Origin of the sequence: Thalassotalea mangrovi (assembly GCF_005116735.1) — a bacterium.
GTDB lineage: Bacteria > Pseudomonadota > Gammaproteobacteria > Enterobacterales > Alteromonadaceae > Thalassotalea_A > Thalassotalea_A mangrovi.
In genome coordinates, this window is sequence record NZ_SWDB01000022.1 from 1 (window position 1) to 57,671 (window position 57,671).

51 protein-coding genes (1 of these 51 running past the window's edge) are annotated in these 57,671 nt (G+C 46.2%); 37 read left to right on the forward strand and 14 right to left on the reverse strand.

All coding sequences use genetic code 11. The annotated features are described in order from the left end of the window. The first annotated feature begins 178 nt into the window (after positions 1 to 178). The 9 genes from fabV to nqrM all read left to right on the forward strand — a co-directional run bounded on the left by fabV (position 179) and on the right by nqrM (position 9,012). The gene (fabV, locus tag E8M12_RS09455; protein WP_136735911.1) at positions 179 to 1,372 is read left to right on the forward strand and encodes an enoyl-ACP reductase FabV; all 1,194 of its coding nucleotides are present in this window, start codon (positions 179 to 181) and stop codon (positions 1,370 to 1,372) included. Between the two features lie 356 nt (positions 1,373 to 1,728). After that, positions 1,729 to 3,066: a Na(+)-translocating NADH-quinone reductase subunit A gene (locus tag E8M12_RS09460; protein ID WP_136735912.1), complete on the forward strand. Its 1,338-nt coding sequence runs from the start codon at positions 1,729 to 1,731 to the stop codon at positions 3,064 to 3,066. A gap of 2 nt (positions 3,067 to 3,068) precedes the next feature. Continuing rightward, positions 3,069 to 4,280, forward strand: a complete 1,212-nt coding sequence (locus E8M12_RS09465) for an NADH:ubiquinone reductase (Na(+)-transporting) subunit B (RefSeq protein ID WP_136735913.1) — start codon at positions 3,069 to 3,071, stop codon at positions 4,278 to 4,280. Next, positions 4,273 to 5,043 (forward strand): Na(+)-translocating NADH-quinone reductase subunit C, encoded by a 771-nt coding sequence (locus E8M12_RS09470; protein ID WP_136735914.1) that lies wholly within the window; start codon positions 4,273 to 4,275, stop codon positions 5,041 to 5,043. Before E8M12_RS09465 ends, E8M12_RS09470 begins: the two co-directional genes overlap by 8 nt. Next, the gene (locus E8M12_RS09475) at positions 5,043 to 5,672 is read left to right on the forward strand and encodes an NADH:ubiquinone reductase (Na(+)-transporting) subunit D (RefSeq protein WP_136735915.1); all 630 of its coding nucleotides are present in this window, start codon (positions 5,043 to 5,045) and stop codon (positions 5,670 to 5,672) included. The genes E8M12_RS09470 and E8M12_RS09475 overlap by 1 nt, the downstream gene beginning before the upstream one ends. A 6-nt stretch (positions 5,673 to 5,678) precedes the next feature. Beyond that, on the forward strand, positions 5,679 to 6,302 hold the full coding sequence (gene nqrE / locus E8M12_RS09480) for an NADH:ubiquinone reductase (Na(+)-transporting) subunit E (RefSeq protein ID WP_136735916.1): 624 nt from the start codon (positions 5,679 to 5,681) through the stop codon (positions 6,300 to 6,302). A 56-nt stretch (positions 6,303 to 6,358) separates the two neighbouring features. Continuing rightward, positions 6,359 to 7,582 (forward strand): NADH:ubiquinone reductase (Na(+)-transporting) subunit F, encoded by a 1,224-nt coding sequence (gene nqrF / locus E8M12_RS09485; protein WP_136735917.1) that lies wholly within the window; start codon positions 6,359 to 6,361, stop codon positions 7,580 to 7,582. Positions 7,583 to 7,705: 123 nt separating this feature from the next. Beyond that, positions 7,706 to 8,776 (forward strand): FAD:protein FMN transferase, encoded by a 1,071-nt coding sequence (locus tag E8M12_RS09490; RefSeq protein WP_136735918.1) that lies wholly within the window; start codon positions 7,706 to 7,708, stop codon positions 8,774 to 8,776. Positions 8,777 to 8,790: 14 nt separating this feature from the next. Then, the gene (gene nqrM, locus E8M12_RS09495) at positions 8,791 to 9,012 is read left to right on the forward strand and encodes a (Na+)-NQR maturation NqrM (RefSeq protein ID WP_136735919.1); all 222 of its coding nucleotides are present in this window, start codon (positions 8,791 to 8,793) and stop codon (positions 9,010 to 9,012) included. Positions 9,013 to 9,123: 111 nt separating this feature from the next. Here nqrM and E8M12_RS09500 read toward each other — a convergent pair whose 3' ends face one another. The 3 genes from E8M12_RS09500 to E8M12_RS09510 all read right to left on the reverse strand — a co-directional run bounded on the left by E8M12_RS09500 (position 9,124) and on the right by E8M12_RS09510 (position 11,556). Further along, entirely contained in the window at positions 9,124 to 9,708 is a 585-nt protein-coding gene (locus E8M12_RS09500; RefSeq protein WP_169303098.1) for a DUF4136 domain-containing protein, read from the reverse strand. Between the two features lie 67 nt (positions 9,709 to 9,775). After that, positions 9,776 to 10,564: a MaoC/PaaZ C-terminal domain-containing protein gene (locus tag E8M12_RS09505; protein ID WP_136735921.1), complete on the reverse strand. Its 789-nt coding sequence runs from the start codon at positions 10,562 to 10,564 to the stop codon at positions 9,776 to 9,778. Positions 10,565 to 10,692: 128 nt separating this feature from the next. After that, on the reverse strand, positions 10,693 to 11,556 hold the full coding sequence (locus tag E8M12_RS09510; RefSeq protein WP_136735922.1) for a DMT family transporter: 864 nt from the start codon (positions 11,554 to 11,556) through the stop codon (positions 10,693 to 10,695). A gap of 138 nt (positions 11,557 to 11,694) precedes the next feature. On the opposite strand from E8M12_RS09510, the gene E8M12_RS09515 reads away from it, so the two are divergent. The 4 genes from E8M12_RS09515 to E8M12_RS09530 all read left to right on the forward strand — a co-directional run bounded on the left by E8M12_RS09515 (position 11,695) and on the right by E8M12_RS09530 (position 16,356). Next, positions 11,695 to 12,531, forward strand: coding sequence for an ion transporter (locus E8M12_RS09515; protein ID WP_136735923.1), 837 nt, complete (start codon positions 11,695 to 11,697; stop codon positions 12,529 to 12,531). Positions 12,532 to 12,723: 192 nt separating this feature from the next. Next, a complete protein-coding gene (locus tag E8M12_RS09520; RefSeq protein WP_211245024.1) occupies positions 12,724 to 14,127 on the forward strand; it encodes an alanine/glycine:cation symporter family protein in 1,404 nt (467 codons plus the stop codon). Positions 14,128 to 14,275: 148 nt separating this feature from the next. Next, positions 14,276 to 15,571: a DEAD/DEAH box helicase gene (locus E8M12_RS09525; protein ID WP_136735924.1), complete on the forward strand. Its 1,296-nt coding sequence runs from the start codon at positions 14,276 to 14,278 to the stop codon at positions 15,569 to 15,571. An 8-nt stretch (positions 15,572 to 15,579) separates the two neighbouring features. Beyond that, positions 15,580 to 16,356 (forward strand): hypothetical protein, encoded by a 777-nt coding sequence (locus E8M12_RS09530; protein ID WP_136735925.1) that lies wholly within the window; start codon positions 15,580 to 15,582, stop codon positions 16,354 to 16,356. Positions 16,357 to 16,398: 42 nt separating this feature from the next. On the opposite strand, the gene E8M12_RS09535 is transcribed toward E8M12_RS09530, so the two are convergent. Together E8M12_RS09535 and E8M12_RS09540 are read right to left on the reverse strand one after the other, a co-directional pair. Then, positions 16,399 to 16,917: a hypothetical protein gene (locus tag E8M12_RS09535; protein WP_136735926.1), complete on the reverse strand. Its 519-nt coding sequence runs from the start codon at positions 16,915 to 16,917 to the stop codon at positions 16,399 to 16,401. 64 nt (positions 16,918 to 16,981) lie between these two features. Beyond that, positions 16,982 to 19,369: a tetratricopeptide repeat protein gene (locus tag E8M12_RS09540; protein WP_169303100.1), complete on the reverse strand. Its 2,388-nt coding sequence runs from the start codon at positions 19,367 to 19,369 to the stop codon at positions 16,982 to 16,984. Positions 19,370 to 19,572: 203 nt separating this feature from the next. On the opposite strand from E8M12_RS09540, the gene E8M12_RS09545 reads away from it, so the two are divergent. Beyond that, positions 19,573 to 21,543: a monovalent cation:proton antiporter family protein gene (locus tag E8M12_RS09545; RefSeq protein ID WP_136735928.1), complete on the forward strand. Its 1,971-nt coding sequence runs from the start codon at positions 19,573 to 19,575 to the stop codon at positions 21,541 to 21,543. Positions 21,544 to 21,697: 154 nt separating this feature from the next. Here E8M12_RS09545 and E8M12_RS09550 read toward each other — a convergent pair whose 3' ends face one another. Then, entirely contained in the window at positions 21,698 to 22,864 is a 1,167-nt protein-coding gene (locus tag E8M12_RS09550; RefSeq protein WP_136735929.1) for a patatin-like phospholipase family protein, read from the reverse strand. A 122-nt stretch (positions 22,865 to 22,986) separates the two neighbouring features. Then, a complete protein-coding gene (gene nadK, locus E8M12_RS09555; protein ID WP_136735930.1) occupies positions 22,987 to 23,868 on the reverse strand; it encodes an NAD(+) kinase in 882 nt (293 codons plus the stop codon). Between the two features lie 201 nt (positions 23,869 to 24,069). Here nadK and grpE point away from each other — a divergent pair, with 201 nt between their 5' ends. The 7 genes from grpE to E8M12_RS09590 all read left to right on the forward strand — a co-directional run bounded on the left by grpE (position 24,070) and on the right by E8M12_RS09590 (position 31,355). Then, entirely contained in the window at positions 24,070 to 24,711 is a 642-nt protein-coding gene (gene grpE, locus E8M12_RS09560; RefSeq protein ID WP_136735931.1) for a nucleotide exchange factor GrpE, read from the forward strand. A 116-nt stretch (positions 24,712 to 24,827) separates the two neighbouring features. Continuing rightward, positions 24,828 to 25,862: a response regulator gene (locus E8M12_RS09565; RefSeq protein ID WP_136735932.1), complete on the forward strand. Its 1,035-nt coding sequence runs from the start codon at positions 24,828 to 24,830 to the stop codon at positions 25,860 to 25,862. Positions 25,863 to 26,041: 179 nt separating this feature from the next. Then, complete coding sequence (gene dnaK, locus E8M12_RS09570; protein ID WP_136735933.1) at positions 26,042 to 27,964, forward strand: molecular chaperone DnaK; 1,923 nt, start codon at positions 26,042 to 26,044, stop codon at positions 27,962 to 27,964. Between the two features lie 108 nt (positions 27,965 to 28,072). Then, on the forward strand, positions 28,073 to 29,209 hold the full coding sequence (gene dnaJ, locus E8M12_RS09575) for a molecular chaperone DnaJ (RefSeq protein WP_136735934.1): 1,137 nt from the start codon (positions 28,073 to 28,075) through the stop codon (positions 29,207 to 29,209). 132 nt (positions 29,210 to 29,341) lie between these two features. Further along, positions 29,342 to 29,803 carry an RNA methyltransferase gene (locus tag E8M12_RS09580; RefSeq protein ID WP_136735935.1) on the forward strand — a complete coding sequence of 154 codons (462 nt, stop codon included), beginning with the start codon at positions 29,342 to 29,344 and terminating at the stop codon, positions 29,801 to 29,803. Between the two features lie 118 nt (positions 29,804 to 29,921). Next, a complete protein-coding gene (locus E8M12_RS09585; RefSeq protein ID WP_169303101.1) occupies positions 29,922 to 30,659 on the forward strand; it encodes a tetratricopeptide repeat protein in 738 nt (245 codons plus the stop codon). Positions 30,660 to 30,797: 138 nt separating this feature from the next. Then, positions 30,798 to 31,355 (forward strand): SixA phosphatase family protein, encoded by a 558-nt coding sequence (locus E8M12_RS09590; RefSeq protein ID WP_136735937.1) that lies wholly within the window; start codon positions 30,798 to 30,800, stop codon positions 31,353 to 31,355. 67 nt (positions 31,356 to 31,422) lie between these two features. Here the strand turns inward: E8M12_RS09590 and E8M12_RS09595 are convergent, their stop codons facing one another. Further along, complete coding sequence (locus E8M12_RS09595; RefSeq protein WP_136735938.1) at positions 31,423 to 31,890, reverse strand: Lrp/AsnC family transcriptional regulator; 468 nt, start codon at positions 31,888 to 31,890, stop codon at positions 31,423 to 31,425. Between the two features lie 165 nt (positions 31,891 to 32,055). On the opposite strand from E8M12_RS09595, the gene E8M12_RS09600 reads away from it, so the two are divergent. The 4 genes from E8M12_RS09600 to E8M12_RS09615 all read left to right on the forward strand — a co-directional run bounded on the left by E8M12_RS09600 (position 32,056) and on the right by E8M12_RS09615 (position 35,005). Continuing rightward, the gene (locus tag E8M12_RS09600; RefSeq protein ID WP_136735939.1) at positions 32,056 to 32,682 is read left to right on the forward strand and encodes an elongation factor P hydroxylase; all 627 of its coding nucleotides are present in this window, start codon (positions 32,056 to 32,058) and stop codon (positions 32,680 to 32,682) included. After that, positions 32,675 to 33,820, forward strand: coding sequence for an ATP-NAD kinase family protein (locus E8M12_RS09605; RefSeq protein WP_246034094.1), 1,146 nt, complete (start codon positions 32,675 to 32,677; stop codon positions 33,818 to 33,820). The genes E8M12_RS09600 and E8M12_RS09605 overlap by 8 nt, the downstream gene beginning before the upstream one ends. A gap of 38 nt (positions 33,821 to 33,858) precedes the next feature. After that, complete coding sequence (locus E8M12_RS09610; protein ID WP_136735941.1) at positions 33,859 to 34,131, forward strand: YfcL family protein; 273 nt, start codon at positions 33,859 to 33,861, stop codon at positions 34,129 to 34,131. 310 nt (positions 34,132 to 34,441) lie between these two features. Beyond that, positions 34,442 to 35,005, forward strand: coding sequence for a lipid-binding SYLF domain-containing protein (locus E8M12_RS09615; protein ID WP_136735942.1), 564 nt, complete (start codon positions 34,442 to 34,444; stop codon positions 35,003 to 35,005). An 85-nt stretch (positions 35,006 to 35,090) separates the two neighbouring features. On the opposite strand, the gene mnmC is transcribed toward E8M12_RS09615, so the two are convergent. Further along, positions 35,091 to 37,163 carry a bifunctional tRNA (5-methylaminomethyl-2-thiouridine)(34)-methyltransferase MnmC2/FAD-dependent 5-carboxymethylaminomethyl-2-thiouridine(34) oxidoreductase MnmC1 gene (mnmC, locus tag E8M12_RS09620; RefSeq protein ID WP_169303102.1) on the reverse strand — a complete coding sequence of 691 codons (2,073 nt, stop codon included), beginning with the start codon at positions 37,161 to 37,163 and terminating at the stop codon, positions 35,091 to 35,093. 238 nt (positions 37,164 to 37,401) lie between these two features. Here mnmC and fabB point away from each other — a divergent pair, with 238 nt between their 5' ends. After that, a complete protein-coding gene (gene fabB, locus E8M12_RS09625; RefSeq protein WP_136735944.1) occupies positions 37,402 to 38,613 on the forward strand; it encodes a beta-ketoacyl-ACP synthase I in 1,212 nt (403 codons plus the stop codon). Between the two features lie 55 nt (positions 38,614 to 38,668). Here the strand turns inward: fabB and E8M12_RS09630 are convergent, their stop codons facing one another. Then, on the reverse strand, positions 38,669 to 40,069 hold the full coding sequence (locus E8M12_RS09630; RefSeq protein ID WP_136735945.1) for an MBL fold metallo-hydrolase RNA specificity domain-containing protein: 1,401 nt from the start codon (positions 40,067 to 40,069) through the stop codon (positions 38,669 to 38,671). 223 nt (positions 40,070 to 40,292) lie between these two features. Between E8M12_RS09630 and E8M12_RS09635 the strand changes: the two genes are divergently transcribed. The 9 genes from E8M12_RS09635 (at position 40,293) to purF (ending at position 51,587) form a co-directional block, all read left to right on the forward strand. Further along, positions 40,293 to 41,435, forward strand: coding sequence for a 4-phosphoerythronate dehydrogenase (locus E8M12_RS09635; RefSeq protein WP_136735946.1), 1,143 nt, complete (start codon positions 40,293 to 40,295; stop codon positions 41,433 to 41,435). A gap of 24 nt (positions 41,436 to 41,459) precedes the next feature. Continuing rightward, on the forward strand, positions 41,460 to 42,479 hold the full coding sequence (locus E8M12_RS09640; protein WP_136735947.1) for an aspartate-semialdehyde dehydrogenase: 1,020 nt from the start codon (positions 41,460 to 41,462) through the stop codon (positions 42,477 to 42,479). A 304-nt stretch (positions 42,480 to 42,783) separates the two neighbouring features. Continuing rightward, entirely contained in the window at positions 42,784 to 44,772 is a 1,989-nt protein-coding gene (locus tag E8M12_RS09645) for a FimV/HubP family polar landmark protein (protein WP_136735948.1), read from the forward strand. A 555-nt stretch (positions 44,773 to 45,327) separates the two neighbouring features. After that, complete coding sequence (truA, locus tag E8M12_RS09650) at positions 45,328 to 46,119, forward strand: tRNA pseudouridine(38-40) synthase TruA (protein ID WP_136735949.1); 792 nt, start codon at positions 45,328 to 45,330, stop codon at positions 46,117 to 46,119. A 219-nt stretch (positions 46,120 to 46,338) separates the two neighbouring features. Further along, positions 46,339 to 47,205 carry an acetyl-CoA carboxylase, carboxyltransferase subunit beta gene (accD, locus tag E8M12_RS09655; RefSeq protein WP_136735950.1) on the forward strand — a complete coding sequence of 289 codons (867 nt, stop codon included), beginning with the start codon at positions 46,339 to 46,341 and terminating at the stop codon, positions 47,203 to 47,205. 90 nt (positions 47,206 to 47,295) lie between these two features. Beyond that, positions 47,296 to 48,573, forward strand: coding sequence for a bifunctional tetrahydrofolate synthase/dihydrofolate synthase (folC, locus tag E8M12_RS09660; RefSeq protein ID WP_136735951.1), 1,278 nt, complete (start codon positions 47,296 to 47,298; stop codon positions 48,571 to 48,573). Positions 48,574 to 48,583: 10 nt separating this feature from the next. Continuing rightward, positions 48,584 to 49,216, forward strand: a complete 633-nt coding sequence (locus E8M12_RS09665) for an SPOR domain-containing protein (protein ID WP_136735952.1) — start codon at positions 48,584 to 48,586, stop codon at positions 49,214 to 49,216. Positions 49,217 to 49,560: 344 nt separating this feature from the next. After that, a complete protein-coding gene (locus tag E8M12_RS09670; RefSeq protein ID WP_136735953.1) occupies positions 49,561 to 50,043 on the forward strand; it encodes a CvpA family protein in 483 nt (160 codons plus the stop codon). 26 nt (positions 50,044 to 50,069) lie between these two features. After that, entirely contained in the window at positions 50,070 to 51,587 is a 1,518-nt protein-coding gene (gene purF / locus E8M12_RS09675) for an amidophosphoribosyltransferase (RefSeq protein WP_136735954.1), read from the forward strand. A gap of 64 nt (positions 51,588 to 51,651) precedes the next feature. On the opposite strand, the gene E8M12_RS09680 is transcribed toward purF, so the two are convergent. From E8M12_RS09680 to E8M12_RS09695, 4 genes are all read right to left on the reverse strand, one after another. After that, positions 51,652 to 52,251, reverse strand: coding sequence for a Yip1 family protein (locus tag E8M12_RS09680; RefSeq protein ID WP_136735955.1), 600 nt, complete (start codon positions 52,249 to 52,251; stop codon positions 51,652 to 51,654). 233 nt (positions 52,252 to 52,484) lie between these two features. Continuing rightward, positions 52,485 to 52,760 carry a hypothetical protein gene (locus tag E8M12_RS09685; RefSeq protein ID WP_136735956.1) on the reverse strand — a complete coding sequence of 92 codons (276 nt, stop codon included), beginning with the start codon at positions 52,758 to 52,760 and terminating at the stop codon, positions 52,485 to 52,487. Between the two features lie 60 nt (positions 52,761 to 52,820). Then, the gene (locus E8M12_RS09690) at positions 52,821 to 54,188 is read right to left on the reverse strand and encodes an aldehyde dehydrogenase family protein (RefSeq protein WP_136735957.1); all 1,368 of its coding nucleotides are present in this window, start codon (positions 54,186 to 54,188) and stop codon (positions 52,821 to 52,823) included. Between the two features lie 91 nt (positions 54,189 to 54,279). Beyond that, positions 54,280 to 54,936, reverse strand: coding sequence for a TetR/AcrR family transcriptional regulator (locus E8M12_RS09695; RefSeq protein ID WP_136735958.1), 657 nt, complete (start codon positions 54,934 to 54,936; stop codon positions 54,280 to 54,282). 301 nt (positions 54,937 to 55,237) lie between these two features. On the opposite strand from E8M12_RS09695, the gene miaE reads away from it, so the two are divergent. Together miaE and E8M12_RS09705 are read left to right on the forward strand one after the other, a co-directional pair. Further along, a complete protein-coding gene (miaE, locus tag E8M12_RS09700) occupies positions 55,238 to 55,999 on the forward strand; it encodes a tRNA isopentenyl-2-thiomethyl-A-37 hydroxylase MiaE (protein WP_136735959.1) in 762 nt (253 codons plus the stop codon). 111 nt (positions 56,000 to 56,110) lie between these two features. Continuing rightward, on the forward strand, positions 56,111 to 57,671 hold the 5' portion of the coding sequence (locus tag E8M12_RS09705) for a DUF885 domain-containing protein (protein WP_136735960.1). The gene runs 365 nt beyond the window's last position; only the first 1,561 of its 1,926 coding nucleotides appear in the window; it begins with the start codon at positions 56,111 to 56,113; its stop codon lies off the right edge, out of view.

Below are 57,671 nucleotides of genomic sequence, written 5' to 3' on the forward strand. Positions count from 1 at the left end.
TCTCTGCAATCAAAGCCTTGTCTAAACGCCTTTAAATTCTCACTGAGTGAGCAATAATTTAATGGGATTGGTATAACAAGCAGATAATCTGTCTGCTCTGACCTCATTTGTCTTCAAGCTTAGGTATCATAAGCGCAATTTGGAAAAAAGAATTTAACAGCATAAGGTTAACCTTTATATGATTATCCAACCGAAAATCCGTGGATTTATTTGTACTAACGCCCATCCAGTCGGGTGTGCTGCCCATGTTAATGAACAGATTGAGTACGTAAAATCACAGCCGCAGGCGAACCAAAAACCGAAAAACGTATTGGTGATTGGCGCATCAACTGGCTATGGCCTGGCATCTCGTATCACTGCAGCGTTTGGTAGTGGTGCCAAAACCTTAGGGGTATTTTTTGAGAAAGAGCCTAGCGAAAAACGCACCGCTTCCGCTGGCTGGTATAACACGGCAGCGTTCCAGCAAGCGGCTGAAAAAGACGGTTTATGGTCAAAAAACATCAATGGTGATGCATTTTCCCACGAAATTAAACAGCAAACTATCGACCTGATCAAACAAGACCTGGGTCAGATTGACCTGGTTGTATATTCCCTGGCCTCGCCACGTCGCACCGATCCGGATAGCGGTGAAGTATACTCGTCGACCCTAAAGCCAATTGGCCAGGATGTGACCACCAAGAATTTAAATACCAGCAAGCGCATTATTGACGAAGTGTCTGTAGAAGCGGCGAATGAAGAAGAAATTGCCGGTACTATCAAAGTGATGGGCGGTGAAGACTGGGAACTGTGGTTGAATGCGTTAAAAGGTGCCGGCGTATTAGCCGATGGCTTTAAAACCGTTGCCTACACCTACATTGGCAAGAAACTCACCTGGCCAATTTATGGTAAGGCAACAATCGGCCGCGCGAAAGAAGACTTAGACCGCGCCGCTTCAGCAATCAACGCTGCCAATGCAGACCTTAATGGACAGGCATTTGTGACATCACTGAATGCGGTGGTCACTCAGGCAAGTTCAGCGATTCCGATTATGCCGCTATATATTTCCGCACTGTTCAAAGTGATGAAAGAAGACGGCACCTATGAAGGTTGTATCGAACAGATTCAAGGCCTGTTCCGCGATAACCTTTATGGTGAAAATCCAACCCTGGACGAAGCAGGGCGCTTACGTCAGAACGTGAAAGAACTGGAAGACTCGGTGCAGGATCGGGTACAGGTACTTTGGGATCAGGTTACAACAGAAACCATTGATGAGTTGACTGATTATAAAGGCTACCACAATGAGTTCCTGCGCTTGTTTGGTTTCGGTATCGAGCATGTCGATTATGATCAGGATGTCAGCCCTGTCGTTAGCATTAATCAATTAGAGTCCTAATATAGGTTAATGCTACCTGAATGATAAAAGGGCAGTTTTTTATCTGCCCTTTTTCTATAATTCAGATAATAGTTCTTTAGTCCTATTCATATTTAGACGTTTTCGCTGTTTATCATCTGCAGCTCGCATCTCAGCACCTCTCCAACAATAATTAATACCAATTTAAAACGATTTAATCGCGCATCGGCAATGGAAATTAAAGGCTGTTTCGTGCTAAAATTCGCGCCGAAAAAATTTTAGTTAAATCTCCTGTTTATCAACTGTTTGATTTTTAATGCAGTTGTTTTCGGGAAACACTGGGCCAGGGGCCTTATCGTCTCTGGTTTTAAACTCCTATTAAAGTAGTGCAAGTGGTTATGATTCCAATAAAAAAGGGTCTGGATGTTCCGGTTAGTGGAGCTCCCCAGCAAGTAATCTCAGATGGTCCTGCCATCAAAACCGTCGCAGCGCTTGGTGAAGAGTTTGTGGGCATGCGCCCTACCATGTATGTTCGGGTAGGTGATCGCGTTAAAAAAGGTCAGGCTTTGTTTGAAGACAAAAAGAACCCTGGCGTTAAGTTCACAGCCTCCGCAGCGGGTGTTGTTAAAGAAATTAATCGCGGTGAAAAGCGTGTACTTCAGTCGGTTGTGATTGAAGTGGAAGGTGACGAAGAAGAAACCTTCAACGCATACTCTGTTGATCAGTTATCGTCTTTAGCTCGCGAAGATGTTGAAGCAAACCTTGTGAACTCAGGTTTGTGGACAGCTATCCGAACTCGTCCATTCAGCAAGATCCCTGCGTTGGGTTCTGAGCCAGTGGCCATCTTCATCAGTGCTATGGATACTAACCCGTTAGCGGCAGATCCTGCGGTAATCATTAACGAACAAGCGCAAGACTTCAAATATGGTTTGCAGGTACTTGCTCGCCTTACATCAGGTAAACTTTTTGTTTCCAAGGCGCCAGGTACCGATATCCCGGTCACCGATGGTGTCGAGGTAAATGAATTCGGTGGTAAGCACCCGGCTGGACTGGTTGGTACTCATATCCACCACCTGCGTCCGGTTTCTGCGGAAAAAGTTGTCTGGCATGTCGGTTATCAGGACGTTATCGCCATTGGTCAGTTATTTACCACAGGTAAACTGAACGTCGAGCGTGTTGTAGCACTTGCCGGTCCTGCGGTGAAAGAACCGCGTCTGGTTCGCACAATATTAGGTGCAAATACGGATGAGCTTACCGCTGGTCAATTAAACGATGGTGAAGTTCGTATTGTATCCGGTTCTCTTTTAAACGGTACCCAGGCGAAAGCAGTTCATGCTTATCTGGGTCGTTATCATGTACAGGTGAGCGCATTGCTTGAAGGTCGTGAGAAAGAGTTCATTGGTTACATGTACCCAGGTCCGAACAAATTCTCTGTTACTCGTGCTTACATGAGCCACTTCTTCCGTAACAAAGTGTTCAATATGACTACAACCACCAATGGTAGCCCTCGTGCCATGGTTCCAATCGGAAACTATGAGCGTGTGATGCCATTAGATATCCTGCCGACCTTATTACTACGCGATTTATGTGCTGGTGATACTGACGGTGCTCAGTCTCTGGGCGCATTAGAGCTGGATGAAGAAGATTTGGCACTATGTACTTTCGTATGTCCGGGTAAGACTGACTACGGCGTACTATTGCGTGATTGCCTAACCACGATTGAGAAGGAAGGTTAGACATGGGCTTAAAAACTTTTATTGAAGATATCGAACCGCATTTTGAAAAAGGCGGTAAACACGAGAAATGGTTCGCATTATATGAAGCCATTGCTACGGGTTTATTTACTCCTGGTTATGTGACCAAGGGTAAGACTCACATTCGTGACAGCATCGATTTGAAACGTATCATGATCACCGTCTGGTTGGCTGTGTTCCCGGCAATGTTCTGGGGTATGTACAACATCGGTTTTCAGGCAAATGAAGCCTTAGCGGCTGGTTTTGCATTACCTGACGTTTGGCAGGTTGGCCTGTTCGAAGCACTAGGTGGTAGCCTTGGCGCTGATGCGAGCTGGTTCCAGCTTATGCTGTACGGTGCAATGTTCTTCCTGCCGATATACGCCACAACTTTTATCGTTGGTGGTTTCTGGGAAGTATTATTCGCAGCGGTACGTAAGCATGAAGTTAACGAAGGTTTCTTCGTAACCTCTATTCTATTCGCCCTGATCCTTCCGGCTTCCATTCCATTATGGCAGGTAGCTTTAGGTATCACCTTTGGTGTGGTTATCGCCAAAGAGATTTTTGGTGGTACGGGTAAAAACTTCCTGAACCCGGCTCTTGCCGGTCGTGCGTTCCTGTTCTTCGCTTATCCAGCTGAGATTTCTGGTGACGCGGTATGGGTTGCAGTAGACGGTTATACCGGTGCAACGGCTCTTGCCGCTGGCGCAGCAGCACAAGCGGGTGAGATTTCTTATGCCATTAACCAGGACTGGTGGAACGCTTTCTGGGGTCTGATTCCAGGCTCTATGGGTGAAGTATCAACAGCAATGATTTTCCTTGGTGGCGCTTACATCCTTTATAAAGGTATCGCTTCATGGCGTATCGTTCTGAGCGTGTTCTTAGGGATGGTGGCAACTGCCTGGTTGTTCAACACCATCGGTAGTGACACCAATGCAATGTTTGCAATGCCTTGGTACTGGCACTTAGTCGTAGGTGGTTTTGCCTTCGGTATGATGTTCATGGCGACCGATCCGGTAACCATGTCATTTACTAATACAGGTAAATACTTCTTCGGTGCGCTGGTAGGTATCATGGTTGTTCTAATCCGTGTAGTTAACCCGGCATTCCCGGAAGGTATGATGCTGGCAATCCTATTCGCGAACTTGTTTGCACCACTGTTTGACTACTTTGTAGTTCAGGCCAACGTGAAACGGAGACTTGCACGTAATGTCTAGTAATAAAGAAACTTTTGGCAAAACGGTTGGTTTCGTTGTTGCCGTATGTCTGGTGTGTGCGGCCCTAGTATCCGTTTCCGCGGTACAGTTAAAGCCGTTGCAAAAAGCTAATAAGTTGCTTGATAAGCAGACCAAAATTCTTGAAGCCTCGGGTTTATTAGACCAGGCCGGTAAAGATATTGTTGGTACATACAACAAGTATGTTGAAGCAAAACTTATTGATCTTGATTCCGGTGAATTTATCGAAGGCGATGCAAGCACCTTTGATGAGCGTCGCGAAGCACGTGATCCGCAAAAATCGTCTAAGCCTGAAAACGACATCGCTGGAATTAATCGCCGCGCTGACAATTCAGTGGTTTACCTGGTGAAAAACGATGCAGGTCAAGTTGAATCTGTTGTTCTGCCTATCGTGGGTTCTGGCCTTTGGGACCTGATGCACGGTTATGTGGGTTTAGAGAAAGATTTAAACACCGTTAAAAGTGTTATCTACTCAGATCACAAAGAAACTCCGGGCCTGGGTGCGGAAGTACTTAACCCGAACTGGAAAGCTTTATGGCCTGGCAAAAAGCTTTTTGACGAGCAAGGCGATGTTGCTATCAAGATCGTTAAAGGTGGCGCAAAACAGGGCGACATCCACGGTGTTGATGCTCTATCCGGTGCAACCTTGACCAGTGTTGGTGTTGAGAAAACATTCGTATTCTGGTTTGGTGACGAGGGCTACGGTCCATTCATCGAAAATTACCGTAATGGAGGGCTGAACTAATGAGTGACGCTAATTCAAGCAAAAAGGTATTAACGTCTCCGATCGTAGACAATAACCCGATTGCCCTGCAGGTTCTGGGTATTTGTTCTGCCCTGGCAGTAACAAGCTCTATGGTTAACGCCCTGGTTATGACCGCTGCGGTTATTTTCGTAACTGCGTTTTCTAACCTGTTTATTTCGATTATTCGTAACCACATCCCATCCAGTGTGCGTATCATCGTGCAAATGGCAATTATCGCATCACTGGTAATCGTGGTTGACCAGGTTCTGAAAGCCTTCTCTTATGCGCTTTCAAAAGAACTGGCGGTATTCGTTGGTCTGATTATTACAAACTGTATCGTAATGGGCCGCGCGGAAGCGTTCGCAATGAAAGAAAAACCTGTGGTTTCTTTCCTTGATGGTATCGGTAACGGTTTAGGTTACGGCCTGATCCTTATCCTAGTTGCAACAGTACGTGAATTACTGGGTTTTGGTACCTTACTGGGTTATGAAATCCTGCCATTGATTCAAAACGGTGGCTGGTATCAGGCGAACGGTCTGTTGGTATTGCCATTCAGTTCATTCTTCATTATTGGTTTGATCATCTGGGCTATTCGTCAGTTCAAACCAGAGCAAGTTGAGAAGGACTAGAGACTCATGGAACATTATTTAAGTCTTTTTATTAAAACGATATTCATCGAGAACCTCGCCCTGAGTTTCTTCCTGGGGATGTGTACATTCCTGGCAGTATCGAAAAAAGTCAGCACCGCCATTGGCCTTGGTGTTGCGGTTATCGTGGTACTGGGTATCGCGGTTCCGGTTAACCAAATCATCTATCAAGGTATCCTGGCGCCAGGTGCATTGGATGGTGTGTTAGGGATCACTGACCCGGCAGAGTCTGTAGACTTGAGCTTCCTGTCGTTTATCACCTTTATCGGAGTTATTGCGGCATTGGTGCAAATCCTGGAGATGGCATTAGATAAGTACTTCCCACCGCTTTATAACGCTTTGGGTATTTTCTTACCGCTTATCACCGTTAACTGTGCAATCTTTGGTGCAGTGTCGTTCATGGTCGCGAAGAACCTGACCCTGGGTGAGAGTGTTGTTTACGGCCTGGGTTCTGGTGTTGGCTGGGCATTAGCTATCGTATTGCTAGCTGGTTTGCGCGAGAAGATGAAGTACTCAGACGTACCAGATGGTTTGAAAGGTTTAGGAATTACGTTTATTACTGCAGGTTTGATGGCTTTCGGCTTTCTATCCTTCGGTGGTATCTCGTTATAAAGTTTAGACAGGCCAGCTTTCAGACTGGCCTAAAATGAAGTTTAAAGGAAAAGTCGATGGAAATTGTTCTCGGCGTAACGATGTTTACCGCAATCGTACTGGCATTGGTACTGGTAATTCTATTTGCCAAGTCCAAACTTGTGGCCAGCGGTGACGTTACCATTTCAATTAATGGCGATCCGGAAAAAGCGGTAACGACTGCTGCGGGTGGCAAGCTACTGGGCGTGTTAGCGAACCAGGGCATTTTCGTACCATCTGCCTGTGGTGGCGGTGGTACCTGTGGCCAGTGTCGTGTACACGTGCATTCAGGCGGTGGTGATATCCTGCCAACTGAACTTGGTCATATTACCAAGCGTGAAGCAAAAGAAGGCTGTCGTTTATCTTGTCAGGTAAACGTTAAGCAGGACATGGATATTGAACTTGAAGATGAAATCTTCGGTGTTCAGCAATGGGAATGTGAAGTTATCTCTAACGATAACAAAGCGACCTTTATCAAAGAATTGAAACTTGGTATCCCAGCTGGTGAATCAGTACCTTTCCGTGCTGGTGGTTACATCCAGATTGAAGCGCCTGCTCACCATGTTAAATATAAAGACTTCGATATTCCTGAAGAATATCGTGGTGACTGGGAACGTTTTGGATTCTTTGATATTGAATCTAAAGTGGACACCGATACATTGCGTGCATACTCAATGGCAAACTACCCGGAAGAAGAAGGCATTATTATGCTGAACGTGCGTATCGCTACGCCGCCGCCTAATAACCTGTCTCTGCCTGCGGGTAAAATGTCTTCATACATCTGGAGCCTGAAAGCCGGTGATAAAGTCACTATCTCTGGTCCATTTGGTGAGTTCTTCGCTAAAGACACCGATGCAGAAATGGTATTTATCGGTGGTGGTGCTGGTATGGCGCCAATGCGTTCACACATTTTCGATCAGTTAAAGCGTCTTCAGTCTAAGCGTAAGATCAGCTTCTGGTACGGTGCACGTTCTTTACGTGAAATGTTCTATGAAGACGATTTCAACGGCCTTGCTGCTGAAAACGAAAACTTTGACTGGCATGTGGCATTGTCTGACCCGCAACCAGAAGATAACTGGGAAGGTTACACAGGCTTCATCCACAATGTTCTTTATGAAAACTATCTACGTGATCATGAAGCACCAGAAGACTGTGAGTTCTACATGTGTGGTCCACCTATGATGAACGCAGCCGTTATCGGTATGCTGAAAGACTTAGGTGTTGAAGATGAAAACATCATGCTGGATGACTTTGGTGGTTAATTTCCGCTAATCGAATCCGTACTTGAAAAGCCGCTTTTAGCGGCTTTTCTGTTTTTTAATCTTGTAAGTCAAAACGTTTTCGTAGTGTACGTCATAGTATTATATAATTAGCCGAAATTATTGATGTCTGTTCGCGAAGGTATTCACTTGCGTTTTTTCAAATATCCCATTCTTCTATTACTCACAACCACCTTTCTGCTGGCTTGTACGGAGCCGCAGCAAAAAACGGTCGATGACACTTCCAGGTTACAAGAGCTGCAGATAACCGGCTATACCATGGGGCCGATCGTGTATACGGTGAAACTGATTGCCAATAAGCAACAAGTTGAAGAATCCAATTTAGCTGCAGATGTTGATGAACTGCTGGTTTCGTTAAATAAAAAAATGTCGACCTGGGACAAGGCCTCTGAGTTATCGCTGATAAATCAGGGCAGTGCCGGGAAAACTTATACCATTTCCGATGAGCTGCTGGTGGTTCTTAATGAGTCTGTTCGTCTTGCCCAGCTTACACAGGGAAGTCTTGATGTTACGGTTGGCCCGCTAGTGAACCTGTGGAGTTTTGGGCCTGAAAACCGTCCGGAAACAATCCCTTCGGAGCAGGAAATCGCTGCGGCTATGGATAAAACTGGCATCAATAAGCTTAACTTGCAAGGTAATGTACTACGCAAACAGCAGGATGAATTGTATGTCGATTTATCCGCGATTGCGAAAGGGTATGCGGTTGATAAGGTTGCTGAGTTACTTGAGCAAAAAGGATATCACGATTATTTAGTCGATATCGGCGGTGAAATGCGTATTAAAGGTAACAAAATTGATAACAAATCCTGGAGAATCGCTGTAGAAAAACCGATTTCCGGGACACGCGCCGTTCAAAAAGTTATAATACCCGGCGATAATGCGGTGGCGACATCCGGTGATTATCGTAATTATTTCGAAGTCGATGGTGTACGTTATTCCCACACTATCGATCCGGCGAGCGGTTGGCCTATCAATCATAAGCTGGTATCGGTAACGGTTGTGCATCCATCAGCAATGACCGCTGACGGGTTGGCAACGGCGATCGAAGTTATGGGGCCGGAAAAGGGTTTCACGTTTGCCCAACAGCACCGTTTGGCGGTGTATTTAATTTCAAAAACTGAACAAGGTTTCCAAGAGCAGTCGACCGATGCTTTTGAACAATTGATTGCTGAATAGCAGGTAAAAGGTTTATGTCTGTATTTTTAATTACATTTGCATTCTTCCTAATCATCGTTGCGGCGATGGCGGTAGGTTATATTATTCAGCAAAAGAGTCTGGCTGGCAGTTGTGGCGGCTTATCGACCTTAGGTATCGATAAGGCCTGTAATTGCGACAACCCATGTGAAAAGCGTCAGGAACGCGAGCGTCAGGCAAAATTAAAAGGCGAGCAAATAAATATCAGGAATTTATAAGCTTTCCAATCACTTTGATTGGAAAGAAGCGGCAGGCTGCAAGCGACAACGGGCTGCCCGCTCAGGTCTTCGTTGACACCCTTAGACACCCCTCGTTGGCTATTATCACCCTTATTCGCCTTTCTGGCCCGGCGGGTACTGACTAAGAATATTAGCCACAGCCGCGTCGATATCCTGTTGCCGTTTTTGTGGGCTGTCACTGCCTTTGGCGTCAAAGGTATCATAACCGCGCCAAACCAGTTTCCCCTGTTGATGAAAGTCGATGGTAACCCTGACTTCTACCGTTTCCCTGCCAGAGACCGGAATTGACGTGTTGACGCCGACGCCAACCGAACTGCCGGAACTAATACGGCCGGTACCAAAACCGATATTAAAGGACGGGTTATTCTGTTTGGTATGGGTGGTGAGAAAATGGCTGACAACAACATGTGAGCCGGACTGCGTATTATCACTCAGGCTAAGTCCTTTAGCCTGCAACTGCCTGGCAATAGCCGCAGTTAACCGTTGATCGGTTAAATCATCATTCTTAATCCCTTGTTGACTTGGCCCCTGACTAAATTCGGTGATGCTCGAAAAGTCTTTGTTAATGTCATAATCGGTGACTGCGGAAGGAGACTGGCAGGCTGAGATCAGCAGCATTAAACAGCAGGGCAGAGCCAAATAGGGAGTTTTGCTGAGGCGGTTTTTGCTATCCATAGTCGTATTCATCTTATTAAGGTTATGAATAGCTTATAGACTTTCACCGCTAATTTATCAATATTGTTCAGGCTTCATCGGTAGACAGTAGCTCAATCTCCATATGTAATTGATCACCGTTACTAAAGGCATATAGTTGTTGTTCCTGACGACAGACACCGACCTTAGCTGGCAGTTTGCAGGGTTTTTTAAAACTGATCCGGCAATGGTCAGTTTCCACTTTTTTATCGAGTAGTAATCGGTGAGCCAGATACATGCCATGAATGATAGCGTGGTCAAAGCCAAATAAACGTGCCGTAAAATCATACATGTGGATCGGGTTATAATCACCGCTGATACTGGCGTAACGGCGTGCCAGCTTGTGATTAAGTAACAGGAAATACTCCTGCTGAAACATTTTCGGTGCTTGCTGAGGGCGTTGTTCCCCCAAATGTTTCGATTTTTTAAGCATCAAATTGGTATTTCGCACGCAGAGCTTGTTGTCCTGGTAAAACTCAATAACCATTTTTACGGCTTTGCCTTTTGCATGCTCAATATCCTGAATAACATCAATGTTGAGATCAAACTCAGCGGTGCGATCTAGTTCCTGAAAACATTGGAATTCACTGGATAAATGCACTAACCCGAGCGCCGAGTACGCAAAGCGCTTATCGGCACTGACTTTCAAAATATAAGGAAATGCGGTGATAAATTCGTAACTGATAGGTAAAGGTTGATCGTGGCTTAAATGCATAACGTTACGAAACGATTGCTGGTTTTTCAGGTCCACCTGACAGTTTCGAAATTGACACTGGAAATTGGTGATGGCATCAGCGCTGAGATTTTTTTTGGTTAGTATTTTTAAATAGGTCAACATGTATCTACCGATATGATGGCGACTCAAGCGAAGCGCCAGGTTACCGTTTTACTTTAACGGATCTTATTGATTTCGCAACTTTTAACTGATTAATTGGTAATTACGGAGCGCTGGTTAGCGCAGAAAAATCAACGTCTGGATTTTCTATTGGTAAGGCCAACGCCGATTAATATCAGGGCGGCGCCGATAAGCATCCATATGGTCAAATCTTCATCCAACAACAGCATACCCCACAAGGTTCCAAATACCGGTATCAGGTAAGTCACGGAGATTGCTTTGGCGGGACCTAGTTGTTCCAGCAAACGAAAATATAATATGTACGCCAGCGCTGTACAAACCACACCGAGTATGATGCTGGCAAGCCAGCTATTGGCGCTGACTGATTGTTCCGGCCAGAATGGTATCGCGAAGGGGATCAGTACCAGGGTAGCGAACAACTGGCTTCCGGCGGCGATGGCTAATGATGATACTCCTTTAAGATAACGCTGGGTAAAACAAGCGGCATAACCGTATAGCAGGGTGGCACAAAGAGCCGCAAACAAAGCGTAGGCGGTACTGTCGAGAGAAAAATTCCCTTTACCGGCAAATAACGCCATTACCCCTGACAGACCGAGTAACAATCCGATGACCTGATAACCATTAAGCGTTTGCCTGAGCCATATAAAAGCAATAATTGCGGTAAAAATTGGCGCGGTAGAATTTAATACCGATGTCAGGCCAGCGTTCAGGGTGAGCGTAGCAAATGCAAACAAGACAAAAGGAATGGCAGTGTTCGTCATGCCAACCACAAAAATCGGCCAGCCATGCTGAATGAGTTGCCGTTGTTTGTTCAGATGCAATAAAAACGGTAGTAAGACAATAAAACCAATTCCGGTGCGCAGTGCGATTAACGGCACCGGGCCTAGCTCTGGTGATGCGATGCGCATCAGCAAAAATGAAGCGCCCCAGATTGCCGCTAGTAAAATTAGTTCTAACACATGCCTGATCGTCATTAGACTCTGTTATCTCGAAAAATATTAAGAAAGCGCCTTATTACGCCTAAAAACGACGCAAAAGCCAAGTTTTTCTTGATTTTAATGGTGACAGTTTTTATAACCCCCCTATCTTTTTTCAGTGGATTTTTTCAACCGATGTCCGAGACCATTGCGCGTTTGCAAAACACCTTAAAAATAATCGATTCCAGTAAACTTTTTCAGGGGACTGTAATTGCCGTCATTGTAATTTCTGCCTTGTTGATTGGTGCTAAGACTCACGACCTGCCTGAGCCCTTGGTGGACTTTCTCGGCATTCTTGATGTTACGGTAACCATATTTTTTGCCGTTGAAATTGTTATTCGCTATCTGGCGACAGAGCGTAAGTCAGAGTTTTTTAAAAAGGGCTGGAATATTTTCGATACCATCATCGTGATTGGCTCTTTAATCCCTGATGGAGGTTCAGGGGTATTGCTCGCCCGACTGTTGCGGGTATTCAGGGTGTTACGTTTGGTATCTATGGTACCGGAATTGCGCATGTTAATTAACGCGTTAATTAAAGCCATTCCACAAATGACCTATATCGCCTTGTTAATGTTTGTGATTTTTTATATTTATGCGGCAATAGGTAGTATTATTTTCCATGATATCAATGAGTTTTTGTGGGGAGATGTATCAGTAGCCCTGTTAACCCTGTTTCGGGTGGCGACCTTTGAAGACTGGACTGACGTCATGTATGAAACCATGGCGGTGTACCCATTAAGCTGGATTTTCTACTTGACCTTTATCTTCCTGACAGCGTTTATCTTCCTGAATATGATGGTTGGAACTGTACTGGAAGTGATGAGCGCAGAACATGAACTGCAGCGTGCCAGCAGCCACGGAGAAACGGCGGAAGGAGGCGAACCCGCTTCCCGGGCTCAGGTTGATGCATTACAGGAGCAACTGACACACTTACAGCAGTTACTTGAGCAGCAACAAAACGCGAAGCGGTGAACTTAACCATCCTGACTTCAGCACTTACTTGAAAAATGTGTTAATATTCAGCTTCTTTTGCCTCATATCAGCTTAGTTTCACAGCCAATCGTCGCAATTTTGCGCTAGCATTAGCTGAGTATCTGATACGAGGCATACCGCCCCTCAGGCAGCCAGAGTCATAAAGCCATTAATGACAAGTAAGGAAAGTTTGTGATCCATAACCTAGTTACGTTTTTGAATGATATCATCTGGGGTTATGTCCTCATTTACCTTTTAGCCCTGGCAGGCATCTGGTTTACGGTTCGTCTCAAAGCGGTGCAATTTCGCCACTTTCTGCATATGTTTACGGTGATGCGTCACAGTCGCAAGGGCGACAACACCAGTATTTCTTCATTTCAGGCATTGTGTACAACATTGGCTGCCCGGGTTGGTACCGGTAACCTGATGGGGGTTGCTGTCGCGATTTCACTGGGAGGACCTGGTGCAGTTTTCTGGATGTGGGTGATAGCCCTGGTCGGTATGGCAACGGCGTTTGCAGAAAGCACATTGGCGCAACTATACAAAGAAAAAGACAGTCTTGGCAGTTATCGTGGAGGACCGGCCTATTACATGCGCAATGGGCTGAAAAGCCCCGCCATGGCGTTAATCTTTTCCATCTGCCTGTTCTTTGGCTATGGGTTTGTTTTTGGTGCGGTTCAGGCCAATTCGATTAGCGACGCATTTAACGGTTCTTACGGTATCGAACCTGTGTATACAGGCACCGTTATTACCCTGTTTACTGCCATTATTGTCATGGGCGGCTTAAAAAATATCGCCCGTTTCGCAGAGCTGGCGGTGCCGGTTATGGGCGTTGCCTATGTGCTGGTCGCATCGATTGTCATTGCGATGAATATTAGTGCGGTTCCCGGTGTGTTTGCTGATATTGTCGGGTCTGCATTTGGCCTGAGAGAAGCCGGGTCTGGTCTTATTGGCGCTGCGATCATGCAAGGTGTGAAACGCGGTCTGTATTCCAACGAAGCTGGGATGGGGAGTGCCCCTAATGCTGCAGCGGCTGCAACACCATATCCACCGCACCCGGTGTCGCAAGGGTATGTGCAAATGTTGGGAGTGTTTATAGATACTATTGTACTTTGCACTTGCACCGCTTTGATTATTCTAATGTCTGGTATTCCACTTGGTCAGGAATTTGGTATCCAACTGACGCAACAAGCCCTTGCCAACCAGGTAGGGGGCTGGGGTAGTGATTTTATTTCAATTGCCATTTTGTTTTTCGGTTTTACTTCCATCGTTGCCAATTATGCCTACGCGGAGAACAGCCTGAAGTTTATTGGCCTGAACAATAAGCTTGGCAAATTGTTTTTTAATATCGTATTCCTGGTGATGATTTTTTATGGCTCTGTGGCTACCCTGGGACAGGTAATTGCAATGGCTGATTTTGGTGTTGGGTTAATGACAATCGTTAATGTGACTGCCATTGTCCTGTTAACTAAGTCGCTGGTCATTGTTGCCAAAGATTATAACCAGCAATTGGATGCCGGACGCGTACCAGAATTTAAAATCAGTGAGCAACAGGAGCAGGAGATGCGCCTGAGTAAACATATCTGGCGTCATTAAAGCGATGTAACCTTTGATATCGCTAACGGTAAATCACTCATGCTGTTTGAACGATATTGACAGATTTGCGTATAAGTCGGCTTTAAAAGTCTACAGTTGGCGGGTAATTTGCTATTATCCGCGCATCATTAAATATTAGGAATCACCCATGAGTTTTGATGCCATTGGTCTGCCGTCACCGCTATTAGATGCGGTAAAGTCTATGGGCTATAAAAACCTGACCCCCATTCAGCAAAAATCGTTTTCGGCGATTCGAACTGGCCAGGACGTATTAGCCAGTGCGCAAACCGGAACCGGTAAAACGGCTGCGTTTTCCCTGCCCATACTCGAATCATTGATTAAGGCTGATGCTGGCAAGGTTCAGGGGGTTAAGGCATTAATTCTGGCGCCCACCCGCGAGCTGGCGAAACAGGTTCATGAAAATATCCAGCAATACAGCCAACATACAGAATTAACCAGTACTCTGGTTTATGGTGGCGTTGGTAACAGCGAGCAACAAAAGCGCTTACAGCAGGGCAGTGATATTGTTGTCGGCACACCAGGCCGGGTATTGGAACACATACAAAACCGTACCCTGCGTTTAAATCAAATTAAGTTTGTCGTGCTTGATGAAGCCGATCGTATGTTGGATATGGGCTTTTTAAAGGCGATAGAAGAAGTCTTGTCGTTGATTAAACAAGCACATCAAACCCTGCTGTTCTCGGCAACCTTTTCCAATAAAGTCAAAACGCTGGCACAACAGTTTTTACAGCATCCAAGAATCATCGAAACAGCGAAGCAAAACGCAACGGCGAAGAAAGTTCGCCAATATGTTTATCCGGTGCAGGAAAGTCGCAAGCGCGAGATGCTGTCTGAGCTTATTGGCAAAAATAACTGGCACCAGGTAATGGTGTTTGCCGGTACTCGGGAAAGTGCTAACGAACTGGCTAAAGAACTAAAGCTAGATGGCATAAAAACCGTATTGTGCCACGGCGAGAAGTCACAGGGAGCGCGCAACAAAGCCCTGCAGGAATTTATCGAAGGCAGGGCCCGGGTTATGGTTGCAACCGATGTCGCGGCCCGTGGCATCGACATTGCCGATTTACAATATGTAGTGAATTATCATTTGCCATTTTTACCGGAAGATTACGTGCACCGTATTGGCCGCACTGGCCGTGCCGGAAAATCAGGTACGGCGATTTCCTTGGTATCACCCAAAGACCACCGGTTTTTAGGGGATATTGAAGCCTTGATCGAACAGAAAATCGAACGTGTAGTTTTACCGGGTTATGAATTTGACCTGACCGCTGAAATTGCCACTAAGGAAACTAACAAGCCAATTAAAACAGAGGCGAAAAATCGCTATCAGCAGACCCGTGATAAAAATCGGACGATTGCGAAAAAACGCACAACCGCAGCGTCGAAGAGTAAACCTAAACGCAAAAGTCGTTACTCAAGCCGTTAATTAATGCCATGTCAGTCAACGATCGTCGCCGAGCCAAAACCACCTTGTTGTCTGCTATCGACAGTGATGAGTTTTATCATACTGGTTCTCCAGCAGCACATCATCAGGAAGAGAGGCAGGATATTGGTAACAACCAGCCTGCTTTTACGCCGATAGAGGTACCGTTTGCCTATCGGCACTGTTGCTGGTTTTGTAAAGAGCCAGCCGGGGGCGTATTTAATTTTCCCGATAAACAGCGACGTCATGTAACCGGCACCGCCGAGGGCATGGCCATTCCGGCTTGCTTTGAGTGCCTGCCGCTGGCCAATAAACATAAACAATTACCCATCAATGCAGTGCGGGAAAAGGTCAAAGCCGGCCTTCGCAAACTATATCGTAAAGACCTGGCAATTGGTGTGAACTGGACCCGTGAAGAGTTAGAAAACAGCGGGTTTGAAGGGGGCAATTTCGAAGGATTTGCCCGAAGTGCCTGGTTTATGTTTGAAGTCGCCCGCGATCGGGTAAATTTTTCGGGTTGGCCATTAGAACTTAATGGCCAGACTCAATATCATGATCCGCAATCGTCATTTCAATTTGATGGCACTGAATTTAGCGATGTGCAACAGGCGATAGAGTTCTATGCACTGACCTATCGCCTTGATCAGGACTTTTTAACAACAGCTGTGTATCGCCTGACTGACAAGCGATTCGCCGATGCTCTCAGGTTAGCGAGGATTTGTCAGGACTTCAGTGCAGCGGAACGCGAGCAGGCACTATCCAGGCTCGCCCTCAGCCTTGGGGTATAGCCTTTTCTTTATCGCTGCGGCGAGCTGCCCGTCGCTAAATGTCTAGTTTTGAATCACAACCCGCGGGTCAAATCCTTCAGCACACCCTTCAACTTTGACGTCATAATCCCAGGTTCCCTTGTTTTTCGCCTTACAGTCGATTACCCCATCTGAGGAAGAAACAAGTGTGGCAGAGCAGCCACTGTCTTTGTCTTTCTCTTTAAACGGGGTCAGAGCCAGCTCAAAATCATCGTTAGGGTTTACCGGCATATCCGCAGCAGAGGTGACTGGATGAAACGTAAGTGTGTATTTGTACTGGCTATCGGCCGTCCACTTGAGTTTTTTATCTTTAGCTGAGCAAACACAGTCTTTGATATTCTCACAGGGATTTTTATCCAGCTTTTTACAGTTGTTATCTTCCGGGTTGGCAAGTGTTACGGATATTGCGCAACTGGTAACCGGATCGATGTCTATTACCAGTGTTTGATCGGTTTGATCCGCTACGGCATTACTTATCGCTAATACAAAAGATGCAATAAATGCCAGAGGGAGGGTAAAGGTTAAGCGTAATGACTTGGTCATGGTTAGTTCTCGGGTTTGAAATTAAAGTTATTTCTCGCACTGGAAACCGGACTTGTTTATCGTCCTAGTTATTGACGCCGTGCGAATTTCCCTGAAGTTGTACATCACCACTATTAAATTTCCTTGTAAGCTCTTCTTTATAGTCTAAAAATTGTGGATCCGCTAATATAACTTTGACATCGTAACCGAGTGAAACGGCTTTACTGAGCAAGGCATTCATCTGGATTTCAGACAGGCAATTCTTTGCCACGATTGCCAGGTCATAAAATACCTGTGGGTCTTTATTATCCGAATTTAACACCGGGACCTGATAACTGGCAGCCAATTTACAATCGCCTAATTCTGAGTAATAGCGGGAGATTTGCGCTTTCAAACTAATGTTATGGGGATTGATCTGTTCGCTTTGTTTGGCATGGTATAAGGCTTTCTGGTAGGCCTGTGTGGCTTTGTTACTATTCCCGGCATACTTTATCGCATCCGCTAAATTTCCCCAGAAGGTCGAGTTTTCCGGGGTCAGATCCAACGCTTTCTGATAATTGATAGCAGCCTTTTCAAAATCGCCCATCCAGAAGTAGTTGGTGGCTAAATTGGAAAACACGGCGGAATTCGGTTTGATTTCACTGGCCTTGTTAAACTCGACAATGGCTTTATCGAGTTGCCAAAGCATCATATAGCAAGCCCCCAGGGCGTTGTGCGCATTAACCAGGTTTTGATTTAATAACACCACTTTCTTTAATTGCGGAATGGCATTGGTGTAATCACCAATCGCAAACAGATAGGCACCATATTCATAATAATTGCGCCAGTATCCCGGTTCCGTTTGAATAGCCAGTTGATAGTATTTTTCGGCTTGTTGCTGGTCTTCAAGCTGCTGATACGTCTGCGCCAATTCAAACATAGCTTCCGATAATTTTTCATCGCTCTCTAAAGCCGCTTCAAACTGATCTACAGCATGATGATATTGACCATTGGTAAGATAAAGCTTACCGAGGGCCAGGTGAGATTCGCCATCAGTCTGTTTGAAACTGGCTGTCAGTTCGCATGACTCTTTGGCTTTTTGATATTCCGCCATGGTTTCGCTGATGGTGTAGATATCCAGGTTGGTTTTGCATAAGGCCGCAGCCGCCAGGGCGAAATCATTGTCGAATGCCAGGGCGCGGGTGAAGTGTTGTTCAGCGGTGCGTAAGGAAACGAGGTCCTTATTGTTCAGATAAATTGCTTTTCCCTGCAGGTAGGCATCGTATGCGTCAAAACTTTCCGTTAGCCTGACATTATTTTCGGAGCTGGCCTTATCTCCGGTAATAAGCAACAGCAGGGCATTGTTAACTTTTCGGAATAGTTCCTGGTTTAGCCGTAGCAATTGCTCCCGGGAGCCCGATATTTGCGACTGCCACAGCTGAAATCCGGTATCGGTATCTGTTAATCGGGCATTGATTTTAATTTGCTTGTCGGTTTCGGTAATTTTTCCTTCGATCAGGTATTTCACATTCAGTTGCTTCCTGATTAATTTTAATTCGCTGTTATTGTTTAACAGGTTTGTAGATCGCAGTGATGCAACATCAATATCTTTACTTTTAGCCAGGTGATTGACCAGTTCTTCCTGAACGGTAACCGGGTAATAATCTTTGCTCAGGGATTCATCGGCTCTGGTAAACGGGAACACGGCGACCGCATTGGTTCTAACGCTAACATTATCGGATTGCAACGATTGTGGGGTGTTGGACACCTGTTCATCAATTTTATCAACCAAATGGGTGGAGATGAGGAAAATAATGCCAAGCGCCCCCATGACAAACAGGGAATCAAAAATAAATTGTTTTATTAGTGTGACTTTGGTCGAGCGCGCCTTTGCCAGCCGCCTGCGGGCATCAATTTCACTAATCCAGTAATAAACGATTACCAAGATAAAGCCGACGATGAGAATCAGGGTTGCGACTTTTAACGTCCAGTCAGGCAACTCGAAAATTGGAAAAATAATCGCGAACGCCTGCAGCATGATCCATGAAAAGACAATGTAGGCTGCACTGACTTTGAACAGGCGACTGCTTTTCAGCATGGCCAGCGAAAGCTTCCAGGGCGAGGCTCCCTCGGCGCCAAAGTTGCTCAGTTCATCACCGGATAGTGGCGTTGGATTTACCAGCAGGCGGTACCCCTTACGCGGAATTGTCTGGATAATTACCGGACACTCTTTGGGGTCTCCCAGAACCTGGCGAATTTCACTGATGGTATGGGAAATGGTACTTTTCGACGCTTCGGTACTGCCCCAGGCGAAAGATAGAATTTGCTGATAACTGACAATATTGGCGGGATTGGAGGCAAGCAACAGCAAGACTTCCATCGCCTTAGGAGCAAGGTGAAATCGTTCTGAATCGCGAATAACGATTCCGAGGTCGGGTTTTATCAACACCTCGTTGAGCAAGAATCCATGATGCAAGCGCTTGTCTATGGCCACATCAGTCTCTAAGATGGAATTCTTTCTATTTGAAATGTCGTTGTTTTTTTCTTGTTTGACCATAGGTTCCGGGGCGAACTTCAAACAACAACGTCGAATAAATTAACAATGTTGTAAATTACACTGATACTTAGTATGGATTGTGATTAGCACATACGCTAGTCACTTTCAGGGTAAATCGCAATATCAACAAAGGGTCCTAAGTGAGTAATTTTTATCAGGTTCTTACCATACTCGTGGCGGCGGTCATTGTCGTTTGGCTGTTTCGTCGCTGGCAGTTGCCGGCAATTCTGGCCTATCTGGTCGCGGGTACCCTGATTGGCGAACACGGCCTCAACATAACCGGTGATGAGGCTGATTATGAGCACATTGCGGAACTGGGTATTGTCTTCTTGCTGTTTACCCTGGGCCTGGAATTTTCACTACCAAAACTGCTGGCAATGCGCAAACTGGTGACCGGTATCGGCTGCAATCAGGTCGGACTAACCCTGATGATTGTTATCGTGCTGGCGATGCTATTTGGTATTTCCTTACCCACGGCATTTGTTATTGGCGGGATTGTGGCACTGTCGTCAACCGCGATAGTAATCAGGCAATTGTCTGAATCTGGTTCGATTAAGCGGCGCTCCGGGCAGATTTCGGTTGCCGTATTATTGTGCCAGGACATCGCCGTTGTGCCATTCTTGATTTTAATCCCCTTGCTGGGGGAGGGGCTTGACTGGGGGATGCTCAGCGCCTTGATACTGGCACTGGTCAAAGGCAGCTTTGTGGTTGCTGTGCTGCTGTTCACCGGACGCTGGCTATTACCCAGAATCTTTAACGTGGTCGCCCAGGTGCGCACCGATGAGCTATTCGTACTCACGACGATATTAGTCACTCTATTGGCTGCCGCACTTACCCAGTTTTTCGGCTTGTCTATGGCGTTGGGCGCGTTCCTGGCGGGAATGATGCTAGGTGAAAGTCAGTATAAGTATCAACTTGAAGCGGACATTCGCCCATTTCGGGATATTCTGCTTGGCCTGTTCTTTATCACGGTCGGTATGAAACTCGATTGGCAGGCATTGCTTCAGTCACCGGGCAGCATTGCCCTGGTGTTGCTATTGACGCTATTGATCAAAATTTCGGTGATTCGCTGGCTCGGCGTTCGCGCCGGTGAATCTGCTAAGGATTCCTGGGCTGCAGGATTCATGCTCGCACAAATGGGGGAGTTTAGCTTTGTATTGATTGCGCTGGCCGCCAATAATGGCCTGTTTGATTCGCAACTTACATCGGTGTTGCTTGGTGCCGGCATCCTGTCGATGGCCGTCACCCCGTTTATGATCAACCGGGCAAGAAGCTGGGCGGTGAAGCTAACGCTGGAGAATAATAAATCAGCCGTCGATGAAGATGTTATTGAGCAGCCACAACAGGCACTGAGTAATCATGTGGTTATCTGCGGCTTTGGTCGTGTCGGACAGACCGTGAGTCGATTTTTAAAACAGGAAAATATCGATTTTATTGCCATTGACATCGACCCGGTACGAGTGAATGAGGCGCGTGAGGCGGGAGAAAATGTATTGTTTGGATCGGCGCGACAGGCGGAAGTGTTGCGTGCTGCTAATATCAGCGAAGCAAAGCTGGTGGTGGTTTCCTACGGTGCGCCGGAGCAATCCTTTGATGTCGTACAGAAAGTGCGCTCGTTATCTGAGCATGTGCAGATTCTGGTAAGAACCCGTAACGATGATGCACTGACCAAGTTGCAGCAAGCCGGGGCCAACGAAGTGGTACCTGAATCACTGGAAGGCAGCCTGATGCTGGTCTCACAGGTACTGAACTTAAGTGGTGTGCCTTTTTCGCGAATCGTGCGACAGATTCAGGCAGAACGCAAGAATCATTACAATCGATTACATGGTTTCTATCCGGGCGTTGATACTGATATGAGCGCCGGGGCCATTGAACGCCTGGAGTTTGTTCACGCTACCTTGTTAAATGATGATGCATTCGCCGCCGGACAGACCATAGAGGCGTTAAACCTCAAGGACAAGCGTGTCGAGATACTGGCGATTCGTCGCCAGGGCCAGGAAATAGCCCACCCATCGGCGCAGCAAAAGTTAATGGCTCAGGATACCTTAGTATTGCAGGGCAAACCAAGGCGAGTAGAGCGGGTGGAACGGTTTTTACAGAAGGGGGAGTAACTAAGGGGAAGGTGGAAGAAGTAAGAGGAAGAAGTGAGAGGAAGGTGGAAGTCGAAGGTGGAAGACGGCCAAGCTAGGCTAAAATCGCTTACAGCTTACAGCTTACAGCTTACAGCTTACAGCTTAGAAGATCGCAGCGCAGCACGGTTTTCTGTCAGATAGCCAAAAACTCGCGAATTTCCTGCTCTTTTTCCATCGCATCTTCAAAACCGACCTGAATCAGGCGTTTGCAGTAATTTTGTTCGAACAGGATGTATGACGTTAAGCTCGATTCTGCATCTTTTGTCGCCCCCATAAAACGCAATAGCAGGCGCAGAGGCCAGTTCAATTCACCATAATGTTGCTGCGCAATACGATTAAAATTTTCACTGGGGTTAATCAGCAAGGTATCGATATTTCGCAACGAGGTTTGTGAGTCTCGTTTACTTTCATCAATCAGCTGCACCGTATGATTAATTCGTTGCAGTCGCTCTAAATCACTGTTCATCGTTTCCGCAAAGACGGTGTCCATTAGGTGGCCGGCAACCGTAGCAAAGGTAGGTGCTGGAAATTTAGCAAGGTTTATCGGGTAATGGTTTAATGGCACTTCTTGTTCCGGTTGCTCGACACCAACGATAAAAATTCGTTCCGCCCCGAGGTGGATTGGGGGACTGAGTGGTGACAGTTGATTTACCGAACCATCACCATAGAATTTTTGGTTAATTCGCACCGGACTAAAGATAAATGGTATTGATGAGGACGCCATTAGATGCTCAGTAGTGAGCTGACATTGCTCGCCCCGCCGTTTCGCTCGTTGCCAGGGTTCAATCGACTTATCTGCCTGATAAAAACTGATCGAATCACCGCAGGAGTAACTTGAAGCGGTGATAGCGATCGATGACAGATAATTGTTGATGATATTCACATCGATGCGCTTAAAGTCGACCACCTGGTTGAGTAGCTCTCTTAATGGTTCATTATTTAACAGGCTGTATGATTTTAAAGTGGCATGTGGCGATTGAAAATTACTGAAAAAGCCGGCAATGATATGACCAAATACTTCACCAGCGGTGCTGTGATAGATCTGCCCGGTATGTAGGTTGTTCCAAATCCATTCAAGTTTGCGAACGCCCAGATGAAAACAGGACGCGTAGCAGGCAATCGTTGTAGCATTAATCGCACCGGCAGAAGTACCACAAATAATCGGAAAGGGAATGCCATGATTGCGGGGCATAAAGCGGGCAATGGCTTTTAACACACCTACCTGATAGGCAGCACGGGCACCACCACCAGTGAGCATTAACGCGGTTTTACATCCTTTGTAGCTTTTCTTTTCAGCCATTTATTGCCAGATTTGAATTAAGGAGCACACTCTTATTATTGTGCGATTGCCGATGGGCTGTAAAGCTCGAATTGGTATATCTTTACCGCAACACTATTCGCGCCAGTTGGATGCAGCCAGCGTCAATAAATCCGGTTGCCCCAACTTAGCTTGCTTCTGAGGACATTAAAATAATCATGATCTAATGGGTGTACCAGGCGCAGCGTTTGCTCACATTTCCTGATGATAATTTCATCGCCAGGCATTACCGCTAAAATGACATGGCCATCACAACTGACCTGCAGGTCTTCGGAGTTATTGGTGGCCACGACTAGCTTTAATTCTGAATCACCGTCAACCACAATGGGGCGTGATGTTAACGTGTGAGGAAACATTGGCACTAAGGTGAGGGCATTTAAATTCGGGGTTAAAATCGAACCTCCGGCCGACATGCTGTAGGCGGTGGAACCGGTCGGGGTTGAAACAATCAGGCCATCAGAGCGTTGGGAAAACATAAACACGTCATCAAGGTAGACTTCAAATTCCATCATCGAAGCGACTTTGCCTGGATGGAGAACCGCCTCATTAACGGCGCTATTGGCACTCTTGAGCTGACCATGACGGAAGACTTCGGCCTGTATTAAGAATCTGTGCTCAGTCTTAGAACGTCCTTGCAGAATTTCTTCTAATGGCGCAAACAGGTTATCCGGAGAGATATCGGTCAAAAAGCCAAGGTTTCCTCGGTTAACACCAACTACCGCGATGTTATAACAGGCAAGGACCCGAGCAGCACCAAGCATGTAACCATCACCGCCGACGACAACCGCAAGGTCGGCGAGTTCGCCTATTTCTGTTATGTCACGGGTTTGTGCTGACTTTACGTTGAGCTGTCGGGCAACTTTGGTTTCGACAAATACCTGATAGCCTTTTTCCTGAAAAAAAGTCAGTAAAGATTCAATCGTGGCTAACGCGCCATTGTGGTCAGGTTTGCCAATCAGTCCGATGGTTTTGTATTGTTGTGTCATATCGTGCTTATTCGAATAAGTTGCCGTAGCTTGTCGGCCATGGTGTTAAAAAAACGTTGCCGATTTATGGCCGACGGATTTAAAGGGCAGTGTCTCATAAAAAATCCCGGTGTAAAGCAAGATTTTTATTTAATCCAAGGCTTGATCCTGAATTTTCAATCCCCATAATTAGCACCATTATAGGTTTTATTGGAGTTTTCAATGACGAAAGAGTCAAACAATCACAGCGAAGAGACTGTGAAACAACAAGCAGAAAAGCCGGAAAATGCCGAGTCTGAAGCAGTGACCGAAGACGTGGTTGCAAGCGAACAGGAGTCAGCAACTCAAGATTCTGTTGAGCAGGTGGTAGAAGAGCTAAGTCAAGAACAGCAGAAAATTGCTGATTTGGAGCAAAAGCTGGCAGCAGCGCAGGCTACTATTGATGGCCAGAAAGACTCAGTGATTCGCGCCAAAGCCGAGGTTGACAATATTCGTCGTCGTTCCGCACAGGACGTTGAAAAAGCAAAGAAATTTGCATTGGAGAAATTTGCCGGTGAGTTGCTTGTCGTTGTTGATAACCTTGAGCGTGGCCTTGAAAATATCGATAGAGAAGACGAAAGCAATAAAGCGATGCTGGAAGGAATTGAGCTGACTCTGCAAAGCTTTTTAACGACATTGGACAAATTTGGTGTCAATGTTGTCGATCCGAAGGACCAACCATTTAATCCAGAACTTCATCAGGCGATGTCTATTCAGGAAGTGGAAGGTGTTGAGCCGAATACGGTGATTGCGGTTATGCAAAAAGGCTACGAATTAAATGGACGTCTTCTGCGTCCGGCCATGGTAATGGTTTCCAAAGCCTAAGTTTTCCTGGTAGTTTCGAAAAGCAGGTCTTCAGACCTGCTTTTTTTTATCCGGACTTTTTCGAACCTCAGCCGCTTGAACTATTATTGATTAATTCAATGAGTTAAATCTATTAGATGCGTATGGAGCCGACGGCGACAATATTAATTGTTGATGATAACCCTGAAAACATTGACGTGCTCAATGGGATTCTAAAGCAGCATTATCGTGTGAAAGCGGCGCTGTCTGGTGCCTTAGCGCTGAAAATCGTCGCGTCTGCAGAAAAGCCAGATTTAATTCTGCTTGATGTGATGATGCCAGATATGGACGGCCATGAAGTTTGTCGGTTACTAAAAGCCAATCCTTTGACTGTCGACATTCCGGTCATTTTTATTACCGCCAAAACCTCAATTGAAGATGAGCAGATGGGACTAGGGCTGGGAGCGGTGGACTACATTAGTAAGCCGGTCAGTGTGCCTATTGTCCTGGCCAGGGTAAAAACCCACCTTGCTCTTTATAACCAGCAACGGGAACTGGAACTAAAGGTCAGGGAGCGTACGCAGGAGATTGAGCTTACCCGACGGGAAATTATTAACCGCCTCGGTCGGGCGGCAGAGTACAAAGATAACGAAACCGGCATGCATGTTATTCGCATGAGCCGTTACTCAAAAATTCTGGCAGAAAAAATTAAGGCTCCGGACAACTGGGTAGAGCTGCTTTATAACGCCGCGCCAATGCATGATGTTGGCAAAATCGGTATTCCAGATCGCATCCTGTTGAAAAACGGCAAGCTTGACCAGGATGAGTGGCAGGAAATGCAAAGGCATGTGCAATACGGAGCCGATATTATTGGTGATCACCCGTCAGAGCTTTTGCAAATGGCCCGGGAAATTACCTTATATCATCATGAAAAATATGATGGTAGTGGTTATCCCCATGGCACCATCGGGGATGCGATTCCGCTAAGCGCCAGGATTGTTGCTATTGCCGATGTGTTCGACGCCTTGACTTCGGAAAGGCCTTATAAATCGGCATGGTCGCTGGAAAAGACTTTTGAGTATTTACAGAACGAGGCCGGTAAACATTTTGACCCGGAGTTGGTTCCTAAATTTATCGCCTGTGAAGCTCAGATCGTCGAAATTATGGAGAAATTTTCCGACGCCAATGGCTAACCAACCCTAAGAATTGGGTTAATTAATGACAATTTGGTCAGTCATGAATATTTTTTTTCCGGTTTATTCGCTTTTTTTCATTTTTTTTCTATTTCCGCATTGAAAAAGCATTCTCCTCCCCCCACTAAGAGAAGTATCAAAATCATTATCATATTTTATGTTTTTCGGAGATCCTCAAGATGGGCAAAATTATAGGTATTGACCTAGGGACTACTAACTCATGTGTTGCTGTTCTGGATGGCGATAAAGTTCGTGTAATCGAGAACGCAGAGGGTGATCGTACTACCCCTTCTATCATTGCATACACCGCAGAAGGCGAGACGTTAGTGGGCCAGCCAGCCAAACGTCAGGCCGTTACTAACCCTGAAAATACGTTATTTGCGATTAAGCGTCTTATCGGTCGTCGTTATGAAGATAAAGAAGTTCAACGCGACATCGATATCATGCCTTTCGGTATCGTAAAAGCAGACAACGGCGATGCCTGGGTTGAAGCCAAAGGCGAAAAAATGGCACCACCACAGGTTTCTGCTGAAGTTCTGAAGAAAATGAAGAAAACCGCAGAAGACTTCCTTGGTGAGAAAGTTACTGAAGCGGTAATTACTGTACCAGCATACTTTAATGACTCACAACGTCAGGCAACAAAAGATGCGGGTCGCATTGCTGGTCTGGACGTCAAGCGTATTATCAACGAACCAACAGCCGCTGCTCTTGCATACGGCATGGATAAGCAAAAAGGTGACCGTGTCGTAGCGGTTTACGACCTTGGTGGTGGTACGTTCGATATCTCTATTATTGAAATCGATGAAGTTGAAGGTGAGCACACCTTTGAAGTACTGGCAACCAATGGTGACACCCACTTAGGTGGTGAAGACTTTGACAACCGTCTGATCAACTACCTAGTTGAAGAGTTCAAGAAAGAACAAGGTATGGATCTGACCAAAGACCCACTGGCGATGCAGCGTTTGAAAGAAGCCGCAGAAAAAGCTAAGTGTGAATTGTCATCAGCACAGCAAACGGACGTAAACCTTCCGTACATTACCGCAGATGCTTCAGGTCCTAAGCACATGAACATCAAGGTAACCCGTGCTAAGTTGGAATCTTTAGTGGAAGATATGGTGAAAGCGACTTTAGAACCACTGAAAATGGCTCTTCAGGATGCGGACTTATCCACTTCAGATATCACTGACGTACTATTGGTGGGCGGTCAGACTCGTATGCCATTAGTACAAAAAACGGTAACAGACTTCTTCGGCAAAGAGCCGCGTAAGGATGTTAACCCAGATGAAGCTGTAGCTTCTGGTGCTGCCGTTCAGGCTGGTGTCCTTGCGGGTGACGTTACTGATGTATTGTTACTTGACGTAACGCCTCTGTCTCTGGGTATTGAGACCATGGGTGGCGTTATGACTAAGGTTATTGAAAAGAACACTACGATTCCGACCAAACAGTCGCAGGTGTTTTCAACGGCGGAAGATAATCAGTCAGCGGTAACGGTTCACGTGGTTCAGGGTGAGCGTAAGCAAGCGTCCCTGAACAAATCACTTGGTCAGTTCAACCTGGAAGGTATCGACCCGGCGCCGCGTGGTATGCCGCAAATCGAAGTAACTTTCGATATCGATGCCGATGGTATCTTGCACGTAACTGCGAAAGACAAGAACACAGGTAAAGAACAGAAGATCACTATCAAAGCTTCTTCTGGTCTGTCCGATGACGAAGTCGAGCAAATGGTGCGTGACGCAGAAGCGAATGCGGATGCGGATGCCAAGTTCGAAGAACTGGTAACAGCTCGTAACCAGGCCGATGGCCTTGTCCACGCTACACGTAAGCAGGTTGAAGAAGCTGGCGATGACTTACCAGCGGAAGACAAAGAGAAAATCGAAGCGGCTGTTGCCGAGCTTGAAGGTGTGATTAAAGGCGAAGATAAAGAAGCCATTGATGCGAAATCTCAGGCGGTTATCGAAGCTTCAGCTAAGTTGATGGAAATCGCCCAGGCGAAAGCTCAGGCCCAGGCCGGTGAAGCGCCGCAAGGTGATGCTGAGCAAGCCAAACCAGCCGATGACGTTGTCGATGCTGAGTTTGAAGAAGTTAAAGACGATAAAAAGTAATTAACTTTGCAGGCACCTGAATCGATTTCAGGTGCCAACATTTAGCCAATAAATAAAGCGCTTCACTACAGGCGCTTTATTTCATTCAATCATGCAGTAAACAAGACTATGGCAAAAACTGATTATTACGAAGTGCTGGGTGTCGCCAAGGATGCATCTGAGCGCGATATTAAAAAAGCCTATAAGCGGCTGGCGATGAAATTCCATCCGGATCGAACCAAGGGCGATAAGGAAAAGGAAGAGCAATTCAAGCAGGTTAAAGAAGCCTATGAAGTGCTGAACGACAGCCAAAAACGGGCAGCTTATGATCAATACGGTCATGCGGCGTTTGAGCAAGGTCAGGGCCCTGGTGGTTTTGGCGGCGGTGCTGATTTTGGTGATATATTTGGCGATGTGTTCGGTGATATCTTTGGCGGTGGTCGCGGCCGTGGTGGTCAGTCCCGCGCGCGTCGAGGTGCCGACTTGCGCTACAACCTGGACATGAGTCTGGAGGAAGCGGTTAAAGGCAAAACGGTTGAGTTGAAAGTTCCGACCTATGTGAGTTGTGAACCTTGTAACGGCAGTGGTGCTAAACCAGGCTCGTCAGCATCAACCTGTTCAACCTGTCACGGTCATGGTCAGGTGCAAATGCGTCAGGGCCTGTTTGCCGTGCAGCAAACCTGTCCAACCTGTTCTGGTAGCGGCAAAGTGATTAAAGATCCATGTAACTCCTGTCATGGTGAAGGTCGGGTCAGAAAGACCAAGACTCTGTCCGCGAAGATTCCTGCAGGTGTTGATACCGGTGATCGTATTCGTCTTAATGGCGAAGGCGAAGCTGGTGAACATGGCGCTCCGGCGGGTGATTTATATGTACAGGTAAACGTGCGCGATCATGATATTTTTGTTCGTGACGAGAACCATCTATATTGTGAGGTACCGATTGGTTTCACAACCGCAGCGCTCGGCGGTGAAATCGAAGTGCCGACCCTGGAAGGCAAGGTTAAACTGAAAATTCCTCAGGAAACGCAGACTGGCAAGATGTTCCGTTTGCGCGGTAAAGGGGTGAAATCGGTACGCAGCTCTGTTACGGGCGACTTAATGTGTAAAGTTGTGGTGGAAACGCCAGTTAACTTAACCGCAGAACAGCGCGAGCTACTGGAAAAGCTCGAAGAGAGCATGGGCACAGGAAAAGATGCTGCCCGCTACCGTCCCAAGGAGCAAGGCTTCTTTGATGGTGTGAAGAATTTCTTCGACAGTTTAAAGTAATGTAAAGCAGGCTTCGGCCTGCTTTACTTTTTCAGAGCCTGATTCGCGGTTGGCTTAACTGGATTGGTAACTTACACAAGTGCAGGATATCCATTTCAGTGACGTGGCAATATTTGTGTCAGATGAGAGTGTATGGCCCGGTTAAAACAAACTTACCCACAAGATGGCTTTTTTGGTATCGGTATTGTTAACCAGAAAGATCCAGAGAATATCGGGACTTTATGGCGCAGTGCTTATATTTTGGGGGCTTCCTTTATTTTCACGTTGGGTCACAAATACAAGAAACAAACCTCTGACGTGGTTAATGCCTGGCAAAAAATCCCTCTGTTTCATTACCAGGATATTGATGATTTGATCGAGCACCTTCCCTACGACACGCAATTAGTCGGAGTTGAGTTAGAGCAGTCAGCCATCGATATTGCAGATTTTAAACACCCTCACCGTTGTGTTTATTTACTCGGCAATGAACAATCCGGCCTTACCCGTGACGTCATGAAAAAGTGCCATCGCCTATTGAAGTTACCAGGTAACTATAGCCTGAATGTATCAGTTGCCGGGTCGATTGTGCTTTATGATCGTATCAATAAAACGTGAGTTTTGCCCACCGCCGAATTTCTGAGTATGATTGGGTTATTAATTGCAGGTCACCGATACAGCCGGTGGCCTGAGTATCGAACTTAGCGATTATGGTGATTGCTTAGGGAGTATGACTATGGCTGTGAAATTAAAAAAAATCGCTGCACTGACTGCCGGTGGCATGCTGGCATTATCTCTGATTTCACCTGCATATGCAGGATATGAAGAAGCGGTTGATTATATGAATCGAGGCGAGTTTGAATTAGCCATCGAAGAATTGAAGCCTTTGGTGATGTTAGGTTTTCCACCGGCTTTGTACCAGCAGGGCGTGCTTTATGAAAATGGCTTCGGTGTCAATCGCGATTTAGAACGGGCATTTAAATTATACGAGAGAGCTGCCGGGCGTAGTGTTCCAGAAGCGCAATTTGCATTGGCGCAGATGTATGCCGATGGCAAAGGTGTCGACAAGGATGCAAGGAAGGCATTTATTTACACCAAACGGGCAGCAGAAAAAGATTTGCCTGCAGCTCAGTTTAATCTCGGCGTGATGTTTCAACATGGCAGTGGTACTACCCAGAGCTATCACAATGCCGCCATGTGGTACGAGCAGGCGGCTAAGCGTAACTATGCGCTGGCTCAGTTTAACCTGGCGTTACTGTATTTTGATGGCCTGGGGGTAACTAAGGATTTGGAAATGTCCTATGTCTGGAATCGTGTCGCAGCATTCAATGGTTATAAACCGGCTGAGAAAAGCATGGAGCTTGATTCGCAGAAACTGTCCCGGGATCAGATTAAACGTGCGCGGGAACGGGCAGATCAACTCTATCTGGAAATCTCGCCTAAAAAAGAAGAATTGTTTAATCCGTATCAATAAACTCGTAGCTGTAAGCTGTAAGCTGTAAGCTGTAAGACGAAAGCTGTAAGCTTTAAGTTGCTCTTACTTACCGCTTGAAGCTTGCAGCTTAGAGCTCTATGAACTAGACCTTAAGTCTAATGTCTGGTTCAGTTGCCCATGAAAACCTTACACCTGTTACGTCACGCCAAATCCAGCTGGGATGACCCGCATCTCGATGATCAACAACGGCCGTTGAATCAGCGGGGCATTGATGATTGTCAGTTAATGGCTCCGGCACTAATGGGCGTAGGCTGTTGTTTCGAGCACGCATATTGTTCGACAGCCATCCGCGCGAAACGAACCCTGCAATTAATCAGTGAACATCACTTTGAACCGGGAATGGAGCGGTTGATTAGCGCCAGTCAGTTAGCCTCAGTCAGTATTGATTCATCGTTATATACATTCGATTGGGGCGAAGCGCTCGATTATTGTCAGGCGCTACCAGAAACGATCGACCAGGCGCTGTTAGTCGGGCATAACCCGGCATTTACTGAGCTCCATGATTATTTATCCACGGAGCATATCGAACATTTACCGACCTGCGCTTATGTGCGACTGGAATGTGCCGTCAATGACTGGCAGGAGCTAACTCGAAATTGTGCTCGAACCCGTTACTTCATTACCCCGAAAATGCTTAAACAAGGACTGGAAATAAGCCCTTACCCGTTGTCATGAGCCTTTGAACCTGAAATGGGGTCAGGCTTTGGCGCAGATAATGCGGTTAATTTGTCAAACTGAAAGGCTAAGGATTGAAGTTTGGCATTACCGGACTACGACTATGCTCGAATACCAGCGAGGTCTCGACGTTAGTGACTTCTTCTCTGGAGGTGATCGCCTCAAACACAAAACGGCGTAAATGTTCGGTATCCTTGACCGACATATGGATATAAAAATCAAACGCGCCGCCCATGTGAAACATACTGATGATTTCCGGAAGCCTGAGCAGTTCATCACGCAGTTCGTTGACGATTTGCTCGGAATAAGGTTGCAACTGAATAGCCGCAATAGCCTGTATGTTACCACCCAACGTTTGATAGTTAACGTCAATGACTGAATGGCGGATAACATTGGCGGACTTCATTCGTTTCACCCGCTCCAGGCAGGTTGACGGAGCAATACCAATTTTTTTGGCTAATTCTTTATTGGTAATATCTGCATCCCTGTACAGTAAGGTGAGGATTTGTTGATCCACCTCATCGAGTTTTTTCATCGGGTTTCCATCTCGTTAGAGTTAGCGAAAAGCTAAATATAACTGATAACAGGTTGGCCTTTAAAGGGTTTAATTTTACCAAATCGTTACTCGAGATTGAGATAGTTCGGTGCTGCCGTTAAAATAGCCGCAACTTTTCCATACCCCGATAACGCAAAACTTCCGATGAAACACGATATAGACGATTTGATCGCGATCTTTAATCACCAGTTTTCCGAGTCTGAAAACACCCTGTTAGTTCGTGGTGAAGATGAGCCTGTCTATTTGCCGGCCAACAACCAGTATCCTTATCATCGCATTAAGTTTGCGCATGGCTTTTATGCCAGCGCCCTGCACGAGATCGCTCATTGGTGTATTGCTGGCAAGGAGCGCCGATTATTGGAAGATTTTGGCTACTGGTATGCACCCGATGGCCGTAATGCACAACAACAGGCTGAATTTGAACAAGTCGAAATCAAGCCCCAGGCGATTGAGTGGGCATTTTGCGTGGCTGCGGGATTTAAATTCAATGTGTCCGCAGACAACCTTAGCGGCATCGACGTTGATCGTGCTGCCTTTAAAGCAAAGGTTTATCATCAGGTAGGGGAATATTTACGCTGCGGTTTTCCAAAACGGGCACAACAATTTATTACCGCGTTACAGCAATTCTATGACCGGGATAATAAATTACAGATTAATCAATTTGTGTTGAAGGATTGCACAGCACAAGCTGAAGGCAACCGGGATCAAAATCCGGACAGGCCGGTAGCCGATGCACCAACGTCACCACTGGAGACCGCATGTTATGTTTAAATTAGGTTTTTTAGTCAATCCTATTGCGGGCATTGGTGGCAGCGTGGCCTTTAAAGGCAGTGATGGCGAGGATATTGCCAACCAGGCAAAGGCATTAGGGGCGGAGCCTAAATCAAACTTACGAGCCCGGCTGGCGCTGGAAGTCCTGACGCCGTACAAAGACAAGATCACTATTTTCACCGGCAAAGCGGACATGGGTGAAGATACCGCTCGGGCGCTGGGGTTTAACGTACAGGTCATACATTACTATGAAGGTGACGTATCGACAGCATCTGACACCGAGGCTCTGGTAAGTGCATTACAGCATCAACAGGTGGACTTATTATTGTTTGCTGGTGGTGATGGTACCGCCCGCAATGTCTGCGCAAAAGTACAGGGTTTTTTTCCTGTGCTTGGTATTCCGGCCGGGGTGAAAATACATTCCGGGGTTTATGCGCTGACGCCAACCGCTGCCGGTCGGGTGGTTGAAGAAATGCTGAATAACCAACTGGTTAGTTTTTTAGATGCTGATGTCATGGACATCGATGAAACGGCCTTTCGCCAGGGCGTTGTTAAAGCCAGGCGTTATGGAGAGATGAGAGTACCCAGTCATTTGCAATATATACAGGCGGTTAAATCGGGCGGGAAGGAAACCGATGAACTGGTATTGATGGACATCGCCGCCCACGTCATTGAACAAATGGATGAAGAACTGTTTGTGATGGGCTCAGGCTCTACCGTAGCAGCAGTGATGCAGGAAATGGCGCTGGACAATACCCTGTTAGGTGTTGATTTGGTGCAGGAGCAGGAACTGCTTGCCCAGGATGTTACCGAGCAAATTCTGTATCAGGCAATCGCTAACGCCAAGGGGCAGGATCAGCAAGTGAAATTGGTTATTACCGTGATTGGCGGCCAGGGGCATATATTAGGCCGCGGCAATCAACAGCTCAGCCCGCGAGTGATTCGTGCCATTGGTAAAGACAACATATTGATTGTTGCGACCAAGCGAAAGTTGCAGGCTCTGGAACAGCGGCCGCTGATAGTGGATAGTGGCGATCCATCGCTTGACGCCGAACTTAGTGGCTATTTACCGGTGATTACCGGTTTTCATGATCAGGTGTTATATCCGGTAGCCAGCCCTGGCCTGCTTGATGCCTGACGCTTTATTTTTACAATCTACATAACAGAAAACATGAGATGATGAACAATATTAACAACTTAGAGCAGCTGTGTGATTACTTCGATGGCTTAATTGAGCACGATGATGCTGATTTGTTGTTTGCCAGCAGTTACGTAAGAGGCTTTATCCTGATTGCTGCCAATGACGCCAGTGATGAGGAACAACCGTTAACCGCTGAACTTGCCGATCGGGTCAGTGCAGAATTGCATGCGGCACGAAGTGAACTAACCCCACAAGATAAGGTTATCGTTGATAACTTCTGGCAGCAAATCCAACCTTGCTTTTGTTAACGTTTTCAAGGCAATATAATACCAACTACATTAAATTATTGCTCACTCAGTGAGAATTTAAAGGCTTTTAGACAAGGCTTTGATTGCAGAGAATGGTTACTCCATTGTCAAAATCAGTAACGCAGGATAAACGCCTTTAAAACTCACCCATAGGGAGTTTATCAGAGGCCCATTTACTTCCCTATATTTCATTAATATAGAATGACTATATCAATGAAATCTTTGTTGTAACTGAACCTCTGCCCTAACTCTGAGTTGTGCACAAACTTAATGTGATTGGTATAACCAAAAACATTAGCGAGGGAAGGTTATGAAGACGATGAATCGATTGCTTTGGCTGGCTGCTGCTTTAATGCTTAGCGCCTGTGCATCAATGGGCGAGGGGACTAAACAGGAAAAACAACAAAAAATCCTGAGCATGAAAAATGACGTGCTAACCCAATTATTTAAAGAAAAGCCATACAGTCGTAAAGTCGTAGAGGGTAGCAAAGGCTACGGCGTATTCAGTAATGCGAATCTTAATTTATTTATCGTCTCTGCCGGCACCGGTTACGGTGTGGTAAAGGATTTGAACAGCCAGCGTCATACCTATATGAATATGGCCGAAGGTGGCGTGGGTTTCGGCATGGGGGCTAAGGACTATCGCATTGTAATGGTCTTCCATACCCAGCAAGCCATGGAGCATTTCGTTAACAATGGCTGGACCTTCGGCGGCAATGCCGATGCAACTGCCGTTGCCGCCGATAAAGGAGCATCGGTTGAAGGGGAAGCTTATTTTGGTGATGTCACCGTTTATACGTTTACTGAAACCGGGCTGGCATTGCAGGCTACCGTTAAAGGTACCCGATTCTGGGTCGATTCTGAGTTAAATTAGGGGCTGCTGGCCTCCCGCTCAATACACGCCTGGTAAGTGAGTGTATTTACTCGTTTTGCCAACTCGGTCTGGGGACAGGTTGTCCCTAGCCAGCTTTGCTGCGAATCAGATCCCGGATAATAAACCGATTCGGCGCCAGCTGAAATAGCTGTTCGGCGCTAACCGGATAGGTTTCGTTAACCAGTTCACAGGCCAGTATTTCCGCAAGCAACGGAGCACTACATAAGCCTCTTGCGCCCATGCCTGTCATCACATACAGCCCCTCAACCACAGGTGGGGATTGCTCAAATCGCCAGTTTTTATCTTTACCCAGGTGCTGGTAAGCCTTTTTATGGCCTGCAATGTCCGGCATCGCACCCACCATAGGTAGATGATCCGGTGTGCAACAGCGCAGCCTGGCTTTGGCATCTTTAATATCTTCGAGTTGCCAGTTGCCAATATTACCCAGCAAGCGGGTCAGGGTCTCAAAGTTATAGCGGTTATCGGCGTTTCTGGTGGAGGTATCACTATCTTTTTTATCAAAGGTGGCGCCAATGCAATGCAATTCATTGACCGTTGGTGTCAGGTAACCTTTGTGACAGATAACCGTTTTTAATGGTTTGCTGGCTGTGGTTGCCTGTAGTTGACTGACTTGCCCCCTCACTATCGATAACGGTAATTCATCGGCAATGGCTAAATTTACCGTATCAGCGCCAGTACATAATACCAGTGTCTGGATCTGTTTCTGTCCTTTGTTGGTTGTCAGCAGGAATCGGCCAGTCGCCATTTTTTCGATAGATTCTACCTTGGTGTTATATTTAACTTTGCATTGTCCGAGTTGACCAGCGGCGGTAAAGATGGCTTTTACTAACTCCGGGGGCGATACCCAGCCAGCTTCCGGTATCCACAGGCCCGGCTGATTAATGTCCATGCCAGATAATCGATTAACCTGTGCAGCATCAATGACCGAAACCAGTTCTTCAGGCCACACCGGCTTTTTTTCAAAAATTTGTAGTCGTTCCTTTAACGCGTCTTTGTAGGCGACTTCGATCAGGCCGTCAAAGCCATGGGTGTAATTAAAACCTTGTGAAATCAGTTGCTGGTAAAAGTTTTTGGCAACATTAAAACCGGCCTGATAAAACTCACTGATTTCATCTTTTTGCTGATGCAATAATGGATAAATGGCACCAATCGCATTGGCTGAAGCGCCCTGGGCCAGCTCTTTGTCCTGACAAAATACATTGACTTTAATACCTCGCTTTACCAGGGAGTAAGCGGCACAGGCGCTGGCAAGTCCACCACCTATGATGGTGACATGTTGCGGCTTGTTCGGTGAAGTTCGACGCTTGTATCCGTTGATGTTGTCGGCTTTGGGAAAGCCAGTGTAGGAGGCGACCAGCGTCTGGGACTTGTATTGCTGGTGTTTTTTCCGGGTTACGGCAAACCCTTGCTTTTCCAGGCCCCGGCGCACAATACCGGCGACGGTAAAAGTCGCTAACGTGGTGCCCGGTTTTGATAACCGGGCTAATTGCATAAACAATCCCTGGTGCCACATCTCAGGGTTCTTTTTAGGCGCAAATCCATCTAAAAACCAGGCATCGACGTGGGCAAATGACTTTGGCTCCAGGCTAGCAAATGCCGCCGTAGCATCCTGCAAGTGAATTTGCAGATCAACCTTGTTATCCAGCATGCGGATATTTAATACCTGTTTACTCTCACTCAGCTGGTATTGTGAAAGAAACTCCTGGCGGTAGACATCGAACTCAGGAAATAATTGCAGTGCCTGGTTCAGGTCATCTGCGGTCATCGGATATTTTTCAGTGCTAATAAAGCGCAACGTCCAGTCTGGGTTGTGACTGGCAATAAAACTCTCAAAGCGTTTGAGGGTGAGAAAAAAGTTTAAGCCGGTGCCAAAACCGGTTTCGGCAATCACAAATGGACTGGATTTATCGGCACTGTATTCAAGCCATTGGCGATCCAAATCATTGCCTTCAATGAACACCTGTACACTTTGTGAGCAACCATCCTGATAATCAAAGTAAATATCGTCGAATTGACTTGAATAGGGCAGGCCATTGTTGTCAAATTCGATTTGTGCAGTTTTAAGCGACTGCTTATCAATGTCCGGTTTTTTTAATACCGATGCATTTTTGCTAGTCGGGAGGTTATTTTTGCTCAAGGATTTCACTCTCAGATTCAGGAAAATTGTGCTTTTCAGGTAACGGATTAAAGGGTCACAGAATCACTATTGTGGTTGGCAAATTTTACCTTGTCACAGACCTGCTATCCAGAGAAAAGCAAACAGTTCACTTGACACCGCTTTAATTGAGCGTACAGTCGTACACTGGATAGACCAGATGCTCTGATATTCATAGTATCATAGCCGACAATTAACAGATCAAAATGGTTGAACAAGAATGAAACGAGTAGTGATTACAGGTATGGGCATTGTGTCCAGTATCGGCAATAACGCAGAAGAAGTTTTAGACTCACTGAAAAACGGCAAGAGTGGTATCAGTCGCTCGGAAAGTTTTGCAGAAATGGGATTGCGCTCTCAGGTTTGGGGTAAGCCAAATATTGATGTTGCTGATCATATCGATCGTAAAGTGATGCGCTTTATGGGTGATGCTGCAGGTTATGCATATATCGCCATGGAAGAAGCCATTAAAGATGCGAAGTTAAGCGATGATCAGGTTTCTAATTACCGCACTGGCCTGGTTGCCGGCTCCGGCGGTGCTTCATCGGCGAATGTTATTAAATCTACCGACACCCTTCGTGAAAAAGGCGTTAAGCGTGTAGGTCCTTATGCCGTTCCTAAAACTATGTCCAGCACCTGTTCGGCGTGTCTGGCAACACCATTTAAAATTCTTGGTGTGAACTATTCAATCAGTTCTGCCTGTGCAACGTCGGCGCATTGTATTGGTCATGCGGCAGAGCTTATCCAGTTAGGCAAACAGGACATTGTTTTTGCTGGTGGTGGTGAAGAAGTTGATTGGTCCCTGGCGATGATGTTTGATGGCATGGGTGCCCTTTCAACCAAATATAATGACACGCCAGAAAAAGCGTCTCGTACCTATGATGCAAACCGCGATGGCTTCGTGATCTCTGGCGGCGGCGGTATGGTTGTTGTTGAAGAGTTAGAACATGCTTTGGCGCGCGGTGCTCACATTTATGCTGAAATCGTTGGTTACGGTGCAACCTCTGACGGTTACGACATGGTAGCTCCGAGTGGTGAAGGCGCGGTTCGTTGCATGCAACAGGCAATGCACGGAGTTGAAGGTAAAGTGGATTACCTGAACACTCACGGTACATCGACGCCGGTTGGTGATGTGAAAGAGCTTGGTGCGATCCAGGAAGTGTTCGGTAACGACTCGCCAATGATTAGCGCTACCAAAGCAATGACAGGCCACGCGCTTGGTGCGGCCGGCGTACACGAAGCTATCTACACCATGCTAATGATGGAGCATGGCTTCGTTGCACCTTCGGTAAACATTGAAACTTTAGATGAGCAGGCTGAAGGCTTGAATATTATCGCCGAGGCAAAACCGGCTGAAATCAACATGGCAATGTCTAACAGCTTTGGTTTCGGTGGAACTAACTCAACGCTGGTACTGAAAAAGTATCAGTAATAGGTTGTGCTGCACTGAGTTAAAAAGCCAGACGACGTCTGGCTTTTTTTGATCTTCAAAATGCCAGCATTTGTCCCGGGAAAGGGATCTCACTACAAATATCCAATTGTTGCCAGATTTGTTCACTGAGCACATCTAACGCATCGGCTTCACCATGTACCAGCAACACCCGAGGTTTGGGTTTAAAGTTAGCTAACCAATTCACTAACTCTTGCTGTCCGGCATGAGCTGAGAACCCTCCCAGGGTTTCGACACTGGCATTGACCTGCAAATCTTCACCAAATAAGCGAATACTTTTTACCCCATCTACCAAGGCCCGTCCGGGTGTACCTTGTGCCTGGTAGCCGACAAAAATAATGGTATTGCGTTTGTCCCATATTCGGTGACGAATGTGATGGGTGATGCGCCCGCCAGTGCACATGCCGCTGCCGGCAATAATGAGCGCACGGTTGCGAATATTATTGATCGCCATCGAATGCTCAGGCTCAATGGTCAGGTGCAGTGAGGAAATAAAGTTTTTTAACAGGGTGGCATCACCATCGGACAATGACTCCATGCCCTCGCAGTCCAGCGTTGTGAGCCATTGGTCATAAATACGGGTAACTTCAATTGCCATTGGGCTGTCAAGAAAGATAGTCCAGTCATCGAGTTCGCCGCTATGCTGCAATTTGCCAAGATAGAGCAGCAGTTCCTGGGTTCGGCCTACCGCAAATGCCGGCAGTAACGCATTACCTTTACGCTGGTATGCTTCGTTCAGGATACTTTTGAACTGAGACAGGGTGTCGGTTAAATCGCGATGATCGCGATCGCCATATGTGCCTTCCATCATTACCACATCCGCGTGTTCGAGCACTTGCGGATCATTCATCAGTAAGGTGTCATGTTTTCCTAAATCACCACTGTACACCAATGTTTTACTGGCGCCGCGCTCAGTAAAGGTTGCTTTGGTGATGGCCGAACCGAGTATGTGCCCGGCATCAAACAAGGTGACGTTAATGTGCTTGTTGATGGTAAAAGGCTCTTTAAATGCTTTCGGTTTGCATAGCGTCAATACCGTCTGAATATCTTCATAACTGTATCGCTCGCTGATTAATGGCTTGCCTTGACGCTGATGCTTGCGATTGAGGCGTTTCAGGTCACTTTGATAGAGACTAAAGGCGTCATGGAGCATAACCGGTAATAGTTGCGCTGTCGCATGGGTGCAGTAAATGGGGCCGTTAAACCCTTCGTGCACTAAAGCCGGAAGGCGGCCACTATGATCGAGATGAGCGTGAGATAAAACGACCGCATCAATCGCCGCCGGATTGAATTTAAACGGGTCCGCTTCCAGGTGTCGCCTGACCCGGCCTCCCTGATGCAATCCACAATCGAATAATATCGATAGGTTATCTGTATGCAGGAGGTGACAGGATCCTGTTACCTCCTGGGCGGCGCCATAGCAGGTGATGGTGGCCAAGGAGCTCTCCAAATCATTATCGAGGTGGGAATCATTCTTCAACTATAGCGTATCTGAATTTTATAACTCAAAGGAAGGCAGCAGGATCGCTGCCACGGATCACAACTTCGTATAGTAACTTCGGCGGCTTTGGTTGGCTATCCGGGCATTGCAGGGTAAAATAATTGTTAATACGTTATGAGCCCTAATTTATGGGGCATAGTTCTTGTGCCCTGACTTTTTTATGAATATTTATTTTGATGAAAACATCCCTTTTGCCAGCGAGTTTTTTGCCGGATTTGGCAACTTAAAGTCATTTTCCGGCCGGGATGTCGATGCCGAAACGATCGCTGACGCCGATGTTCTGCTGGTTCGCTCCATTACCCGGGTGGATGAAAAATTGTTAAGTGCGAATCATCGAATTCAGTTTGTTGGCACTGCAACCATAGGCGTTGACCATATTGATACCGATTACTTGCTGAGCCGCAACATCAGTTTTGCCTCGGCACCAGGCTGTAATGCCACTTCCGTAGGCGAATATGTCATCAGTGCATTGCTGGTGATTTGTCAGCGAATGCAGGCCAATATCAATGATTTCACTGTCGGCATCGTCGGTGCTGGAAATACCGGCTCGGCATTAGCTCGTAAACTTGCCGCCTTAAAGGTACCCTACAAGTTGTATGACCCGTTATTGGCTACTACTGACGATCGCGAATTTGTCGAGTTTTCCGAAATACTGACATGCGATGCGATTTCCCTGCATGTACCCCTGACCCGGGATGGCGAATATCCCACCTTCCATTTGTTTGATGAGTCGGTGATCAAAAACTTATCCCCGCAACAAATTTTGATTAATGCCTGTCGCGGCGAAGTCGTCGATAACCAGGCGTTGTTGCAGCAAAAGCTTGCTGGGGGTGGCCCACAATTGGTGCTGGATGTCTGGGAAAATGAACCGAACGTGTTAGTTGAGCTAATCGAATATTGCCAGGTTGCAACGGCACATATTGCTGGCTATAGCCTGGAAGGAAAATCTCGTGGAACTGAAATGCTATATCAGGCATTATGTCACCTGACAGGGTTAGAGTCAAAGCTCGAATTGCACCAGTTTATGCCCGCTGGAGATTTTATCCTCCGTTCTGAGCAGACACCTAAGAGCGGTCTTCCCGCGACAATGGAAGAGATTTATCGTCGCGTGTTTCAGGTTTATGACGTACGTCGCGATGACCAGATTTTCCGGCAGCAACTACTGAAAAAGGGCTTTGATGCAATACGTAAAAACTATCCGGTGAGACGGGAGTTCAGTGCGTTGAATCTGTCAGCGCGCGACTCTTTAGTACCAGACATGCTAAAGTCGCTGGGGTTCTCGATCCAATTTTCAAGAACATAGTAAAAAACAGGTATGGAAAACAACATGGGACAAAAATTTGATGTCGTTGTTCTGGGAGCAACCGGATTAGTCGGCAAGCACATGATGGAAATTCTTGAGCAAAGAAATTTTCCGGTTAATACATTATATCCGTTAGCCAGTAGTCGCAGTGCTGGTGAGCTAATTGAATTTAACGGTAAAAGTATCGAAGTACTGGATGCCGATGAGTTTGACTTTTCGCAGGCGCAAATCGCCTTTTTCTCTGCGGGCGGTGCTACTTCAGCGAAGTTTGCTCCCATCGCTGCCGATGCTGGCTGTGTGGTAATCGATAATACCTCGCAATTCCGCTATGACGACGACATTCCATTAGTAGTGCCAGAAGTCAACCCACAGGCATTGGCCGATTACCGCAATCGTAATATCATTGCCAATCCAAACTGTTCTACCATCCAGATGCTGGTTGCCCTTAAGCCTATTTATGATGCCGTGGGAATCGAGCGTATCAATGTCGCCACCTACCAGTCTGTTTCCGGCGCTGGTAAAACGGCTATCGAAGAACTTGCCAAGCAATGTGCGGCGTTATTGTCCGGAAAACCGGTGGAAGCCAAAGCATTCAGTCGTCAGATTGCCTTTAACGTCATTCCGCAAATCGACTCATTTGAAGATAACGGTTACACCCGTGAAGAAATGAAAATGGTCTGGGAAACTAAGAAGATACTCGGCGATGAAAGTGTCCTGGTTAACCCAACGGCAGTGCGTGTGCCGGTATTTTATGGTCATGGTGAAGCCCTGCATATAGAAACCAGACAACAGACTTCTGCTGAGGAAGTGAAGGCATTACTGGCGCAGGCTCCCGGGGTTGTTGTGTGTGAAAACGATGAGGACTTCCCGACACAGGTTGGCGATGCCAGTGGTCAGGATGAAACCTACGTGGGAAGGATCCGTGAAGATATTTCTCACCCGAATGGCATTAATATGTGGATTGTCGCTGACAATGTCCGCAAAGGTGCCGCCACTAATTCTGTGCAGATTGCTGAATTATTGATTAAAGAGTATCTCGGTTAATTTAAATTGCCGTCAACAACGCTCATCTTACAAAGCCAGGGCCAGCTTGCTCTGGCTTTTATCTTTCCATAACCAGAATAATTCAAGCACCAAGGGGTAAGTCAGCGCTAACGATTCTGTTGATTTCAGGGCCGTCAGCCTGTTTTTTCAACACCTTGAAAAATTTAAACAAAGTTAACCGAGAAAAGACAACCGCCTCTGGTATCTTAACCTCAACTACGATATATTATTCGATGATAAAAACTAATAGCGCTAATCCACGGTTTAAATTGTTTTGATAAACGTGAAAGGAAGGACCTCATTCATGGCTATTTATCGCAACTCAATATTTAAGTCCTCACTGATTCCCGGATTACTTGCCACAACATTAATCGTTCCGCTAGGTTTAGCTTTTGCTCAGTCGGACGTTGCCAGTGGTAACAATTCGGATGTTTTTGTGGGAGACGACAAATCCACATATGGGCCTATCAAGGCTTCAGATACGTTGTGGAAAATTGCCAATGCCTATCGTCCAGATGATTCCGTAACGAATTATCAGGTGATGGTCGCCTTGTTTAACACCAATCCCAATGCGTTTGTCAACAACGATATTAATGCCCTGATTCAGGGCCAGTACCTGAGAATTCCCAGTCTTGAGGAAATAAACCAGGTTGTACCTTTTCACCGTCAGAAAAATGCTGATGCCAGCCTGAGCAAAATTAACCAGGCCATTGTCAGTAAGACCAAAGTTACCGGTAGCGAAGAGGCAATATCTGCACCTGCTAATAACCAGGCGGTGATAGCTAAGCCGTCAAAGCAGCTAAAACGCTCAGGTGCGATGATAACCACTGATGCTCAATCGGATGTTGAAGCCGCGAGTACGCAGCCATTGCAAGCCGCACAAAAGACTCAAGTCGTTCAGTCGCCTGTTGTTGAAAAGCAACCTGAGATGGCCGATTCAGATAGTGATTTGCACGCGTCAGATACAACTGAGTCACAGATGCTGGCGATGAGTCAGGCCGCTGAACCTTCAGTGTCCAATCGAGAGGTTGAAGAAAGCCTGGCAGCCGTTGGTGAAAAGCTTGATGACCTGCAGTATGAGCTGGAACGTTCTAAACAGACCCAGGCAGAATTAGATAAAAAGCTGGAGCAGCAAAGTACGCTGCTGGCCCAGGCAAAAAAACGTGAGCAAAGGCTGTTACGTGAACAAGAGGCGATAAAAAAACAGAGCCAGGGGATGTTCAATAGTCCTGCGGCGTACTGGAGCGTGATCGCGTTATTGTTTATTTTAGTGTCAGTGCTTACGGTACTGGTGTATCGCCGCCGCCGTGTCGAGCAGGAACTGTTGGCGTTAAAACCAGGTCTGCAAAGCGGTGAGAAAGCTGCGCAGCCTGTCAAAACCAGTAACAACCAGAAAGTTAACAAAGCAACGACCAAAACTGCATCATCGCTAAAGGCCGATACGCTTTCCAGTAAAGTCGATAAAACACAGCAGGTTTTAAAACCTGCGTCGGTATTGTTTGATGCTGAGCAAAGCAAAGACCTGGAGTCAAAAGCGACAACTGATACGCAGAGTAAAGCGGTTGACACGACTGAGCAGAGTAAGGCAAATGATGCGATCGCTGATGCATTTGCCAAAGCAGATATCAAAGATACGTATTTTGACTCTGAAGCGGGACGCGAAGCAGACAGGCTGACTGATTTAGTGAAAAATCAGGCGAATGATACGCTCGATAACGATCTGAACATGGAGCATATCATTGACGATATGGTCGATGAGGATTCTCGTGTTAAACCGGCAAAGCTGCATTCGGATGCGTTACATGACGTTGATGAGGAAATAACGCCACAACAATTACGAGAAATCGATGACTTTGACGATGTCGAGTTTGATAAGTTGTTACAAGAGATTTCCAGTGAGTCCGAGCATGTGAGCTATCAACCGACAAAATCGGTATCAACGCCACTGCGCCAGGATAACGAACCTAAGGCGATTTCAACGCAAACGGATGATTTTGTCGAGATTGAAGAGATTATTGCTGAAAACGAACTGGCCGATGACGATATAGAACCTTATCAGGAAGGAAAGATCGATGTCGGGCTCGATGAATTTCCGGAATTTACCCAAAATGTAAATCCGGTTAATGTCGACGATGATAAACATGGCGTTAATGCCAAGCTCGACTTGGCTCAGGTTTATATTGAGATCGGAGATGAGGATAACGCAGCAGTGATCCTGAAAAATGTGATGAAGCTTGGTAACTCAGCGCAGCAACAACAGGCACAGCAACTACTATACTCCCTCAAGCCTTGATAACATCATTTCGCCCTGTTTCAATCAAGGGGTCAGAGTTGTTGATTTTCAACAACTCTGACCCCTTGATTTTTTGCAAAACATAAGGGTAAAGGAAAAGTTCTTAAGCAGTCTAAGCTAACTAACCAATAAAGCTGACTCCCACTTTCCACCTTCCACCTCCCTCTTTCTCGTCTCAAAATCCCGGAATATCGATTTAATACCAAGACCACTAAGTGTTTTCCCACTCAGTGAGAATTTAAAGGCTTTTAGACAAGGCTTTGATTGCAGAGAATGGTCGTTACATTATCAAAATCAGCCAAAATCAGTAACGCCGTATAAACGCCTTTAAAACTCACCCCTAGGGAGTTTGTCAGAGGCCCATTTACGGCCCTATATTTCATTAATATAGAATGACTATATTAATGAAATCTATATTGCAAATGAATCTCAGCCCTAACTCTGAGTTGTGCAAAAACTTAATGGAATTGGTATAACATTAACGAATTGGCAATCATACTTTCGTAAGAAGCGTAAATATACGATAATGCCGCACCTAATTCGCGGGAGGGTAAAATGCGGTTTGCACTGGGTATAGAATACGATGGTAGTCGCTATTGTGGCTGGCAGAGACAGAAAGACGTGATCAGTGTTCAGGGGGAGATAGAAAAGGCATTATCGAAGATAGTCAATCAACCTACTGAAGTCGTATGTGCAGGGCGCACGGATACCGGTGTGCATGGTACCGGCCAGGTCGTTCATTTCGATTCACCCTACGACAGAGGTTCTGCCGCCTGGACACTGGGTATGAATACCCTGATGCCAAAAGATATTGCGGTAAAATGGAGTCATCCCGTTAGTGATGATTTTCACGCCCGGTTCAGCGCTACCGCCCGTCGCTATCGCTATATCATATACAACGGTATGTACCGGCCAGCTATTTTTGCCAAAGGATTAAGTTTTTGCCATCATCCCCTTGATGAAACCCTGATGCATGAAGCGGCACAACAACTGGTGGGTCAACATGACTTTACTTCCTTTCGCACGGTTCATTGCCAGGCGCATTCGCCGTTACGGACGATTATTCACTGCAATGTCAGCCGCCAGGGTGACTATGTCATTATCGACATTAAGGCTAATGCGTTTTTACATCATATGGTGCGCAATATCGCCGGAAGTTTGATTCGCGTAGGAAGAAAACTTGAACCGGTGAGTTGGATCAGCGAAGTATTGTATTTAAAGAACCGCTGCAAAGCTGGCATGACGGCGCCCGCCAATGGTTTATATTTTGTTGATGTTGATTATCCGCAAGAGTTTCAATTGCCGAAAGCTGAGCTAGGTCCATTATTTCTAAAACCGGAACTTTAACGGACGTTGTGAGGTTTTTTTGAACAATTGGCCGCTATACTAGAACATTATCGGCACAACGCTGACCAGTTTTTTCTATAGTTCGCCCCCAAAAGTATGGTTTAATTAGCGACTATAAATCATTAACCAAACATCCACGAGCTGATTAGTGGTTGTTTTTACTTAGTTTTACGGGTTGTTCATCTAGCCCCAGTAACGAAAAATAGGCATAAATTACCCATGAGCTGGATCGAAAAAATTCTACCTAAAGCAAAAACGTCTACCTCCAGTAAGCATAATATTCCGGAAGGCGTTTGGAGCAAGTGTTCTTCGTGTAATGCGGTACTGTATAAAGTTGAATTAGAGCGTCAGCTTGGCGTATGTCCGAAATGTGATCATCACATGCGCTTGCCAGCTCGTAAACGACTGGAGTCATTTCTTGATGCCGGCGAAAAAGTCGAAATCGGTGCCGAGCTGGAACCACAGGATAAACTGAAGTTCAAAGACTCGAAGCGTTACAAAGATCGCATCGCTTCTGCGCAAAAATCAACCGGTGAAAAAGACGCGATTGTCATCATGAAAGGCGAGTTAGGTGGTATACCGGTTGTCGCTGCGGCATTTGAGTTCTCATTTTTAGGAGGCTCTATGGCATCGGTTGTTGGTGCTCGCTTTGTTCAGGCAGCAGAAATATGCCTGAAAGAGAACATGCCATTAATCTGTTTTTCAGCCAGCGGTGGCGCACGTATGCAGGAAGCGTTAATGTCATTAATGCAAATGGCAAAGACCAGTGCCGCATTAGCTAAGATGAGCGAGAAAGGCTTACCTTATGTATCGGTGCTGACTGACCCTACGATGGGTGGTGTTAGTGCCAGCCTGGCGATGCTTGGTGACATCAATGTCGCCGAACCTAAGGCATTAATTGGTTTTGCCGGCCCACGGGTAATCGAGCAGACCGTTCGTGAAAAATTGCCGGAAGGTTTCCAACGCTCTGAATTTTTACTCGAGCATGGAGCGATCGATTTGATCGTCGACCGACGTGAAATGCGTGGCAAACTGGCACGCTTAATCGCCAAGTTCATGGGAATTGCCGAGCCTGCAGTAAAATAAAAACAATTCAATTTAAATTGTGGTCAGCTGAACATGTTTTAGATATATTTCAGTGAACAGTTCAATATCAGACTTGGTATAACGTTCTTCATGACACAAACAAATCACAGCCACTTATCTTTGACTACCCTGGATGAGTGGCTTTTTTATTTAGAGTCTATTCATTCGCTTGAAATTGATATGACTCTTGATCGTATCAGTGAGGTCAGGCAACGACTCGCTATCACATTGGAAGACAAAACCGTGGTCACGGTTGGTGGCACCAATGGTAAGGGCACCACCTGTGCATTCCTGGAAACCGCACTACTGGATAGTGGTTATTCGGTTGCGGTTTATTCATCCCCTCATATTAATCAGTTCAATGAACGTTTACGCATAAATAAAGCGTTAATCAATGATGATGCATTGATCGATGCGTTTCGTCGCATTGAGCGGGCGCGTGCTGAAATCTCTTTGACTTATTATGAGTACACCACGCTAGCGGCGCTGATGATATGCCAGGCCCAGGATGTCGATGTGGTGATTTTGGAAGTCGGTCTTGGTGGACGCCTTGATGCTACCAATATAATTGATGCGGATCTGTCGATTATCACCAGTATCGATCTTGATCATCAGCAGTTTTTGGGGAATGACCGATCCAGTATTGGTCTGGAAAAGGCAGGTATTTGCCGCTCCGGCAAGCCGGCGGTAATCGGTGAACCCAATCTGCCGCTAAAGGTCAGGCAATACCTGGACTCCCTGGGGTGTGAAGGATTTTATCGTGGCGAACACTTTGATCATCTTACAGACGCGGATGGTAAGGATTGGCAGTGGCGCGGAGCTGATGCGACATTTAACCAGCTTGGGGCTCCGGCAATTCCCAAGGATAATGTTGCTACGGCGTTGATGGCGTTATCTATCCTGAACAAGCGCTTTACAAACTTAACCATCGCAGAGCGCGCCAATAACTGGATTGCTGCCACTCAGGTTGCCGGACGTACAGAAGTGGTAAGCACTGACCCTATGGTAATGTTGGATGTTGCCCATAACCCACATGCTGCAAGGCATTTGGCAAAGGTGGTCGGGGCATCAGGCGTTCGCAAAGTACATGCCCTGGTTGGGATGTTGGCAGACAAAGATATTTATTCAACATTAGCGGCAATGACTGACGTGGTTGATATCTGGTACCCGGTTTCGCTAAATGTTCCGCGCGGGGCGAAGGCAGGGCAACTGATTGATGAGCTACAAAAACTGCATCAGAGCAGTAATGGCTTTGACAATGTTTCCGATGGCTTTAAAATAGCAAAACAAAATGCTAATAAAAACGACATGATCTTGGTGTTTGGTTCATTTTTTACAGTGGCCGACTTCAAAAAATCATGCATCTAAGGAGCCCCATTTGTCTACGCCGTTTCAAAACAGACTGGTTGGTACCATCATAGTTGCAGCCGCTGCGGTGATTTTTTTACCAGAACTTCTGGATGGGGAAAAGCAGGCCTATCAATCGCAATTTGAAGAGATCCCCGAGGCACCTGAAGCCTTATCTGTGGTTGAAATTCCTGCCATGAATGAACAGGCATTAATCGCCCGGGCGCAACCTCAACCCCTTGAAGATGAAGTAGCGTTAGATGACGATGCCGATGCGAAACCTACCAGTACTGTTTCACAACAACCCACAGAATCCACAAATAAAACTGCCGTTGCAAGATCCTTTGAAAATAACCCGCAACCTGTAGTGACTAAGCCAGATAACGCCGCCGCAAGCAAGACCACAAGTGATAGTAAAGCGGTTGGTTGGGTTATTCAGCTCGGCAGTTTTCGACACCAGAATAATGTAGAGCAACTTACCCTGAAACTGAAAAATGCGGGGTACACGGTATTTACCCGGCCAGTAAAAACTCAGGCGGGAACCCTGACCAAGGTCTTTATCGGTCCGTCCGTAGAACGCAGTGCACTGGAATCCGAGTTAAGCAAACTTGAAAAATTAACGGGTGTGCAGGGACGAATCGCCGTATTTGATCCTTTAGGCTAAAGCCCGCTCGTCCGGCTCGTATTCGTGTCGCAGAATTCAATGGTACGTTTGAAACGATAAGCGTATCAGCAGACTTAATGATAGGGCAGTTAATTGGCGGTTGTTGAATAAAATTTGTCCAACAAAGACCAGCACGCTCTAAGGTAGAGCGCACTGCCAGTAACGACTTGTTGTTCAAACGGATTAGTGAAAACAAGATGACAAAGCGCACGAGTAAATTAGCGGCAAGCGGGATTGGATACCCGTTCGACAACATTTTGTTTACATAAATAAGCCACAAATAATTAGTATTAAAAGCGCCGATTCTGTTAGAATGCGCCGCGTAACGAATAGGATGACGACAAATGGTTTGGGTGGATTACCTGATATTCATAGTGATTGGTCTTTCGATGCTGATCAGCCTGATCAGGGGCTTTGTAAAAGAAGCAATATCACTCGCTATTTGGGTTTGTGCATTTTTTGTTGCCAGCACGTTTTATCAGCAGTTGGCCGCGTATCTGGTCAATATCGAAGATAATGTACTGCGCAATGCGGCAGCGATTGGCATATTATTTGTTGCTACTCTGATTCTTGGGGCGATGGTTAACTATATCATTGCCCAGTTGGTCGACAAGACTGGTTTAAGTGGTACTGATCGTATACTGGGACTGGTCTTTGGTGGCTTACGCGGCGTTTTAATTGTCAGTGCATCCTTGTTTTTCCTGGATGTATTCACCCCGGCACCGTCCTCTGACTGGTGGCAGGGCTCGACCTTAATACCCGAATTCAGAGTAGTAATAGAATGGTTCTTTGCCTATGTTGAATCCTCGTCAAGTTTCCTGTCTTAACTAGATATTTTCGGAGAATTTATTTCATGTGTGGTATTGTTGGCATGGTTGGTCACTCACCGGTAAGCCAAGCTCTATATGATGGTCTAACCGTTATTCAACATCGAGGGCAGGATGCTGCCGGTATTGTAACGATAAGTGATAATACCTTTCGACTTCGCAAAGCCAATGGGTTAGTTAAAGATGTATTTCATACCCGGCACATGCTTCGGTTACAAGGAAATATTGGCATCGGCCATGTAAGATATCCAACCGCAGGTACCTCAAGCTCTTCAGAAGCACAGCCGTTTTACGCAAATTCCCCTTATGGTATCTCCCTGGCACACAATGGTAACCTTACCAACGCCGATGAGTTAAAATCCTGGATCTTCAACAAAGCCCGCCGTCACGTTAACACCACATCTGATTCTGAATTACTACTAAATATCTTTGCTCATCAGTTGCAGCAGGCTAAGAACCTGGAGCTGACCGCAGAAGATATTTTTAACGCCGTCGCTGAAGTTCATAACCTGGTGCGCGGTGCCTACGCGACAGTAGCCTTGATTATTGGCCACGGTATGGTCGCATTCAGAGACCCACATGGTATTCGCCCACTGGTATTCGGTAAACGAGAAACCGAAAAAGGGATGGAGTATATGGTGGCTTCTGAATCCGTCGCTTTGGATGCCTGTGATTTTGAGTTTATTCGCGATGTCGCGCCTGGTGAAGCAATTTATATCACTGAAGACGGACAGTTATTCTCCAGTCAGTGTGCACAGAATCCAACATATAACCCCTGCATCTTTGAGTTTGTCTATTTTGCCCGTCCGGATTCGACCATTGATAAGATGTCGGTATACGCATCACGGGTGGAAATGGGAACTGCGCTGGGCAAGAAAATTGCCCGGGAGTGGGATGACCTGGATATTGATGTCGTGATCCCGATTCCTGAGACGTCAAACGATATTGCACTGCAAATCGCCCAGCAACTAGATATCCCATACCGTCAGGGCTTTGTGAAAAACCGTTATGTTGGCCGCACATTTATTATGCCGGGGCAAGCGGAACGGAAAAAGTCGGTTAAGCGTAAGCTCAATGCGATTACTCAGGAATTCAAAGGTAAGAATGTCCTGTTGGTTGACGACTCCATTGTTCGCGGCACCACATCGGAACAGATCATTGAGATGGCTCGCAATGCCGGGGCAAAGAAAGTGTATTTTGCATCCGCAGCGCCGGAAGTTCGCTTCCCGAATGTTTATGGCATTGATATGCCGTCGGCAACCGAGTTGATTGCTCATGGCCGTGAGCTCGAGGATATTTGCGAGCTGATTGGTGCTGATAAGCTGATTTTCCAGGATTTAGCCGATCTGGTTAATGCGGTGGGCAAAGGGAATAAAGACATTAAAGCCTTTGAAACCTCGGTATTCAATGGTACCTACATCACCAATGACATTGATCATAGTTATCTGGAAAAACTTGATGCTATGCGCAATAACGAAAGCAAGGAACAGGCTGATAAAGAAGCCGACTCTATCCTTGATTTGCATAATGAGGGGAGCGATTAAGGTCGCTTCACACAAATAAAAAAAGCCGCATTAGCGGCTTTTTTTTATGTCATCAACCAGGCTGTTAGCCGGTGAACTCTGGTCCAAAGCCAAGGGTCCACGCCATTGCCGTGGCGGCCAATACACAAACCAACAGTACCAGCCCACAGGTTACTACCGAACTGGCATACAAAAAGCCTTTTTCTTCCGGTATATGCATCAGTATTGGAGTGCCGGAATACAACAGGTAGACCGAATAAGCTACCGCCAGCATACCGGCTATAGAAAATACCCAGAGTACGGGATACAGGGCTGCAACCCCAACCATTAATACCGGGGTCGACGCATAGGCTGCCAGTTCCAGTGATTGTGATATGTCCGGTCTGGCGTCGAACGTTTTCGCCATCCAATGGATCAGGTAGGTAAGGGCTACCAGTGCTACGATAATGGCGCAATACATTGATACGGCCAGTAGCATTGCGCTGGGTTTGGTTAACATAATGGGATCACCAGCGCCAATTTGCCAACCAATGTGTGCAGCGGCAAAATAACCGCAGATTGAAGGTATTAAAGCCACTACCAGTATGTGTGCCATGCTATAAACAATGCCTTCATGCCGGGAGTCAATCTCATTCCATTCTTGTCGTGGGTGGGCGTATAATCCCCAGATATGATTTAGGATCATAATTTTCTTCCTCTTTCGCTATCCCCAGGTAAGCATCAACCTCTCATGCTCGCTGTTGTCGCCTTTATTTTTATCGTTTTGTTATTGTTTTTAATAAGGCACAATTATATTTATGTCGTATGTGTAATAAATAATCAAGAGTTGTTTAAGAAATACGCGATAAAGCTGTTTTAGATCAATAACGCAGAGGGAAGGTGTGAGTCTGCGGCTGGAAAAAATAAACTTTTTGGAAATCAGTATCTTTTGATCCTCGTAACTTTCATGTATTCAATGTCCATCCCGGCTATTTTTTCGGTAGCGGGATAATAGGTAATATTCACTTTTTGACCGATCAGGCTTTGGTACATCTGTTTGCGCCGATATTTGAATGGTACCGAATAGCCGCTAATCATAACGGTGTTTAAATACCAGTCTCCATCTTCACGTTGCACATGCGAAGTCACCTTAACGCCGTCCAGTTGATTCAGCGATTGATGTTTGCTGAGTAATTGCTTTACGTCTTTATTCATAAATCCTGGCCTGTGGCGGTTAAAAAAAAGCGCCATCAGGCGCTTTTTCAACGTTTGCTGTTAGCGAATCTTTTTAAGGAAGTTCAACTTCCAGTCTTTGTAAGGTGCAAAACGAACAGGCAGATCAGCCATAAATGGACGTTTTAACACCGATTTTAAGTGCGAGAAGTTTTCAAAGCCGGATTTACCGGAATACTGGCCAATACCGCTTGGGCCTGTGCCACCAAAAGGCAGATCCGGTACCGCATTAAACATTACCACGTCATTGATACACTGACTGCCGGCACTGATTTCCTGTTGCCATTGCTGTTTTTGTTCATTGTCTTTGGTAAAAATATAGGCGGACAATGGCTTATCCCGTTCCAGGACAAATTGCTTGGCACTGGCAAAGTCTTCTACGCAAACAATCGGCAGAATCGGCCCAAATATTTCCTCGGTCATCAGTTTCGAGTCAAGCTCCGGGTTAACCACCACCGTAGGCTCGATATAGCAATCTTCAATGGAGTAATTTCCGCCGAGCACGATTTCTCCGGAGTCAAGATAGCTGGTAAGGCGCTCGGTATGGCGAGGATTAATAATCCGTCCATAACTCTTGCTTAACTGTGGATTATCCCCGTACATCGCTTTTAGCTCTTTGGTCAGGGCATCGACCAGGGGTTTGACCATATATTTATGGGTCAGGATATAATCTGGCGCAATACAGGTTTGTCCTGCGTTCATCCATTTTCCCCAGGCCAGTCGCTGGGCGGTAATTTTCATATTGGCACTCTGGTCAATGTACACCGGGCTCTTGCCGCCTAACTCCAGGGTAACCGGAGTCAGATGCTTTGCTGCGGCGCACATGACGATGCGGCCAACATTGCCATTACCGGTATACATGATATGGTCAAAATTCAAATCCAGTAATTGGGTCGACTCTTCGATGCCACCTTCGACCACCGTTACCGCTTGCTTATCCAGGTACAAAGGGATGATAGTGGCAAGCAATCTCGAGGTGTTTTCTGCCATTTCCGAGGGCTTGATGATGGCACAATTGCCAGCAGCAATGACCGCAACCAAGGGAGCCAGGACCAGTTGCAATGGATAGTTCCATGCGCCCATGATTAATACGCTACCGACGGGCTCAGGCACAATATAAGAAGACCCCGGCTGTGCGACTACGGGCGTCTTTACCTTTCTCGGTTTCGCCCATTTTTTTAAATGTTTGATGGTGTGGTCGACATCACCGGTGACATAAGATACTTCCGTGATCCACGATTCCTGCTCCGGTTTACCTAAATCTTTTTCCAGAGCATGAAGGATTTCTGCCTCATGGTTAATCACCATGGCTTTTATTTGTTGTAACTGTGTCGTTCGCCAGTTCAGATCACGGGTAACATTGCTGTGAAAGTAACGACGTTGTTGGTCGAGTATGTCTTGATAGTTCAAAATAAACTTCCTGGATAATATTTGTAAGTCTCAGAATTATTGATTAATCACAGGAGAGGTAGTGGGGGTGGCCGTCGTCTGACGACTGGTATCAGGTTTTCAGACCCATGACCCAGCTCAGTTGACGCTTGACCAGCATCCTGATTTCACTCATCTTAACGCTTTGTGGGGGCAAAGGTAAATACATATACTGAATTCGAGTAAACGCAATCATCATTAACTCGGCATTCACATTCGGATCAACACGATTGAAATATCGACAGAATTTTGTAAATGGTTGTTTTAAATTATAAATGTGAGAGTGGGCAATTTCCCTTAACTCGTCTGAAAACATCATTTCGGTAAAAAATATTTGTTCTACCGCCAGGGCCTGAGGTCGATTAATGATATTGTCATACATATGCCGGGAGGCGAGATCCGCTAACTGTTCGCACAGTAATTTACGCACACTTAACTTGCGTCTGTCAGCCGCGCTGTAGGAGTCAATCAACGCAAACCCCTGTAACCACTGATTGGAGTTGTCAGCAACAAACCGGATAGCACTTAATTCCATGGCTTCGCGCACCAGGTGTTTTATGTCAGTAAAATAATAGGTGGTCAGTGATAACTGAATATTCGCCTGCTCTGCCACAGCCCGGTGGGTCGTTCCTTTGATACCAGAACTGGCAATGACGGCGATGGTTGCATCTAAAATTTTATGTCTGGTTTGCTCGCCCTTCGGGCTTTTCCTTACATTTGTACGTGCCATTTATGTTCACATCCGTGCGTTACTGTATTAAAGGCATTTAATGCTTGTATGCCTCACCTTAATCAACATCAAAAATTTAGGCAATGGATTTTTAAGCTTCGCTGAACAGGACGGATCAGCGGATATCAATCCTGGAAACGGTTTTCTGGCCGTTAGCACAATTAATTATTAGATATATTTTGGTTGTTAAAATCTGAACATTATTGTTGTGTTTATTGCGAATTAAAATTTCCATAATTCCGAGCTTAGCTGTGCTAAAATCGACAGCCCGATAACCTGAAACTTCAAGCATATTTAACCCATGTCGACCGATAATCTATTAGCGCCCATTTTATCCTTTTTACACTGTGAAACTCCGGACGCCTGGATAGAGAAAGCCAGACAGCCCGAGCAACTGGATTTATTGCTTACTGATCACATGATTTGTGAGCTGAAAGCGGCGCAAACGGCGATGTGGCTGATTCGTAAATATGCGGTGGATAAAGCTAGCGGTGATGAACTTCTCAACTGGCTGGCGCCCTATGAAAAGTTTATCTATCGAAAAGAGGGTAATCTTGAAACCTTGTCTGCCAAACTTAAACTTTCAAAAGCGATTGTGCCTAAGCCTGGCACTGGTATTGGCAGTGAACTGGTCGATAAAATGGTGTTGCTGATCAAAGAAGAGCTGCATCATTTTTATCAGGTGCTGGAGATCATGAACAGGCGTGGTATTGAGTATCATAATATTACCGCCGGGCGCTATGCCAAAGGCCTGATACGACATGTAAAAACGCACGAACCTGAAACCCTGATCGATAAGCTTATCTGCGGTGCATATATTGAAGCCCGTTCCTGCGAGCGGTTCGCCAAATTAGCCCCGTATCTTGATGATGAACTGAATAAGTTTTACGTGTCGTTACTGCGCTCAGAAGCTCGCCACTATCAGGATTACCTGAAACTTGCGGAACAGGTAGCGGGTGCAGATATTAGTGAACGTGTGAAGTTTTTCGGAAAGGTGGAGGCTGAGTTGATCAACTCTCCGGACGATGAATTTCGCTTTCACAGCGGTGTTCCGATTTCTTAGCTGCATCTCCTCAAACAACTAACCAGGTTGCGCTACCTGACAAGGGGACTATAGTTTAGTTAAGCCCTTTTTGTTTCCTGCTGTACGGAAAAATAACTCAGGAACACGTCAATGCAAACCCTCTATAAACGCCACAGCTTGGTGGTGCTATTGTGCCTCATTCTATGTGCCTGTCAAAGTGCACCCGCGACTGACTCTTCATTGCAAGCAGACAATGAAACCATCCCGGTTTCAGCAGAGCGCGAGATGGCGGATGATGAAATACTGTCCCCGATCAGCGAATCGGAACGATTGGCACTATGGTTTGAGGATAAATACGAGCAGCAGCTGCAAATGAGCCCGTTAACCCTGACGCGGCTTGGTCGTAAAGATCAATATCATAAAGTGGATGATTTTTCCTTAGCCGCCATGGACGCTCATCTGAACTGGTTTGCCAATAGCATTGACGAATTGAAAACCCATTTTGACTATGAGTCATTAACTCCCCAGGCGAAGCTGTCATATGATATCTGGGTTTATCAGTTTCAGTTAGCCCGCGATCGGCGCCTGTACTTTAATCACGAATATGTGTTTACCCAGATACAGGGGATCCAAACCTTGTTACCACAGGTGCTAATTAATTTTCATAATGTCGATAATAAAGCCGATATGGAAGCGTATATTGAGCGCTTAAAAGGTATGTCGGTGGCATTAAATACGTTATTGGAACAGGCAAAGCACAAGTCCTCAGCAGGGTTTAGGCCACCGAAATTCGCCTACACCGGGGCAATGCAACAGATCAATAATCTAATTCGTGGTGAGCCCTTTCACCAGGGACCAGATTCACCATTGTGGGTCGATGTTAAGGAAAAAGTCACTGCACTCCAGCAAGCCGGTAAGATAACTGCCAGCGAGGCGCAAAGCCTGCGTTTTAATGCACGTAAAGCATTAACCCGGGACCTGTATTCTGCGTACCGAAACATCACTTCCTGGATGCAGAAAGAGTTGCGGCTCGCCATCGCTAATCCCACAGGGGTATCACGTTACCAAGATGGCGATGATTACTATGCGTATCGGTTGCGGCTTGCCACCAATAGTGATTTTTCTGCCAATGATATTCACCAAATTGGCCTGGATGAGATCGATCGAATTACCGAGGAAATGATCGATATCAAGGATTCGGTTGGCTTTGATGGCAACCTCAATGAGTTTTTTGATTACCTGCAAACGGAACATCGATTTTTTTATCCAAATACCGATGAGGGCCGGCAAGAATATCTGCAACAAACCGAGGCAAACCTCGCATTTATTGAAGAAAGGCTAGGTAATTACTTCAGTACCTTGCCAAAGACGACATTGCAGGTAAAAAGGGTAGAGGCGTATCGGGAGCAGAATGGTGCAGCCCCGCATTATTATCCCGGAACCCCGGATGGCAGCCGCCCCGGTGTTTATTACTCGCATTTATCAGATATGTCGACGCTGCATAAAAATGATATGGAGTCGATTGCTTACCATGAGGGTAATCCTGGCCATCATATGCAAATCTCTATTGCTCAGGAGTTGACTGATTTACCGACTTTCAGAACTCAGGCGCACTTCGATTCTTATGTGGAAGGCTGGGCATTGTATGCCGAATACCTTGCTAAAGAGATGGGCGCATATCAGGATCCTTATGCGGATTTCGGTCGCTTAA

Coding starts and splice junctions, on each gene's coding strand:
- fabV (WP_136735911.1), top strand. CDS start 179: ATGATTATCCAACCGAAAATCCGTGGATTTATTTGTACTAACGCCCAT.
- E8M12_RS09460 (WP_136735912.1), top strand. CDS start 1,729: ATGATTCCAATAAAAAAGGGTCTGGATGTTCCGGTTAGTGGAGCTCCC.
- E8M12_RS09465 (WP_136735913.1), top strand. CDS start 3,069: ATGGGCTTAAAAACTTTTATTGAAGATATCGAACCGCATTTTGAAAAA.
- E8M12_RS09470 (WP_136735914.1), top strand. CDS start 4,273: ATGTCTAGTAATAAAGAAACTTTTGGCAAAACGGTTGGTTTCGTTGTT.
- E8M12_RS09475 (WP_136735915.1), top strand. CDS start 5,043: ATGAGTGACGCTAATTCAAGCAAAAAGGTATTAACGTCTCCGATCGTA.
- nqrE (WP_136735916.1), top strand. CDS start 5,679: ATGGAACATTATTTAAGTCTTTTTATTAAAACGATATTCATCGAGAAC.
- nqrF (WP_136735917.1), top strand. CDS start 6,359: ATGGAAATTGTTCTCGGCGTAACGATGTTTACCGCAATCGTACTGGCA.
- E8M12_RS09490 (WP_136735918.1), top strand. CDS start 7,706: ATGTCTGTTCGCGAAGGTATTCACTTGCGTTTTTTCAAATATCCCATT.
- nqrM (WP_136735919.1), top strand. CDS start 8,791: ATGTCTGTATTTTTAATTACATTTGCATTCTTCCTAATCATCGTTGCG.
- E8M12_RS09500 (WP_169303098.1), bottom strand. CDS start 9,708: ATGGATAGCAAAAACCGCCTCAGCAAAACTCCCTATTTGGCTCTGCCC.
- E8M12_RS09505 (WP_136735921.1), bottom strand. CDS start 10,564: ATGTTGACCTATTTAAAAATACTAACCAAAAAAAATCTCAGCGCTGAT.
- E8M12_RS09510 (WP_136735922.1), bottom strand. CDS start 11,556: ATGACGATCAGGCATGTGTTAGAACTAATTTTACTAGCGGCAATCTGG.
- E8M12_RS09515 (WP_136735923.1), top strand. CDS start 11,695: ATGTCCGAGACCATTGCGCGTTTGCAAAACACCTTAAAAATAATCGAT.
- E8M12_RS09525 (WP_136735924.1), top strand. CDS start 14,276: ATGAGTTTTGATGCCATTGGTCTGCCGTCACCGCTATTAGATGCGGTA.
- E8M12_RS09530 (WP_136735925.1), top strand. CDS start 15,580: ATGTCAGTCAACGATCGTCGCCGAGCCAAAACCACCTTGTTGTCTGCT.
- E8M12_RS09535 (WP_136735926.1), bottom strand. CDS start 16,917: ATGACCAAGTCATTACGCTTAACCTTTACCCTCCCTCTGGCATTTATT.
- E8M12_RS09550 (WP_136735929.1), bottom strand. CDS start 22,864: ATGGCTGAAAAGAAAAGCTACAAAGGATGTAAAACCGCGTTAATGCTC.
- nadK (WP_136735930.1), bottom strand. CDS start 23,868: ATGACACAACAATACAAAACCATCGGACTGATTGGCAAACCTGACCAC.
- grpE (WP_136735931.1), top strand. CDS start 24,070: ATGACGAAAGAGTCAAACAATCACAGCGAAGAGACTGTGAAACAACAA.
- E8M12_RS09565 (WP_136735932.1), top strand. CDS start 24,828: ATGCGTATGGAGCCGACGGCGACAATATTAATTGTTGATGATAACCCT.
- dnaK (WP_136735933.1), top strand. CDS start 26,042: ATGGGCAAAATTATAGGTATTGACCTAGGGACTACTAACTCATGTGTT.
- dnaJ (WP_136735934.1), top strand. CDS start 28,073: ATGGCAAAAACTGATTATTACGAAGTGCTGGGTGTCGCCAAGGATGCA.
- E8M12_RS09580 (WP_136735935.1), top strand. CDS start 29,342: ATGGCCCGGTTAAAACAAACTTACCCACAAGATGGCTTTTTTGGTATC.
- E8M12_RS09585 (WP_169303101.1), top strand. CDS start 29,922: ATGGCTGTGAAATTAAAAAAAATCGCTGCACTGACTGCCGGTGGCATG.
- E8M12_RS09590 (WP_136735937.1), top strand. CDS start 30,798: ATGAAAACCTTACACCTGTTACGTCACGCCAAATCCAGCTGGGATGAC.
- E8M12_RS09595 (WP_136735938.1), bottom strand. CDS start 31,890: ATGAAAAAACTCGATGAGGTGGATCAACAAATCCTCACCTTACTGTAC.
- E8M12_RS09600 (WP_136735939.1), top strand. CDS start 32,056: ATGAAACACGATATAGACGATTTGATCGCGATCTTTAATCACCAGTTT.
- E8M12_RS09605 (WP_246034094.1), top strand. CDS start 32,675: ATGTTTAAATTAGGTTTTTTAGTCAATCCTATTGCGGGCATTGGTGGC.
- E8M12_RS09610 (WP_136735941.1), top strand. CDS start 33,859: ATGATGAACAATATTAACAACTTAGAGCAGCTGTGTGATTACTTCGAT.
- E8M12_RS09615 (WP_136735942.1), top strand. CDS start 34,442: ATGAAGACGATGAATCGATTGCTTTGGCTGGCTGCTGCTTTAATGCTT.
- fabB (WP_136735944.1), top strand. CDS start 37,402: ATGAAACGAGTAGTGATTACAGGTATGGGCATTGTGTCCAGTATCGGC.
- E8M12_RS09635 (WP_136735946.1), top strand. CDS start 40,293: ATGAATATTTATTTTGATGAAAACATCCCTTTTGCCAGCGAGTTTTTT.
- E8M12_RS09640 (WP_136735947.1), top strand. CDS start 41,460: ATGGGACAAAAATTTGATGTCGTTGTTCTGGGAGCAACCGGATTAGTC.
- E8M12_RS09645 (WP_136735948.1), top strand. CDS start 42,784: ATGGCTATTTATCGCAACTCAATATTTAAGTCCTCACTGATTCCCGGA.
- truA (WP_136735949.1), top strand. CDS start 45,328: ATGCGGTTTGCACTGGGTATAGAATACGATGGTAGTCGCTATTGTGGC.
- accD (WP_136735950.1), top strand. CDS start 46,339: ATGAGCTGGATCGAAAAAATTCTACCTAAAGCAAAAACGTCTACCTCC.
- folC (WP_136735951.1), top strand. CDS start 47,296: ATGACACAAACAAATCACAGCCACTTATCTTTGACTACCCTGGATGAG.
- E8M12_RS09670 (WP_136735953.1), top strand. CDS start 49,561: ATGGTTTGGGTGGATTACCTGATATTCATAGTGATTGGTCTTTCGATG.
- purF (WP_136735954.1), top strand. CDS start 50,070: ATGTGTGGTATTGTTGGCATGGTTGGTCACTCACCGGTAAGCCAAGCT.
- E8M12_RS09680 (WP_136735955.1), bottom strand. CDS start 52,251: ATGATCCTAAATCATATCTGGGGATTATACGCCCACCCACGACAAGAA.
- E8M12_RS09685 (WP_136735956.1), bottom strand. CDS start 52,760: ATGAATAAAGACGTAAAGCAATTACTCAGCAAACATCAATCGCTGAAT.
- E8M12_RS09695 (WP_136735958.1), bottom strand. CDS start 54,936: ATGGCACGTACAAATGTAAGGAAAAGCCCGAAGGGCGAGCAAACCAGA.
- miaE (WP_136735959.1), top strand. CDS start 55,238: ATGTCGACCGATAATCTATTAGCGCCCATTTTATCCTTTTTACACTGT.